50 protein-coding genes and 1 tRNA gene (1 of these 51 only partly in view) are annotated in these 56,568 nt (G+C 64.7%); 26 read left to right on the top strand and 25 right to left on the bottom strand.

All coding sequences use genetic code 11. From position 1 onward, the window contains the following. Positions 1-33 carry the final stretch of a DUF3313 domain-containing protein gene (locus AB4Y44_RS29860; RefSeq protein ID WP_368701598.1) on the top strand. The gene continues 579 nt to the left of window position 1, outside the view, so only the last 33 of its 612 coding nucleotides appear in the window; its start codon lies beyond the left edge, outside the window; it ends in the stop codon at positions 31-33. Between the two features lie 222 nt (positions 34-255). Further along, on the top strand, positions 256-1,770 hold the full coding sequence (locus AB4Y44_RS29855) for an intermembrane transport protein PqiB (protein ID WP_368701587.1): 1,515 nt from the start codon (positions 256-258) through the stop codon (positions 1,768-1,770). A 12-nt stretch (positions 1,771-1,782) separates the two neighbouring features. Here the strand turns inward: AB4Y44_RS29855 and ppk2 are convergent, their stop codons facing one another. Continuing rightward, complete coding sequence (gene ppk2 / locus AB4Y44_RS29850) at positions 1,783-2,820, bottom strand: polyphosphate kinase 2 (RefSeq protein ID WP_342918847.1); 1,038 nt, start codon at positions 2,818-2,820, stop codon at positions 1,783-1,785. Positions 2,821-3,075: 255 nt separating this feature from the next. Beyond that, on the bottom strand, positions 3,076-3,294 hold the full coding sequence (locus AB4Y44_RS29845) for a YdcH family protein (protein ID WP_028202952.1): 219 nt from the start codon (positions 3,292-3,294) through the stop codon (positions 3,076-3,078). Between the two features lie 234 nt (positions 3,295-3,528). Between AB4Y44_RS29845 and AB4Y44_RS29840 the strand changes: the two genes are divergently transcribed. Both AB4Y44_RS29840 and AB4Y44_RS29835 read left to right on the top strand, forming a co-directional pair. Then, positions 3,529-5,190 carry a CHAD domain-containing protein gene (locus tag AB4Y44_RS29840; protein WP_368701586.1) on the top strand — a complete coding sequence of 554 codons (1,662 nt, stop codon included), beginning with the start codon at positions 3,529-3,531 and terminating at the stop codon, positions 5,188-5,190. Between the two features lie 212 nt (positions 5,191-5,402). Further along, positions 5,403-6,329 (top strand): TOBE domain-containing protein, encoded by a 927-nt coding sequence (locus AB4Y44_RS29835; protein WP_368701585.1) that lies wholly within the window; start codon positions 5,403-5,405, stop codon positions 6,327-6,329. 25 nt (positions 6,330-6,354) lie between these two features. Here the strand turns inward: AB4Y44_RS29835 and AB4Y44_RS29830 are convergent, their stop codons facing one another. Continuing rightward, entirely contained in the window at positions 6,355-7,056 is a 702-nt protein-coding gene (locus AB4Y44_RS29830) for a phosphatase PAP2 family protein (protein WP_342918577.1), read from the bottom strand. A 288-nt stretch (positions 7,057-7,344) separates the two neighbouring features. Between AB4Y44_RS29830 and AB4Y44_RS29825 the strand changes: the two genes are divergently transcribed. Together AB4Y44_RS29825 and AB4Y44_RS29820 are read left to right on the top strand one after the other, a co-directional pair. Then, positions 7,345-8,526, top strand: coding sequence for a PHB depolymerase family esterase (locus AB4Y44_RS29825; protein ID WP_342918578.1), 1,182 nt, complete (start codon positions 7,345-7,347; stop codon positions 8,524-8,526). Positions 8,527-8,627: 101 nt separating this feature from the next. Next, positions 8,628-8,807, top strand: coding sequence for a DUF3563 family protein (locus AB4Y44_RS29820; RefSeq protein ID WP_042269847.1), 180 nt, complete (start codon positions 8,628-8,630; stop codon positions 8,805-8,807). A gap of 93 nt (positions 8,808-8,900) precedes the next feature. Here AB4Y44_RS29820 and AB4Y44_RS29815 read toward each other — a convergent pair whose 3' ends face one another. From AB4Y44_RS29815 to AB4Y44_RS29805, 3 genes are all read right to left on the bottom strand, one after another. Beyond that, the gene (locus AB4Y44_RS29815) at positions 8,901-9,704 is read right to left on the bottom strand and encodes a BPSS1780 family membrane protein (RefSeq protein ID WP_321930612.1); all 804 of its coding nucleotides are present in this window, start codon (positions 9,702-9,704) and stop codon (positions 8,901-8,903) included. Continuing rightward, entirely contained in the window at positions 9,695-10,702 is a 1,008-nt protein-coding gene (locus AB4Y44_RS29810) for a homoserine kinase (protein WP_342918579.1), read from the bottom strand. The genes AB4Y44_RS29815 and AB4Y44_RS29810 overlap by 10 nt, the downstream gene beginning before the upstream one ends. 173 nt (positions 10,703-10,875) lie before the next feature. Then, complete coding sequence (locus tag AB4Y44_RS29805; RefSeq protein WP_368701584.1) at positions 10,876-11,283, bottom strand: hypothetical protein; 408 nt, start codon at positions 11,281-11,283, stop codon at positions 10,876-10,878. Between the two features lie 215 nt (positions 11,284-11,498). Between AB4Y44_RS29805 and AB4Y44_RS29800 the strand changes: the two genes are divergently transcribed. Beyond that, positions 11,499-13,025: an AMP nucleosidase gene (locus AB4Y44_RS29800; RefSeq protein ID WP_368701583.1), complete on the top strand. Its 1,527-nt coding sequence runs from the start codon at positions 11,499-11,501 to the stop codon at positions 13,023-13,025. Positions 13,026-13,127: 102 nt separating this feature from the next. On the opposite strand, the gene AB4Y44_RS29795 is transcribed toward AB4Y44_RS29800, so the two are convergent. Together AB4Y44_RS29795 and AB4Y44_RS29790 are read right to left on the bottom strand one after the other, a co-directional pair. Continuing rightward, the gene (locus tag AB4Y44_RS29795) at positions 13,128-13,655 is read right to left on the bottom strand and encodes a chromate transporter (protein ID WP_368701582.1); all 528 of its coding nucleotides are present in this window, start codon (positions 13,653-13,655) and stop codon (positions 13,128-13,130) included. Then, entirely contained in the window at positions 13,652-14,257 is a 606-nt protein-coding gene (locus AB4Y44_RS29790; protein WP_342918582.1) for a chromate transporter, read from the bottom strand. Before AB4Y44_RS29790 ends, AB4Y44_RS29795 begins: the two co-directional genes overlap by 4 nt. A gap of 99 nt (positions 14,258-14,356) precedes the next feature. Here AB4Y44_RS29790 and AB4Y44_RS29785 point away from each other — a divergent pair, with 99 nt between their 5' ends. Then, a complete protein-coding gene (locus AB4Y44_RS29785; protein WP_368701581.1) occupies positions 14,357-15,283 on the top strand; it encodes a transcriptional regulator GcvA in 927 nt (308 codons plus the stop codon). Positions 15,284-15,373: 90 nt separating this feature from the next. Here the strand turns inward: AB4Y44_RS29785 and AB4Y44_RS29780 are convergent, their stop codons facing one another. Then, complete coding sequence (locus AB4Y44_RS29780) at positions 15,374-16,141, bottom strand: TIGR00730 family Rossman fold protein (protein WP_133180503.1); 768 nt, start codon at positions 16,139-16,141, stop codon at positions 15,374-15,376. A gap of 1 nt (position 16,142) precedes the next feature. Here AB4Y44_RS29780 and polA point away from each other — a divergent pair, with 1 nt between their 5' ends. From polA to AB4Y44_RS29765, 3 genes are all read left to right on the top strand, one after another. After that, positions 16,143-18,950, top strand: coding sequence for a DNA polymerase I (polA, locus tag AB4Y44_RS29775; RefSeq protein ID WP_368701597.1), 2,808 nt, complete (start codon positions 16,143-16,145; stop codon positions 18,948-18,950). A 247-nt stretch (positions 18,951-19,197) separates the two neighbouring features. Beyond that, positions 19,198-20,574, top strand: a complete 1,377-nt coding sequence (locus AB4Y44_RS29770) for an NAD(P)/FAD-dependent oxidoreductase (protein WP_368701580.1) — start codon at positions 19,198-19,200, stop codon at positions 20,572-20,574. Positions 20,575-20,669: 95 nt separating this feature from the next. Continuing rightward, positions 20,670-21,542, top strand: coding sequence for a dienelactone hydrolase family protein (locus AB4Y44_RS29765; protein WP_342918585.1), 873 nt, complete (start codon positions 20,670-20,672; stop codon positions 21,540-21,542). Between the two features lie 27 nt (positions 21,543-21,569). Here the strand turns inward: AB4Y44_RS29765 and AB4Y44_RS29760 are convergent, their stop codons facing one another. Both AB4Y44_RS29760 and AB4Y44_RS29755 read right to left on the bottom strand, forming a co-directional pair. Beyond that, positions 21,570-22,439, bottom strand: coding sequence for a sulfurtransferase (locus tag AB4Y44_RS29760; protein WP_342918586.1), 870 nt, complete (start codon positions 22,437-22,439; stop codon positions 21,570-21,572). Between the two features lie 139 nt (positions 22,440-22,578). Next, positions 22,579-23,685 (bottom strand): aromatic ring-hydroxylating dioxygenase subunit alpha, encoded by a 1,107-nt coding sequence (locus AB4Y44_RS29755; RefSeq protein WP_368701579.1) that lies wholly within the window; start codon positions 23,683-23,685, stop codon positions 22,579-22,581. A 307-nt stretch (positions 23,686-23,992) separates the two neighbouring features. On the opposite strand from AB4Y44_RS29755, the gene AB4Y44_RS29750 reads away from it, so the two are divergent. The 4 genes from AB4Y44_RS29750 to folE2 all read left to right on the top strand — a co-directional run bounded on the left by AB4Y44_RS29750 (position 23,993) and on the right by folE2 (position 28,145). After that, positions 23,993-24,307, top strand: a complete 315-nt coding sequence (locus tag AB4Y44_RS29750; RefSeq protein WP_368688099.1) for an exodeoxyribonuclease VII small subunit — start codon at positions 23,993-23,995, stop codon at positions 24,305-24,307. Continuing rightward, positions 24,304-25,185, top strand: coding sequence for a farnesyl diphosphate synthase (locus tag AB4Y44_RS29745; RefSeq protein ID WP_342918589.1), 882 nt, complete (start codon positions 24,304-24,306; stop codon positions 25,183-25,185). The genes AB4Y44_RS29750 and AB4Y44_RS29745 overlap by 4 nt, the downstream gene beginning before the upstream one ends. Positions 25,186-25,269: 84 nt before the next feature. Continuing rightward, positions 25,270-27,177 carry a 1-deoxy-D-xylulose-5-phosphate synthase gene (gene dxs / locus AB4Y44_RS29740; RefSeq protein WP_368701578.1) on the top strand — a complete coding sequence of 636 codons (1,908 nt, stop codon included), beginning with the start codon at positions 25,270-25,272 and terminating at the stop codon, positions 27,175-27,177. A gap of 161 nt (positions 27,178-27,338) precedes the next feature. Continuing rightward, the gene (folE2, locus tag AB4Y44_RS29735; RefSeq protein WP_342918591.1) at positions 27,339-28,145 is read left to right on the top strand and encodes a GTP cyclohydrolase FolE2; all 807 of its coding nucleotides are present in this window, start codon (positions 27,339-27,341) and stop codon (positions 28,143-28,145) included. A 76-nt stretch (positions 28,146-28,221) separates the two neighbouring features. On the opposite strand, the gene AB4Y44_RS29730 is transcribed toward folE2, so the two are convergent. After that, a protein-coding gene (locus AB4Y44_RS29730; protein ID WP_368701577.1) for an IS3 family transposase occupies positions 28,222-29,585 on the bottom strand; the annotation gives its coding sequence in 2 pieces (ribosomal slippage) (positions 28,222-29,085 and positions 29,088-29,585; 1,362 coding nt in all). An 88-nt stretch (positions 29,586-29,673) separates the two neighbouring features. After that, complete coding sequence (gene tsaD, locus AB4Y44_RS29725; RefSeq protein ID WP_110386183.1) at positions 29,674-30,702, bottom strand: tRNA (adenosine(37)-N6)-threonylcarbamoyltransferase complex transferase subunit TsaD; 1,029 nt, start codon at positions 30,700-30,702, stop codon at positions 29,674-29,676. Between the two features lie 170 nt (positions 30,703-30,872). On the opposite strand from tsaD, the gene AB4Y44_RS29720 reads away from it, so the two are divergent. From AB4Y44_RS29720 to dnaG, 5 genes are all read left to right on the top strand, one after another. Then, on the top strand, positions 30,873-32,093 hold the full coding sequence (locus AB4Y44_RS29720) for an NAD(P)/FAD-dependent oxidoreductase (RefSeq protein ID WP_342918593.1): 1,221 nt from the start codon (positions 30,873-30,875) through the stop codon (positions 32,091-32,093). Positions 32,094-32,262: 169 nt separating this feature from the next. Further along, on the top strand, positions 32,263-33,183 hold the full coding sequence (locus AB4Y44_RS29715) for a universal stress protein (RefSeq protein WP_368701576.1): 921 nt from the start codon (positions 32,263-32,265) through the stop codon (positions 33,181-33,183). Positions 33,184-33,325: 142 nt separating this feature from the next. Beyond that, positions 33,326-33,538, top strand: coding sequence for a 30S ribosomal protein S21 (gene rpsU / locus AB4Y44_RS29710; protein ID WP_013434742.1), 213 nt, complete (start codon positions 33,326-33,328; stop codon positions 33,536-33,538). A 225-nt stretch (positions 33,539-33,763) separates the two neighbouring features. Continuing rightward, on the top strand, positions 33,764-34,210 hold the full coding sequence (locus AB4Y44_RS29705; RefSeq protein WP_322030263.1) for a GatB/YqeY domain-containing protein: 447 nt from the start codon (positions 33,764-33,766) through the stop codon (positions 34,208-34,210). 118 nt (positions 34,211-34,328) lie between these two features. Continuing rightward, positions 34,329-36,197: a DNA primase gene (gene dnaG / locus AB4Y44_RS29700; protein WP_342918595.1), complete on the top strand. Its 1,869-nt coding sequence runs from the start codon at positions 34,329-34,331 to the stop codon at positions 36,195-36,197. A gap of 36 nt (positions 36,198-36,233) precedes the next feature. On the opposite strand, the gene AB4Y44_RS29695 is transcribed toward dnaG, so the two are convergent. Then, positions 36,234-36,458: a hypothetical protein gene (locus tag AB4Y44_RS29695; protein ID WP_342918596.1), complete on the bottom strand. Its 225-nt coding sequence runs from the start codon at positions 36,456-36,458 to the stop codon at positions 36,234-36,236. A gap of 34 nt (positions 36,459-36,492) precedes the next feature. On the opposite strand from AB4Y44_RS29695, the gene rpoD reads away from it, so the two are divergent. Beyond that, positions 36,493-38,748: an RNA polymerase sigma factor RpoD gene (gene rpoD / locus AB4Y44_RS29690; RefSeq protein WP_256094438.1), complete on the top strand. Its 2,256-nt coding sequence runs from the start codon at positions 36,493-36,495 to the stop codon at positions 38,746-38,748. A gap of 166 nt (positions 38,749-38,914) precedes the next feature. Continuing rightward, positions 38,915-39,002 (top strand) — tRNA-Ile (locus AB4Y44_RS29685). A 316-nt stretch (positions 39,003-39,318) separates the two neighbouring features. On the opposite strand, the gene AB4Y44_RS29680 is transcribed toward AB4Y44_RS29685, so the two are convergent. The 10 genes from AB4Y44_RS29680 to AB4Y44_RS29635 form a co-directional block, all read right to left on the bottom strand. Then, a complete protein-coding gene (locus AB4Y44_RS29680) occupies positions 39,319-40,197 on the bottom strand; it encodes an amidohydrolase (RefSeq protein WP_368701575.1) in 879 nt (292 codons plus the stop codon). A 61-nt stretch (positions 40,198-40,258) separates the two neighbouring features. Next, positions 40,259-41,587 (bottom strand): MFS transporter, encoded by a 1,329-nt coding sequence (locus AB4Y44_RS29675; RefSeq protein ID WP_342918597.1) that lies wholly within the window; start codon positions 41,585-41,587, stop codon positions 40,259-40,261. Positions 41,588-41,604: 17 nt separating this feature from the next. Beyond that, entirely contained in the window at positions 41,605-42,849 is a 1,245-nt protein-coding gene (locus AB4Y44_RS29670; protein ID WP_368701574.1) for an MFS transporter, read from the bottom strand. After that, the gene (locus AB4Y44_RS29665) at positions 42,846-44,123 is read right to left on the bottom strand and encodes an MFS transporter (RefSeq protein WP_368701573.1); all 1,278 of its coding nucleotides are present in this window, start codon (positions 44,121-44,123) and stop codon (positions 42,846-42,848) included. Before AB4Y44_RS29665 ends, AB4Y44_RS29670 begins: the two co-directional genes overlap by 4 nt. Beyond that, a complete protein-coding gene (locus AB4Y44_RS29660) occupies positions 44,124-45,167 on the bottom strand; it encodes an amidohydrolase family protein (protein ID WP_342918600.1) in 1,044 nt (347 codons plus the stop codon). Between the two features lie 11 nt (positions 45,168-45,178). Further along, positions 45,179-46,357 (bottom strand): porin, encoded by a 1,179-nt coding sequence (locus tag AB4Y44_RS29655; RefSeq protein WP_368701572.1) that lies wholly within the window; start codon positions 46,355-46,357, stop codon positions 45,179-45,181. Positions 46,358-46,423: 66 nt separating this feature from the next. After that, complete coding sequence (locus AB4Y44_RS29650; protein ID WP_368701596.1) at positions 46,424-47,794, bottom strand: MFS transporter; 1,371 nt, start codon at positions 47,792-47,794, stop codon at positions 46,424-46,426. Positions 47,795-47,884: 90 nt separating this feature from the next. Next, on the bottom strand, positions 47,885-48,823 hold the full coding sequence (locus AB4Y44_RS29645; protein ID WP_342918602.1) for an SMP-30/gluconolactonase/LRE family protein: 939 nt from the start codon (positions 48,821-48,823) through the stop codon (positions 47,885-47,887). 19 nt (positions 48,824-48,842) lie between these two features. Continuing rightward, positions 48,843-49,796: a hydroxyacid dehydrogenase gene (locus AB4Y44_RS29640; protein ID WP_342918603.1), complete on the bottom strand. Its 954-nt coding sequence runs from the start codon at positions 49,794-49,796 to the stop codon at positions 48,843-48,845. Next, positions 49,796-50,497, bottom strand: a complete 702-nt coding sequence (locus tag AB4Y44_RS29635; protein ID WP_368701595.1) for an RraA family protein — start codon at positions 50,495-50,497, stop codon at positions 49,796-49,798. The genes AB4Y44_RS29640 and AB4Y44_RS29635 overlap by 1 nt, the downstream gene beginning before the upstream one ends. Before the next feature lie 195 nt (positions 50,498-50,692). On the opposite strand from AB4Y44_RS29635, the gene AB4Y44_RS29630 reads away from it, so the two are divergent. Continuing rightward, a complete protein-coding gene (locus AB4Y44_RS29630) occupies positions 50,693-51,433 on the top strand; it encodes an IclR family transcriptional regulator (protein WP_342918605.1) in 741 nt (246 codons plus the stop codon). Between the two features lie 90 nt (positions 51,434-51,523). Here AB4Y44_RS29630 and AB4Y44_RS29625 read toward each other — a convergent pair whose 3' ends face one another. Further along, a complete protein-coding gene (locus tag AB4Y44_RS29625) occupies positions 51,524-52,132 on the bottom strand; it encodes a cytochrome b/b6 domain-containing protein (protein WP_368701571.1) in 609 nt (202 codons plus the stop codon). Between the two features lie 592 nt (positions 52,133-52,724). On the opposite strand from AB4Y44_RS29625, the gene AB4Y44_RS29620 reads away from it, so the two are divergent. Genes AB4Y44_RS29620 through AB4Y44_RS29610 form a run of 3 tightly spaced genes read left to right on the top strand, consistent with a single transcriptional unit; the run spans position 52,725 to position 56,505 of the window. After that, on the top strand, positions 52,725-54,014 hold the full coding sequence (locus AB4Y44_RS29620) for a CoA transferase (RefSeq protein WP_342918606.1): 1,290 nt from the start codon (positions 52,725-52,727) through the stop codon (positions 54,012-54,014). Further along, on the top strand, positions 54,002-55,303 hold the full coding sequence (locus AB4Y44_RS29615) for a citrate:proton symporter (protein WP_342918607.1): 1,302 nt from the start codon (positions 54,002-54,004) through the stop codon (positions 55,301-55,303). The genes AB4Y44_RS29620 and AB4Y44_RS29615 overlap by 13 nt, the downstream gene beginning before the upstream one ends. A gap of 35 nt (positions 55,304-55,338) precedes the next feature. Next, the gene (locus tag AB4Y44_RS29610) at positions 55,339-56,505 is read left to right on the top strand and encodes an acyl-CoA dehydrogenase family protein (RefSeq protein WP_368688109.1); all 1,167 of its coding nucleotides are present in this window, start codon (positions 55,339-55,341) and stop codon (positions 56,503-56,505) included. Positions 56,506-56,568 lie beyond the last annotated feature (63 nt).

Raw genomic sequence — 56,568 nt, 5'->3', positions numbered from 1 at the left:
GGCGCCGATGCACTCGTCGAGCAGTTGCGCTAGCGGCGAAGCCGCCTGCGGGCAAAGGGCGCCGCCGGTCCGAAGTTCATCGACTTTCTCGCCAGATATTCAACGCACTGTGAATCTCTCTCGCTTCTTTGCGTGCGCGCTCGGCCGTGCGCTCGACTTTGCATCCCGATGCGCGAGGCGCGTATGGGATGTCGTCGTGGGAAAGTTGTGAGTGACCGGCGGTGGTGGCGCTCCGCTGTCTGGGCCGCGTGGGTTTTGGCGAACCTGGCTGGCGGCCTGCTGCTTGCCCAAGCGCTGTCGCAACGCAGCACTCGCGTCACCGTGAGCTTCGTGTCCGGCGCCGGGCTCGTCGCCGGGAAAACGCCGGTGCGATATCGCGGCGTGGTCGTTGGCCGGCTCGAGCATCTGCGTTTGTCCGCGGATGGCCAGCGCGTCGATGCCGAACTGAGGCTCGATGCCGCCGGACCGCACATCGCCACGTGCGGCGCGAAATTCTGGGTCGTGCGTCCGCGCATCGACGTGAAGAACATTTCCGGGCTCCTGACCGCCGTATCGGGAACGTGGATCGACGTCGATATCGACGCCCATTCGCCCAGGGCGTGCTACACGCTCACCGGTTTCGACACGCCGCCGGCCATCACCAGCGACGAAGAGGGCGCGCGTTTCGTGATTCGCGCCCCAACGCTCGGCTCGCTGAATGCCGGCTCACCTGTTTATTTTCGCGGTGTGCAGGTCGGGGAGGTGCTCGGCTATTCGCTGGTGCCTAGTGGCGACAACGTCCGTATCGGCGTTTTCGTCAGGAGACCGTTCGATCGTCTGGTCACGTCCGATACGCGCTGGTGGCAATCGAGCGGCGTCGAACTCAAGCTCGATTCCGGTGGCATGCGGCTGGAGACACCGCCGGCCGCGGCGCTGCTCGCGGGCGGCCTGGCTTTCGATACGCCGCGTGGGAGCGTGCGCGCCGTGTCCGCCACGAGCGTGGAGGATTTCCGCCTCGCGGAAAGTCGCACGGACGCGATGCGCGCCAACGAAGGTCCGCCTGCCATGGTGCGCATGCGCTTCGCGCAGTCGGTGCGAGGGCTGTCCGTTGGCGCGCCAGTCGAATTCCGCGGTGTCGGGTTGGGTACGGTCACGGCAGTCGCGATCGACCTCCAACCCGAAAGCGGACGTTTCGACATGCTGGTCACGCTGAGCCTGTATCCCTCGCGGCTCGGCCGCAACTACCGCGACGCGCTCGGCGACGGTGCGGGCGCGGCGGGCAAGAGCCTGCTGCACCAGCTCGTCGCTCAGGGACTGCGCGGCCAGCTGCGCACGGGAAGTCTCTTGACGGGACAGAAGTACGTCGCACTCGACATCTTCCCGCACGCACCCGCGGCGCGCGTGGACACGGAGCGCTCGCCGGTCGAACCGCCGACGGTGCCCAACTCGCTCGAGGAACTCCAGGATCAGGTGTCGAATATCGTGCGCCGGCTCGACCGTATGCCGCTACAGGAGATCGGGCGCAACCTGGATGCTTCGTTGCAGCAGTCGAATATCCTGTTTGCACGGCTCGATACGGAGCTCGTGCCGGCTGCGCGTTCGACGCTCGAATCGGCGCAACAGGCGTTTCGTTCCGCGCAAGCGACGCTCGACCAGAGTTCGCCGTTGCAGAGCGATACGCGTCAGGCGTTGGCCGGGTTGCGGCGTACGCTGGCCAGCCTGAACGCTCTGGCCGATTATCTCGAACGCCACCCCGAGGCATTGATCTGGGGGAAGCGTGCAGACCGGTGAATCGGCAGTCGACTACAACGCCCGACTCACCAGCAACGGATCGACCACCCCAATCGCCTCCCCATCCCGGCTCGCATAGGGCAGCTTATGCAGCACGAATCGCATGGCATTGAGCCGCGCGCGCTTCTTGCAATCGGAGCGGACGACCGTCCACGGCGCATCTGCGGTGTCCGTCTGCGAGAACATCGCCTCTTTCGCCTGCGTATACGCCTCCCATTTGTCGAGCGAAGCGAGATCGACGGGACTCAGCTTCCATTGCTTGAGCGGATGCACCTTGCGTTCCTTGAAGCGCCGCCGCTGCTCGCCACGGCTGACCGAAAACCAGAACTTGATCAGGTGGATGCCGCTGCGAATCAACTGCCGTTCGAACTCCGGCACCTGCTGCATGAAATCGGCATATTCCTCAGGCGAGCAGAAGCCCATGACATGCTCGACGCCTGCGCGGTTGTACCAGGACCGATCGAACAGCACGATCTCCCCCGCTGAAGGCAGATGCTGCACGTAGCGCTGGAAATACCACTGGCCGCGCTCGACTTCGGTGGGCTTTTCGAGCGCGACGACGCGCGCGCCGCGCGGGTTCATATGCTCCATGAAGCGCTTGATCGTGCCGCCCTTGCCGGCCGCGTCGCGGCCCTCGAACAGGATCACCACGCGCTGACCGGTTTCGCGCACCCACGCCTGGAGCTTGAGCAGTTCGACCTGCAGCCGATACTTCTGCCGCTCGTAAGCGCGGCGCGACAACAAATTGCGATACGGATAGCCGCCTTCGCGCCAGCCGGAGGCGAGTTCCTCGTCGGGGTGGCGCGTGCGCGAGGAGCGCCAGTCGGCAGGGTTGCCTTCGAGGATCAGGCTGCGCAACTGGGCGGCTTCGTCGGGCGACATGCCTTGCATCAATGCCGCGATCGACTCGAGCAGCATGGCGGGCGGATTGTGCCCGGCGCGAGTGCGCGCGACGAGATCGTGGACAGCGCCCGCGATGGCCTCGCTCGCGGATTCGACGGCACTGTCGACCGTGCGCAACTCGGCGCTGTGGGGCGTGACGAGCGGCAGTCGTGCGGCGGGGCCGGCGGTGTCGGAAGCAGGGCAGGGAATGGATTTGGGCATGGTGTGGGCGGATGCGGGGAGGGGAGCGCGTGCAGAGTGACTCGCATTCAAGGCGGATGCCCCGAAGCGCGAGCGGCAATGGCGCGCAGGGAAGTCGTCGCGGCTTGACTGGCTGGGCGGCGCCGGGGCAAAAGCCGGCGCGCCGACGGCCAGCGCCAGCCCGCCAATCCAGCTGACAGCCAGCGCCGGACGGCGGCTGGTTCAGGCGTTTGCCGCCTTTTTGAGGATGAGGTAGAGCGAGTCCTTGAGTTGAAGCTTTTCCTTTTTCAGCTGCTCGACTTCCATGCCGTGCGAAGCCACGACACCGGCTTCCATATTCTTGATCTGCTGGTCGAGTTCGTTGTGACGATGAAAAATCCGGGCGAAATGGTCGTCCTGGATCTTGAGGCGCGAAATTAAATCTCTGTACTCAGGGAACACTCAACACTCCTTATAGACAGGCAAAATGAGAGAAATCGGCACGTAATTATTTTTCCATCGTCCAGTCGTGGCAGTCTTGACCATCATCAGACTCCGGTTGCCGGATGGGTCAGGGACGTTACCTGGGGCATCGAAGCGCGCGCGCGTGTACCATCGATCGCGTCGTCGCAGTTCCTGGCTCTCCATCCGCTTGCACTGTTCCAAGCCGTCGCCCGACAGAACCCTGGAGCGTTCATGGATCGCGTTCTGGAAATCGTGCTGGATGTCGTGATCCCGGCAGCGCCGGATAGAAAAAGCGCAAAAAAAGTCGCCGCCGCCACGGGCGCGGCGTCCAGGGCGCACGCCAGCCCGAAACCATCGGAGCGGGCCGCCAGCCTGTGCGCGGCTTTGCCGACGCTCGTGGCGCTGCCCGATGCGCGCGGGCGCGTGACGACGGTCGCCTTCGACCGCGGCGGCGTCCTTGGGGGGCTCGGCTGGCGCGTGGCGGTCGAATCGCGCGGCGACACGCAGCGCGTCGTCGTGTCGAGCCGGCGCGTTCATACGCCGGGGATCACCGTGATCGCACCGATCTTCGAGGCGGCGCTCGATGCGAACGGCATCGCGCATGCGCTCTTCGACGCCGCGCCCGAGCCGTTTCGCGAGGCGCTGGGCAGCGCGGACGATCTCGCGGCGTCGGCCACGCTCGTGGCGACGCGCAGCCGCTGGCAGTGGCCGCGTGACGGCATCGAAGTGCTGCTCACGTTCGACGAAGATTTGCACGAGCCGTCGGCAACGCAGCAAGAACCGCTGGCTCAAGACACTCACGGCGCGGATGCGGCGCACCCACCCGACTTGTCCGCTTTGCACGAGTTGCGCGTGAGTGCGCCCTGGCCCGAAGGCGAGGACGAGCGGCCCATCGTCGATGCGCTGTTTGCCTGTGCTGGCGACCTGATCGGGGCACTGCCCGCATTCGTGCGCCTGACCGACGCGCTCGAACGCGCCAGCGCCGGCAGCGTGACCGGCGACGCCGAAGCCGTCAAGGCCGAAGCCGTGGATCTGGCCGGCGCGGCCACGGCCGAGGCCGCGCTCGTGGCGATCGGGCGCAACATCAGCGCGCAGTGGTTCGGCAACGACGCAGGCGTGCGCGACAGCACGAACGGCGAGTTCATCCATCAGATGCGTGTGTCGCAGCGGCGGCTGCGCACCGCCATGCGCATTTTCTCGCGCTGGTGCGACGAGACCTGGGAGACGCGCATCGAGCCGGAGCTCAAATGGCTCGGCGGCCTGCTCGGCGATGCGCGCGACCGCGATGTCTTTGTCGAATCGACGCTGCCGGCGCTCGCCGCCGCCGACGTCGAGCCGGGACGCTGGGACGCGATTCGCGACGCGGCAAACGCGCAACGGCTCGCCGCGCGCGCGCGGCTGCGCGAGGCGCTGGCTTCGCAGCGCTACGCGCTCGCGACACTGGCGTGGCTCCAGTGGCTCGACTTGCTCGCGCGGCGCGCGCACGACGCCGGCAGCGCCGGGTTTTCGCTGCACCGCCATGCGAAGAAGCGCGTGCGGCGCTACTACGAGCAGCTCGCGAGCACGCAAAAGCTCACGGCCATCGACGAGGCGAGCCGTCATCGCGCGCGCATCAATGCGAAGTATTTGCGCTACACGATCGAATTCTTCGCGACGCTCACGTCGCGCCGCACGCGTATGGAGGTGGCGCGCGCGCTCGCGCGGCTGCAGAGCGTGCTCGGCGACGGCAACGACGCCGCTGTTGCCCTGCGCTATCTCGAGCGCATGGACGCCGAGCCGTATCAGCTCGGGTTCGCGCGCGGCTGGTGCGAGGCCGTCAAGCGCTATACCGCGAAGGAGGGCGAACGCCTGTTGCGCGAACTGGGCGAGCCGAAGGTGGCGCGCGGCGCCTGAGGCGCGTCTCTATAATCGTTGGCGCATGGCGCATGGCGCATGGCGCATGGCGCATGGCGCATGGCGCATGGCGGATTGGCGGATTGGCGGAATGGCGGAATGGCGGAATGGCGGAATGGCGGAATGGCGGAATGGCGGAATGGCGGAATGGCGGAATGGCGAGCCGCGCCGAACTATCGCTCCTTTCGTCCTGTTTTGGCTTGTTTTTGCACATGATGAATCTCACTGACCCGAACTCCTCACCCACCGGAGCCGCCCACGCCGACGCCGGTTCCGCTGGGACATCGACACCCGCCGAAGCGCCGGGCCTGGGCTTGGGCGGCTCGGTCTGGTTTCAGTCCGGCCAGCAGATGCTTGGCGGCGCGGCGCGCATTGCGCTGCTGGAAGCCATCCAGGCAACCGGTTCGATCACCGGAGCCGCGAAAGCGGTCGGCATGAGCTACAAGGGCGCCTGGGACGCCGTCGACGTCATGAACAATCTCGCGGGCGAGGCGCTCGTGGTTCGCGCGACGGGCGGCAAGGGCGGCGGCGGGACGACACTTACGCAGCGGGCGCTGCGCCTCGTCGAGACGTTTCGCGCCATCGAGCACGAGCACCAGCGCTTTCTCGAGCGGGCGGCGCAGGCACTCGGGGCCGTTTCGGGTGAAGGTGACGACGCACATGCTGGCGGGTTCTCGCGCGACCTGGCCGTGCTCGGTCGCTTCGCCATGCGCACGAGCGCGCGCAACCAGCTCTTTGGCACCGTCTCGGGGTTCGTGCGGGGCGCGGTGAACGACGAGGTGTCGATCGCGCTGCCCGGCGGCGAAGGCATCGTGGCCACGATCACGCACGAGAGCGCCGAAGCGCTCGGCCTTGCCGCGGGCGCGCCCGTGGTCGCGCTCGTGAAGGCGACGTCGGTCGTGCTGGTCGCGAGTGCGGCAGACGCGGAGCGGCTTTCGGCGCGCAACCGACTTAGCGGGACGATCGACGTTGTGCGGCGCGGCGAAGTGAATGCCGAAGTGACGCTCGCCCTGCCGGGCGGCGCCGTGATCGCCGCGATCGTGACCGAAGCGAGCGTGGATGCGCTGGGATTTGCCGCCGGGCAAGCGGCGACGGCCGTATTCAAGGCTTCGAGCGTGCTGCTAGGCGTGGCCGGCTGAGCGGCGGACGGCCGCGGTCCGCCAATCAGGCGTGGCGCTGGGCGGGCGGCGTGAGGCCGTTGCGGGTTTGCGAGACGGGTGCGACCGGCGCGCGGTTGGGGCGGTTGGCCTTCCATTTGGCGCGCACGTACGGCCGGTCGTGACCTGAAACCGTGAGCGCGATGTTCGTGACCCAGCGATGCGTGGGCACGTGCACGTTGTGCAATGCGACAGTCAGCGCCGCGAGGCTCAGCGCGACGACCGCCGCCGATATGCGCTGGGCCTGCGCCTGCCACCAGTAGCGCGCGAACACGAGTGCGGTGAGCGCCCCGACCACGCAGCCCGTTACGGCCTCGGAAGGCGAGTGAGCGTCGAGCACCACGCGCGAGAGCGCGACCGCGAGCCCCACCGCGAGCCCGATGGTCACGCCGGCGGCGCGCACGAAGGACGGCGCGCCTTGCAGCATCAGGAAAAACGCAACGGGATAGACGGCCGTGGACAACATGGCGTGGCCGCTGATCCCCGTGAAATCCAGTTCTCTTACCCCCACACCCCAGCCGAGAAACGCGATCTTGGTGAGCGTCACCAGGCCGATCGCCAGGCCGAGCACCAGCACCCAGCTCGCCGCCATGCGCCACGAATAGCCGACTATCAGCCACAGCGCGATCGCCAACGCGAGCGGCAGGGTGAGGCCTGCGCCGCCGAGGTTGGTAATCGAGTACCAAAGGTGAATGGGCAAATCTGGCATGAGTCTGCGCTGCCGTCTGTCAGAAGAAGGATCCTGGGGTTGCGGGTGCTTAACCGCTACTTCATAGCGACTTAACGCGCGAGCCGCATGGCTGGCCGACACGCGCGTGAGACATGCATCCAGTATAGCTGCCCCGCATAGACGAAGACGTGCCTCGACGAACGCACGCCCGGACAGAATCCAGCCTGTGCGATCTGCAGCGTCATCCAAATGGTGTTATTGTGCGTTGCACAACGACGGGTCGCGGCAAAACGCCACGATGTGTCGGACCCTTTTACGAGGCCATAGATGACGAAAAATCTGACGAAGCTATGGGCTGGTGGCATGCGACGTCTGCTCGCCATCCAGACTCGGGCGGCCCGCGACGCCCTGAAAGGCGCGGGGATCGATACACCCAGGCCGCAGGCAATCTGGCGCGCCGCTCAGGCCGCAGCCGAGCAGGCGGCCAAACACGTCACGCCGACGCAGGCGCGCAGCGGCGCGCCGGTGCGCGAGTCGCGCGTGGGTCCGCGTGCGGCCGCGTGGGCCGCGGGCGAATGGCGCCGCGCGGAGCACCTTGTACCGGCGAACGACCAGCATGCCGGGCGCTCGCTGCCTTACGGGCTCTATTTGCCGCCGGGGCGCAAGACGGCGGGCATGCCGCTCGTCGTGATGCTGCACGGCTGCAAGCAGTCGATGGATTCCTTCGCCGAAGGCACCCGCATGAATCTGCTCGCCGACCGCCATGGTTTCGCGGTGGCGTATCCCGAGCAGTCGGAACGCGCGCACCCGCACCAATGCTGGCATTGGTACGACGCGCGCGACGCGGCGGGCGGCGGCGAAGCGGCGTCCGTCGTTTCGCTGGTCGATGCGCTCGTCGAAGAGCACGGCTTCGACCGCTCGCGCGTCTATCTGGCTGGGTTGTCGGCGGGAGCGGGGCTCGCGATGCTGCTCGCGGTGCGCTCGCCCAGCCGCTTCGCCGCCATTGCGCTGCATTCGGGCCCCGCTTTCGGCGAAGCACGCTCCGGCGTGACGGCGCTCGATGTGATGCGGCGCGGCGTGCACCACGAGCCGGTGGCGCTGGTCGATACCCAACTGGGCGCGCGCATCCATCCGGGCATGCCGGCGATCGTCGTGCAGGGCGAGACGGACGCCGTCGTCGCGCCCGTCAACGCGGAACAGCTCGCGCTGCAACTGCTGCGCCTGAACGGTCTTGCGGATACGCGTGGCGTGCGTCAGGGCGTCGTGTCGCGCGAGACCTTCAAGGACGGTTATCGCGAGCAGGATTACGAGCTAGACGGTGCGAGCGTCGTGCGACTGTGCCGCGTGGCGGACCTCGACCACGCCTGGAGCGGCGGCGACGATACCGTGCCGTTCCATTCCTCGACGGGACCGGACGCGAGCACGCTGATCTGGGACTTTTTCGAGGCCCAGCGCCGCGAGGCCTTCGACGAGACCTACGACGCCGAGTTGACACAGGACGTTGGTTAAAAGCGACTACGGGTAACTTAGGGGTTTACCCTTAACAGGGTTTACCCTATAATGGCCTCATTCGATTCGCGGGCACGTGCCCGTCAAAGAAGGGCCAAATCATGTACCTGCTCAGCCGTCTTTTCCTGTTCCTCTCCGAAACCGCCGAAGCTCGCCGCCAGCAGCGCGAGGAAGCGTATCTCGCGCAGTCCGTCGACATCTACGATCTCGAGTTCCGCATGCGCAAGATGGATCGCGAGAAGGCCACGCGCCACCCGTCGTGGATGAACCACTACGGCTAAGCAGGAATGCTGCGCCCCGCCAACGGGGCAAAATGAAAACGGCGCCAAAAGGCGCCGTTTTTGCATGGTGCGCGTGAAGGACCGCCGCGCCGTTCAGCGGCCCGAGTCCGGCATTTCGGCAGCCTGCTTTTCCTGCACGCCAAAGCAGCCGCGATAGGTCGCGTAGAACGAGCAATAGAGCATCGTCGTCACGATGATGAGCGCGGGCATCAGGATCGCCACCGTGAAGTCGCCAGCGCCGAGCGCGCGCAGCAGCGTCGACAGGCCGATCGATACGACCGTCGAGACGGCAAACCACAGCGCCCCGTACACCATGAACGCGCCCTTGTTGCGCCAGCAGCTCACGATGCTGAAGAACATGGCCTTCACGGGCGGCACGTCGTGCCACGCCGTGAGCACGGGCGCAAACCAGAACAGCATCGACACCGGCACATAGCAGAGCAGCGAAGCCAGCACCGCGAGCGGCACGTCGCTGTTGGCGAGCGCTTCCGCGTCGAGGTCGCCGCCTATCGTCATCAGCCGCAATAGCGCGCCGCCGTCCACGAACGCAGACGCGGCCAGCACCAGCAACATCGCCACCACGTAAATCGCCCCGAGCACCAGCAGGTGCTTCGCCACGTTGCTGCCGTACGAACGAAAGCCGTCGATCAGAATGGTCGGGAACACCGGTTTTCCCGCGATCGTGTCGCGGCACGCCGCCATGAAGCCGACGGCCACGCCGGGCACGAACAGCAGCGGCAGCACGCCGCCGATCACGGGAATGGCGGAAATCAGCGTCATCGCCAGCAAATAGGCGAAAAACAGCGTGAGAAACGCGAGCGGATTGCGGCGGAACAGCCAGATACCCTGGCGGAACCAGACGTAGCCCGTCTTCGCGGGGACTTCAATTAGTTGCATGGGCGATGGGGCAAGGCGTGATGGGAGCCCGCCTCGCTGTCGGCGAGGCGCTCGCGCAGGATGCGCTCGAAGTGGCCGGGATCGTGCGGCTTGAGCAGCTCGGCCGAGCGGGGCAGGTGGAAATCATACAGGCGCGAGACCCAGAAGCGGTACGCGCCTGCGCGCAGCATGTCCATCCAGTGCCGCGTTTCCTCGGGCGTGAACGGGCGCACTGTCTGGTAGGCGCGCAGGAGCGCGTCGGCGCGCGCGGTGTCGAGCTTGCCGGTGGCGAGGTCGACGCACCAGTCGTTCACGGTCACGGCCACGTCGAAGAGCCACTTGTCGCAGCCGGCGAAATAGAAGTCGAAAAAGCCGCCCAGCCGAACCTCGTGGCCCGGCGCGGGGTGCGAGTGCGCGAACATCGCGTTGTCGCGGAACAGGTCGCAATGGCACGGACCGCCCGGCAGCGCCGCGTAGTCGGCCGAACCGAAGAATGCGCGCTGGTGGTCGAGTTCGCTCGTGAGGAGTGTGCGCTGGGCGTCGTCCAGAAACGGCAGCACCGTCGGCACCGTTTCTTCCCACCACGAAAGGCTGCGCAGATTCGGCTGGTCGCCGCGGTAGTCGCGGCCCGCCAGGTGCAGGCGCGCGAGCATCTGGCCCACTTCCGCGCAGTGCTCCACTCCGGGCGCGAGTTCGGGCTTGCCTTCGAGCTTCGAGACGATCGCCGCGGGCTTGCCCTGCAGCAGGCCGAAGAGCGCACCGTCCTTGCGCGGCATGGGGTCGGGTACCGGTACACGATGCGAGGCAAGGTGCCGCATCAGGTCGAGGTAGAACGGCAGTTGCTCGGCCGTCAGCTTTTCGAAGATCGTCAGGACGTATTCGCCGCGCGTCGTCGTCAGGAAGAAGTTGCTGTTCTCAATGCCGGACTGGATGCCGCGAAATTCGACGACATCGCCGAGATCGTAGTCGCGCAGCCATTGGGCAAGCTCTTGGTCGGTGACAGCGGTGAAGACGGCCATGCAAGAAGGTCGGTTGATTGGTAATGGCGGGTCGGCGAACGCTGCGAGGTGCTGCCCGAGGGGCTTGCAGGCGTGTCCGGCTCAGGCGCGATGGCCGCGGCCCGGCTCATGGGGCGGCGCACATGGCGTTGGCGCGGGCATGCCCCTTAAAGGCATGCGCGCGCCCGGATGGCTCAGTAATGCAGGTTGATCGACGGCAGGCGCGTGCTGGCCTGGCCGTTGTTGCGCACTTGCGGCGAGGTGTCGGGGTTCGCGCTCATCGTGTAGCGCGTGCCGAAGTTCGAATGCACGTTGATCTCGACGGGCTTGCCCTTGTCGCGGAACTCGGTGATTTCGGTGCCGTTCGGGCTCACTTCGTGATAGCTGGGCACGCGCGGCACGTCGTTGATGTTGACCTTCGAGGTGACGCGTGCGGCCGGCTTGTTGTTGATCGCAGCCAGATCGGGCAGGCCCGCGCGTTCGTTCTCGGACTGCGCGGATTGTGCCTCGACGGCGGTCTTTGCGTCGTCGGCCGGCGCGGCCATGGCGACCCCGCAGAAAGCGAGCGTCACCGCGACGGCGGCAAGAAGGTGCGACTTCATGGTCTTTCTCCGATGGGATGCCCCAATTCTAGCAAATCCGGGCGCTTTGCCCCATGTCGCGCAAACGCTGCGGCCCGCGCCCGGCGGGCGGTGCGCGGCGCTCGCGGCCCGTGCGTGGCGGGGGCTGCAAAAGCCCTGGGGGCGGCGAGGTCCGTCGCCAGAAAGTCGCACCTTCCGTGGTAATGTGGACCCATCAAACGGAGAGGCGAACGAAGATGAACAACGATAGCTACCTGCGGCCCCTCATGACGCCGGCGCACGACTTCCCGGACGAATTCTTCGAAGACGCCGCCGACGCCGTGGCGCGCCTTTCGAGCATCTACGAAGCGAATACGTCGTTCCTGCGCGATGCGTTCGCGCGCTATCGCCGCGGCGAGGCGTTCGAGCGCCGCGTGCGCGCGTGCTATCCGTTCGTTCGCATCCGCACCAACGTCAACACGCATATCGACTCGCGCCGCTCGTATGGCTTCGTGGCGGGCCCCGGCGTGTTCGAGACCACCGTCACGCGGCCCGATCTTTTCGGCAACTACTATCGCGAGCAGTTGCGCCTCTTGGCGAAGAACCATCATGTGGCCATCGAAGTGGGCGTGTCGGATCAGCCGATTCCCGTGCACTTCGCGTTCGCCGAAGGCATCCACCTCGAAGGCGATCTCGACCGCGAGCGTCTCTTCGCCATGCGCGACGTGTTCGATACGCCCGATCTCGCGCAGCTCGACGACCGCATCGTGAACGGCACCTACGAGCCGGAGCCGGGCGAGCCGCATCCGCTTGCGCTCTTCACCGCCCCGCGCGTGGACTTTTCGCTGCATCGGCTCAAGCACTACACGGCGACTTCGCCCACGCACGTGCAGAACTACGTGCTCTATACGAACTATCAGTTCTATATCGACGAGTTCGTGAAGCTCGGCCGCGCGATGATGGCGCACACCGACGACGCCGATCTGCGCAACTATCGCAGCGAATACACCTCGTTCGTCGAACCCGGTGACGTGGTGACCTACAACGCGAACCTGGGCGAACAGGACGACGAAGGCAAGGCGCCCGCGCGCCTGCCGCAAATGCCGGCCTATCACCTCAAGCGTGCGGACGGCAGCGGCATCTCGATGGTCAACATCGGCGTGGGGCCGTCGAACGCGAAGACGATCACCGACCACATTGCCGTGCTGCGTCCGCATGCGTGGATCATGCTCGGCCACTGCGCGGGCTTGCGCAACACGCAGCGTCTGGGCGACTACGTGCTCGCGCACGGCTATGTGCGCGAGGATCACGTGCTCGACGCCGATCTGCCGCTGTGGGTGCCGATTCCGGCACTCGCTGAAGTGCAACTCGCGCTCGAGCGTGCGGTCGCGGATGTCACGAAGCTCGACGGCGTGGAACTCAAGCGCGTGATGCGCACGGGGACGGTGGCGAGCGTCGACAACCGCAACTGGGAGCTGCGCGATCATCGCGAGCCGGTGCAGCGCCTCTCGCAAAGCCGCGCGATCGCGCTCGACATGGAAAGCGCGACCATCGCCGCGAACGGATTCCGCTTTCGCGTGCCGTATGGCACCTTGCTGTGCGTGTCCGACAAGCCGCTGCACGGCGAACTCAAGCTGCCGGGCATGGCCGATTCGTTCTATCGCGCGCAGGTCGATCAGCATTTGCAGATCGGCGTGAAGGCGATGGAGATTCTGCGCACGAATGGCCTGCACAAGCTGCATAGCCGGAAACTGCGCAGCTTTGCGGAGGTGGCGTTTCAGTAGACACTTTATGACTGGCTGGCGCATGGCGAGCGCCGGCCAGTCTGTCGAATTGCGCTGTTGCCTTGCATCAATTCGGATGCCGAATCATTTTCCGGCGGCCGTTTATTGCCCGAACCCCGTCAACCCGATCAAACTCCCCGCGCCAAGCAGCCAAAGCGGGTGAATCTTCGTGCGAAACGCGAGCACGGCGCACACGCCGGTAATCGCCCAGGCGATCCACGAAGGATCGGAGGCCCTCGCGATCAGCACGGCGCTCGCGGCCACGAGGCCCGCCGTCACCGGCACGAGGCCCTTTTGCGCGATGCGCCGCCACGGGCGGTCCTTGAAGCGATCCCATGCATGCAGCGCGGCGATCGTGACGAGCGACGACGGTCCGAACTTCGCAATCGACGTGACCAGCATGCCTGTCCAGCCGGCCACGTGCCAGCCCACCAGGGTCACGACCATCATGTTCGGGCCCGGGGCGGCCTGGGCGAGCGCGAATAGCGCGCTGAACTCGCTTGCCGGCATCCGGTGGTGGACCTCGACGACCTGGCGCTGCATCTCGGGCAGGATCGTGTTGCCGCCGCCGAAAGCGAGCAGCGAGAGCTGGCCGAAGATCGCGGCGAGCGCAACGAGTGTGGCGCTCATCGCGAGCCTCCTTCCTTGCGCGCCGCGCGGGCCGCGAGCGCGATGCCGACTGGCGTGAGCACGAGCATGGTGGGCAAGAGCGGCGTGCGCAGCACGGCAATGGCCACGAAGCCGAGTGCGGCGACGACGGCCGCGGCGGGATCGCGCCGCAGCGGCAGCACGATTTTCAGCGCCATCGAGACGAGCAGCCCGGCCGCCGCCGCGGCGAGGCCCACGAACAGATGCCGCACATGCGGGTCGTCTTGCGTGCGCTCGTAGAGCACGCCGAGCCCGATCACGACGAGCGACGGACCCGCGATCAGGCCGAGGATGCCGGCGAGCGCGCCGCGCCAGCCATGGAAACGCATGCCGAGCGCGACCGAGAGATTGATGACGTTGCCGCCCGGCAAAAACTGGCAGAGGCCGAGCAGGTCGGTGAACTCGCTGGCGGTGAGCCAGCGGCGCTGCTCGACGATGGTGCGGCGCGCCAACGGCAGTGCGCCGCCGAACGACGTGAAGCCGAGACCGAGAAAGCCGAGGAACAGATCGCGTACCGTCGGCGTGTGCAGGCCGTCGTCCGTGCCTTGTCCGGCTGCGGCGGGCGATGAGATGGGTTGTTTCATGAATGGAAGGACCTCTCAGGCAAGTTCGGAGATTAAGCCCATTCGCGCGCGCGGCAAAACGATTTCTATGGCGCGCTCTTGTGATCTACACTCACAAGCATGGCACGCTCCCTTCCTCCCTTTCCCGCGCTGCGCGCGTTCGAAGCCGCCGCGCGGCACAACAGCTTCTCTGCCGCGGCGGGCGAACTCAATGTGACTCACGGTGCCATCAGCCGGCAGGTGGCCGCGCTCGAGGCGTGGGTCGGCGTGCAGGTGTTTCACCGGCATGGCAAGCGGGTCGCGCTGACCGAGGACGGGCGGCGCTACCTCGCCGCCGTGCAGTCGGCATTCGACGACATCGCGCGCGCAACCAGCCAGCTGCGCGACACGGGCGTGGTGCACGTGTTGCGCGTGAGCGCGCTGCCCACCTTCGCGATGAAATGGCTGCTGCCGCGGCTCTCGCAGTTTCAGCGCCTCGCGCCGAACGTCGAGTTGCGCCTGTCGACCTCGAACGCGCCGGTCGAGACGCTCGAAGGCTTCGACGTGGCCGTGCGGCGCGGTCCGGCCCACTGGCCCGACTGCGAGGCCGGTCATTTTCTCGACGAGATGGAATTGCCGGTGTGCAGTCCGGCGCTGCTCAAACGCGCGCCGATTCATCAGCCGAGCGATCTTGCGCGTCACGTGCTGCTACATTCGGACACGCGGCCCGATGCGTGGCGCACCTGGCTTGCGGCCGCAGGCGTGAAAGCCAAATGCCGCAAGAAGCAGTCGTTCGATCACTTCTATCTGGCTTTGCAGGCTGCCGTGGATGGTCTGGGCGTCGCGCTAGGCCCGCTGCCGCTGCTCGACGACGAACTCGCGTCGGGGCGTCTCGTCACGCCGCTCGCGGGACCGCATCTCCATGCGCGCGGCTACTGGTGGGTGGCGCGGCGCGAAGTGGCGCAAGCGCCGCTGGTCGTGCAGTTTTGCCGCTGGCTGGAGGAGCAGGCGAGCGCGCGGGCGCCGCCCGGTGCATCCGGCGTGCCCGCAAGCGCGGAGAAAGCATGAGGGGAGTGACGCGCTGAGGCGCGAGCGGGGCGCAGGCCTACGGAAACGTTATCCGCAGGCCATCCACACACTGCGCCGCCAAGCGGTGCATCAAAGATAGAACATCCGGTCTTCGTCGGAGTCGCGGTCGCGGCGCGCCGGGTGCTCCTTGCCGGTATCTTCGGCTGTGTCCGCATCTTCGTAGAACTTGAGGACGGCTTCGAGCACCTGGTCCGGGTCGTCGATCACCTGCATCAAGTCCATGTCTTCGGGATTGATGAGGCCCATTGGCACGAGCGCCGAGCGGAACCAGTCGAGCAGGCCCTTCCAGAATGCGGCGCCCACCAGAATGATGGGCACGTGACGCGACTTTTTCGTCTGGATGAGCGTGAGCACTTCGGCCAGTTCGTCGAGCGTGCCGAAGCCGCCGGGCATGACGATCACGGCGTCCGAGTTCTTCACGAACGTGACCTTGCGCGTGAAGAAATGGCGAAAGCGCAGCGAGATGTCCTGCCACTGGTTGCCCGACTGCTCGTGCGGCAACTCGATGTTCAGGCCCACGGAAGGCGACTTGCCCGCATGCGCGCCCTGGTTCGCGGCCTCCATGATGCCGGGGCCGCCGCCGGAGATCACGGCGAAGCCCGCATCGGACACCTTGCGCGCGATGGTGGTGGCGAGCTGGTAGTACTCCGACTCCGGTTTCAGGCGGGCGGAACCGTAGATGCTGACCGCTGGCCGGATCTCGGACAGGTACTCGGTCGCCTCGATAAACTCTGCCATAATCGTGAACATCTGCCACGATGCGCGCGCCTTCTTGGCCGTCGCGCGCTCTTGATCTGCGAGTGAACGCAGACTCGGAATCACTTTTCTCTTGTCCATAATGCCTGAAGAACTACGCGTGGATACAAAGCTAAAGCTACAAAACGGGCTGGAAGGTAAGACCCTGTTGCTGGTCGACGGTTCTAGCTATCTCTATCGGGCCTTCCATGCGATGCCGGATCTGCGCGGTCCTGACGGCGAACCCACGGGCGCGCTATACGGCATCATCAACATGCTGCGTCGCATGCGCAAGGACGTTACGGCAGAGTATAGCGCGTGCGTGTTCGATGCAAAGGGCAAGACGTTCCGCGACGACTGGTACCCCGAGTACAAGGCCAACCGGCCTTCCATGCCCGAGCCGCTCGCTGCACAAATCGAGCCCATTCACACTGCCGTGCGTGCGCTCGGCTGGCCGCTGCTGATGATCGAAGGCGTAGAGGCCGACGACGTGATCGGCACGCTCGCGCATCAGGCCGAGAAGCTCGGCATGAAGGTCATCGTTTCCACGGGCGACAAGGACCTCGCGCAGCTCGTGACAGACCGCGTCACGCTCATCAACACGATGACGAATGAAACGCTCGATCGCGAAGGCGTGATCGCGAAGTTCGGCGTGCCGCCGGAGCGCATCATCGATTATCTCTCGCTCATCGGCGACACCGTCGACAACGTGCCGGGCGTGAACAAGTGTGGCCCGAAAACGGCGGTGAAGTGGCTCACGCAATACGACTCGCTCGACGGCGTGATCGCGCATGCGGATGAAATCAAGGGCGCTGTAGGCGGCTATCTGCGCGATGCGCTCGACTTCCTGCCGATGGCGAGAAAGCTCGTCACGGTGGAAACGGCTTGCGATCTCGCGCCGCATCTCGAGTCGATCGAAGCGTCGCTCGCCACGCGAGCCGAAGCGCGCGAAGAGCTGCGCGATATCTTCGCGCGCCACGGTTTCAAGACCTGGCTGCGCGAAGTCACCGAAGCGAGTCAGCAGAGCGAGACGGTGCCCGCCGCGACCAAAGGCGACGCGCCCGCAAAAGACGCGAACGTGCAGCCCGCGCTGTTCGTCGATGCCCCGCGCCATTACGAAACGATCCAGACGTGGCCGCAGTTCGACACGTGGCTCAGGAAGATCGAAGCTGCCGAACTCACCGCGTTCGACACCGAGACCACGGCGCTCGACCCGATGGTCGCGAAGCTCGTGGGCATGTCGTTCTCGACGGAACCCGGCGTGGCCGCCTATTTGCCGCTCGCGCACCGCGGCCCGGACGCACCCGATCAACTGCCGCAGGACGAAGTGCTCGCGCGCCTGAAGCCCTGGCTCGAAAGCGAGAAGCACAAGAAAGTCGGCCAGCACATGAAGTACGACGAGCAGGTGCTCGCGAACTACGGTATCGAACTGAACGGCGTGGAGCATGACACGCTGCTCGAATCGTATGTGCTCGAATCGCATCGCAGCCACGACATGGACAGCCTCGCGCTGCGCCATCTGGGCATCAAGACGATCAAGTACGAAGAGGTGGCGGGCAAGGGCGCGCAGCAGATCGGCTTCGACGAAGTATCACTCGACAAGGCCGCCGAATACGCTGCCGAAGACGCCGACGTCACGCTGCAACTGCATCGCGCGCTCTATCCGCAGATCGCGCCCGAGAAGGGCCTCGATTACGTGTATCGCCACATCGAGCTGCCCACCTCGCGCGTGCTGCGCAAGATGGAGCGCAACGGTGTGCTGATCGACAGCGAAAGGCTCGAAAAGCAGAGCGCGGAAATTGCGGTGCGGCTCATCGCGCTCGAAGAGGAAGCGTATGCGCTCGCGGGCGGCGAATTCAATCTGGGCTCGCCCAAGCAGATCGGCCAGATCTTCTTCGAGAAGCTGCAACTGCCGGTCGTGAAGAAAACGCCGAGCGGCGCGCCTTCCACCGACGAAGAAGTACTGCAGAAGCTCGCCGAAGATTACCCTCTGCCCAAGATCCTGCTCGAGCATCGCGGGCTTGCGAAGCTCAAGTCCACGTACACCGACAAGCTGCCGCGCATGGTGAATGCGCAAACGGGCCGGGTGCACACGACCTACGCGCAGGCCGTGGCGGTCACGGGCCGTCTCGCGTCGAACGATCCGAATCTGCAGAACATCCCTGTGCGCACGGGCGAAGGCCGGCGCATTCGCGAGGCGTTCATCGCGCCGCCGGGGCACAAGATCGTTTCCGCCGACTATTCGCAGATCGAACTGCGCATCATGGCGCATATCTCGGGCGACGAATCGCTGCTCGCGGCGTTCGCGCGCGGCGACGACATTCACCGCGCCACGGCTTCAGAGGTGTTCAGCGTCACGCCGCTCGAAGTGAGCGCGGACCAGCGGCGCATCGCCAAGGTCATCAATTTCGGCCTGATTTACGGCATGAGCGCGTTCGGCCTCGCATCGAATCTCGGCATTACGCGCGACGCGGCGAAGCTTTATATCGACCGCTATTTCGCACGCTATCCGGGCGTGGCGCGCTATATGGACGAAACGCGCATGGACGCGAAGTCGCGCGGCTATGTGGAGACCGTCTTCGGCCGCCGCCTGTGGCTGCCCGAGATCAACGGTGGCAACGGCCCGCGCCGCCAGGCCGCCGAGCGCGCCGCCATCAACGCGCCCATGCAGGGCACGGCCGCCGACCTCATCAAGCTTTCCATGGTCGCGGTGCAGAAATGGCTCGACGAACGCAGGATCGGCACGAAGATGATCATGCAGGTGCACGATGAACTCGTGCTCGAAGTGCCGGGCGACGAACTCGCCGAGGTGCGCAAGCGCTTGCCCGAATTGATGTGCTCGGTGGCGCAGCTCAAGGTGCCGCTCGTCGCCGAAGTGGGCGTGGGCGAGAACTGGGAAGAGGCGCATTGAAGACGCGTCGAAGCGCTTGGCAAAGCTCTACTAAGTACATACTGAATGCGCTGTACCGCAGCAAAGCCGTAACTGCACGCGTGCGATAAGGCAAGCCTCGCGTGCGTGATGTCGCGAATGCGCGCCGCAAGGGTTGCCGCCGCGCGCTCCGTCAGCCGACAATGATTTGACTGAAGGCCGATGCCTCGCACGTCATGTTGTCGATGCATCGGCCTTTCTATCGCCTTTCGACATGCACGGAGAGTTTATGCATCGCTTTATCGTTGTGGGAGGAGGCGCAGGCGGGCTGGAACTGGCAACACGGCTCGGCGATCGTTACGGCGAAGCTCGCGCGAAGCGGGGCAAGCCGCAGGCGGCATCGATCACGCTGGTCGACCGCAATCCAACGCATATCTGGAAACCGCTCCTGCACGAAGTCGCGGCGGGCAGCATGGATCCGTTCACGCATCAGCTCGAATATCCGGCGCAGGCGCGCTGGCACGGCTTCGAGTTCCAGCAGGGCGAGCTGACCGGCCTCGACCGCGCGGCGAAGCGCATCACGCTCGGGCGCGTGCTCGACGAAGACGGCGCGGAAATGCTGCCCGAGCGCGTGCTCGAATACGACACGCTCGTGCTCGCGATCGGCAGCACGACGCACTTTTTCGGCGTGCCGGGCGCGGCCGAGAATTCCATCGCGCTCGACACCGTCGAGCAGGCCGAGCGCTTTCGCAAGCGTCTGATCGCCGCGTGCATGCGCGCCGAACATCAGGCGCCCGAGAGAGTCGCGGTGGAGGTGACGGCGGACGACCTTGCGCCGGCCATGAACGCCGGCGCCGAGCCGCGCGTGCAGGTGGCGATCATCGGCGCGGGCGCGACGGGCGTCGAGCTCTCTGCCGAGCTGCGCAACACCGCGCAGGTGTTGTCGGCCTATGGACTGCACAAGCTCGATCCGCGCCATGACGTGGGCATCGTGCTGATCGAGGCGGGCCCGCGCATCCTGCCCGCGCTGCCCGAGCGCGTGTCGTCGGCAACGGGCGAACTGCTGAACAAGCTCGGCGTGAAGCTGCTCACGAGCGAACGCGTGATCGAAGTGGCGCCTGGCGTCGTGCGCACCGCGAGCGGCAAGAACCTGCGCGCGGACCTCACGGTCTGGGCCGCGGGCATCACCGCGCCGGCCGTGCTGTCGCGGCTCGACGGCCTCACCGTCAACAAGCTCGGCCAGCTGATCGTGCGCCGTACGCTGCAAACGGAACTCGACGACAACATCTTCGCGCTCGGCGACTGCGCGGCCTGCGAATGGCCGGGCCACGAGCGCGGTGTGCCGCCGCGCGCACAAGCCGCGCACCAGCAGGCCACTTTCCTGTTCAAGTCGCTGGGCAATCTGCTCGCCGGCAAGCCGCTCGAGGAGTTCACCTATCGCGACTTCGGCTCGCTGGTGTCGCTCGGCCACTTCAGCGCGGTCGGCAATCTGATGGGCGGGCTGATCGGCGGGAATATGTTGATCGAAGGGTTGTTTGCCCGTTTCATGTACATGTCGCTGTACCGGCTGCACATCGCGGCGCTGCACGGCTACGCGCGCATGGTGCTCGATACCTTCGCGCACTGGCTGCGCCGCACGACGCTGCCGCGCGTGAAGCTGCACTAGGCGGCTGCACTGAGCGGCCACATCGACCGGTGCTTGTGTCCGGGGCGCGGCGCTATTCTGCCTGTTTCCGCTGTTTGATCTTCAAGGAGCGTTGCGTGCTGAAACCCGAAGTCGATAGCCTCGTCCCGCACGTGCCGTTCGATCGGCGCACCTTCATCAAGGCGGCGCTCGGCAGCGGATTTGCCGCTGCCGTGCTGCCCGTCTCCGCGCAAACCATCCACACCGACAGCGAAGGCCTCGAAGCCGGCGAGATCGGCTTCCAGTCGGGCGGCACGCTCGTTCCGGCGTATCGCGCGCAGCCGCGCGGCAAGACGCACTTGCCGGTGATCATCGTGGTTCACGAGATCTTCGGCGTGCACGAGCATATTGCCGATGTGTGCCGCCGCTTTGCGAAGCTCGGCTATCTGGCCATCGCGCCGGACTTCTTCGTGCGCCAGGGCGACGCCTCGGTGTACCCGACGGTGCAGCAAATCAGCGAGAACATCGCGAGCAAGGTGCCCGATGCCCAGGTGCTCGGCGACATCGATGCGGCGCTTGCCTGGGCCGGCGAGCACGGTGGCGATCTGAAGCGCGTGGGCGTCAATGGCTTCTGTTGGGGCGGGGTCTACACGTGGCTCTATGCCGAGCACAATCCACGCATCAAGGCGGCGGTGTCCTGGTATGGCCGCGTGGCGGGCGCGCACACGGAAAATTCGCCGCAAAATCCGCTCGATCTCGCGGGCAACCTGCAGGTGCCGGTACTCGGCATGTATGGCTTGCAGGACAACAGCATTCCGCAGGACACGCTCGAGCAGATGAAGGCCGCCATCGCGCGGGGCCCACAGGGTGGGCGCGGCTCGCAAATCATCGTGTATGACGACGCGGGCCACGCGTTCTTCGCGGACTACCGGCCGAGCTATCGCAAGGCCGATGCGGAAGACGGCTGGAAGCGCGCGATTGCCTGGTTCAAGGAGCACGGCGTGGTGTGACGCCGTGCCCGCTTCCGGATTCCCGGCTCAGGGGTTGGGGCCAGTCGCGACCGGTCGCGACGCGTCGGCGCTCCATTCGCTCCACGAACCGGGATAGAGCGCCGCGCCGTGCAGGCCGGCAATTTCCATCGCGAGCGCATTGTGGCAGGCGGTCACGCCCGAGCCGCATTGCAGGATCACGTGTTCGGGCGTGATGCCCGGCAGCACCGCTGCGAAATCCTCGCGCAGCGCATGCGCCGACTTGAAGCGGCCATCCGGCGTGAGATTGTCCTGATAAAACCGATTGCGCGCGCCAGGAATATGGCCGCCCACTGGGTCGATCGTTTCGTTCTCGCCGCGATAGCGGTCGGCGGCACGCGCGTCGACGACCGTGAGTTCGTGCGTCGCGAGATTGCGGACGATCGCCTGGGCGTCCACCGTCACCTGCAGCGGCGCGCCGGCCTTGAAGGTGCCGCGCGCGGGCGTGGGCACGTCGCGCACGAGCGGGAAGCCCGCCGCTTCCCACGCCTTGAGGCCCCCGTCGAGCACGGCCACCGAGTCGTGGCCGAGCCAGCGCAGGAGCCACCAGAGGCGCGCGGCGTAGGCGCCGCCTTGCGCGTCGTAGGCTACGACCTGCTGGCCTTCGTTGAGCCCGCGCAGCAGGAGCGTGGCGACGAGCGCCGAGCGGTCGGGCAGCGGATGGCGGCCGTTTTTGCCCGTCTTCGGGCCCGAGAGGTCGCGGTCCAGATGCAGGTACTGGGCGCCGGGCAGGTGGCCGAGCGCATAAGCGTTCTCACCCGCGGCGGGGTCGGCGAGATCGAAGCGGCAGTCGAAAACCAGCACGCTGCCCGGCGCGGCGGTCAGGCGTTCGTGCAGATTGGCGGCCGAGATCAGCGTGGTGTAGTGCGTGTGGGGCATGACGGCTCCTTGAATCGTGCAAGGCCGCCCTCTCTCGCTATGCGACGGCCCGGTGCCGTCAGTCTAAACAAAAAGACGGGCCGAAGCCCGTCTTTCCGTTATGCGTTCGCGTTGCCCGACGCCCGCGCCAGGCTGCGCGTCAGATCGGTCCCAACTCGCGGCGCAGAAACTCGTGGAAGTGCTGCATGCCGTCTTCCATCGGGCTCTGATACGGGCCGACCTCGGAAACGCCACGCTCGAAGAGCGCCCGGCGGCCGGCGTCCATGCGCTCGGCGATCTCGTCGTCTTCGACGGCGGTTTCCATATAGGCGGCGCGCTCGGCCTCGACGAACTCGCGCTCGAACAGGGTAATTTCCTCGGGGTAATAGAACTCGACGATGTTGGTCGTTTTCTGCGTGCCCTGCGGGATGAGCCACGAGACCACGAGCACGTGCGGATACCACTCGATCATGAGATTCGGGTAGTACACCATCCAGATCGCGCCGAACTCCGGCGGCTCACCGTTACGGAAGCGCAGGACTTCGTCGTGCCACTTGCGGTACGTCGGGCTGCCCGGCTTGCCGAGGTGCTTGTGCACGCCGACCGTCTGCACGCTATACCACTCGCCGAACTCCCACTGGAGATCGTCGCACGAGACGAAGTTGCCGAGGCCCGGGTGGAACGGCACGACGTGATAATCTTCCAGATAGACCTCGATGAAGGTCTTCCAGTTGTAGTTGCACTCGTGAACCTCGACGTGATCGAACATGTAGTCCGTGAAGTCGAGGTATTTCGCCGGCCCAAGGCGTGCGAGATCGCGCGCGACGTCGCGGCCCGCGGATTCGAACAGCAGCCCGTTCCACTTCTGGAGCGGCGAGCTGTTCAGGTTCAGACACGGCTTGTCCGCGAAGTGCGGTGCGCCGAGCAGTTCGCCCTTGAGGTCATAGGTCCAGCGATGCAGCGGACATACAATGTTGTCTGCCGTGCCGCGACCGTTTAGCATGATGGCCTGGCGATGCCGGCACACGTTCGAGAGCAGCTCGATTTCGTTGCTCTTGTTGCGAACGAGCACGCGGCCTTCTTTTTCGCCGGGCAGCGCAAAATAGTTTCCCGCCTCGGGCACCATGAGTTCGTGCCCGACGTAGCGAGGACCCTTCTGGAAAAGCGTGTCGATTTCGCGCTTGAGTAGCGCTTCGTCAAAATAAGCGGTGACTGGCAGCTGGCTGTGGATAGACTTCAGCTGCAATGCATTGCTCAGATTGGACATTCCCACTCCCGATGAAGACGTGAAAGCAGTGAACAACCCAACCATCGAAGATTCGATTTAGGGAGCCGGCGATTATACCCGGTTACCCCCTCGTGGGGTAGCTAAGTGACTGATTTTTGCCAAAATTACACCGGAAAGACGGCAGGAATTCAGGAAATATGAGACAAAGGCACGGGTAATTGGGCCTTCTGGAACCGATTTGTACTGGCCCCGAGCGTGTGGTCGAGAGGGTACACAAGCCGGGGAGCGGGTCGAAAGGGACCTTTTGCCGTAGAATGTCCGCCTTGTTTCATTCTGGCGACGACTCATGGCGAAATCCGCATCGAAAGACCGCGCTGGCGCGGGCGAAAGCGCAGCCGGGCTGGCCGAGGGCGAAGCCCTGCCCGAGAGCTACGAGGCGGCGCTGGCGGAGCTCGACGGGCTCGTTGCACGCATGGAAGGCGGCAGCCTGAGCCTGGAAGAATCGCTTGCAGCTTACCGCCGTGGCGCGGCGCTCGTGCGCTTTTGCCAGCAGCAGCTCGAAAAGGTTGAACAACAGGTGCGCGTGCTCGACGGCGAGACGCTGCGGCCCGTGCCCCTCAATACGACAGACTCCGCAGCGGGCGGAGACGACGATCTATGACATTTGACCAATGGACCCGGCAGGTACTCGACCGGGTCGAAAGCGCGCTCGATCACTATTTGCCGGCTGCCGACGTGCTGCCGGCGCCGCTGCATGACGCCATGCGTTATGCCGTGATGGGCGGCGGCAAGCGGGTGCGTCCGCTCCTGTGCCACGCGGCGGGCGAACTCACGAACGCCACGCCGGAAGCGCTCGACGCGGCGGCCTGCGCGCTCGAAATGATCCACGTCTACTCGCTCGTGCACGACGACATGCCGTGCATGGACGACGACGACATGCGTCGCGGCAAACCCACCGTACACGTCAAATATGACGAACCGACGGCGCTGCTGGTGGGCGATGCGCTGCAGTCGCAAGCCTTCGTCACGCTGACCTCGGAAGTGCTCGGTGCCCAGCACCAGGCATCGCTCGTGCGCGAACTTGCGCTGGCCAGCGGCTCGATCGGCATGGCCGGCGGCCAGGCTATCGACCTCGCGAGCGTGGGCCATTCGCTCACCCGCGAGCAGCTCGAAACGATGCACCGCCTGAAGACCGGCGCGCTCCTGCGCGCCGCGGTCCGCATGGGCGCGCTGGCGGGCGAGACGCCTTCTGCGCAAAGCCTCGCCGCGCTCGACAAATACGCGGCGGCCGTGGGCCTCGCTTTCCAGGTGGTGGACGACATTCTCGACGTCACCGCCGACTCCGCAACGCTCGGCAAGACCGCGGGCAAGGACGCGAAGGACGGCAAGCCGACCTACGTGTCGATTATCGGTCTTGATGCCTCGCGTGCGCTCGCGCAGCAGTTGCGCGCCGACGCGCACGCGGCGCTCGAACCGTTCGGCGCGCGCGCTCAGCGCCTCGCCGAACTCGCTGACCTGGTGGTGAACCGGGTGAGCTGACCGCGCAACCCGCCCACGCGCATGAAACGGAAGTAATGCGCAGAAAAAGTGCGGGAGCGCCAGTTTTCCTACAATGGAACGACGATGTACGACTTGCTGAAAACCATTGACGACCCGGCGGATTTGCGCCGCCTTGATCGCCGCCAGTTGCAACCGCTTGCCGACGAACTGCGTGCCTTCGTTCTCGAAAGCGTCTCGCAGACGGGCGGCCACCTGTCGTCCAACCTCGGTACGGTCGAACTGACGATCGCGCTGCACTACGTGTTCGACACGCCGCGCGACCGCATCGTCTGGGACGTGGGCCATCAGACCTATCCGCACAAGATCCTGACGGGCCGCCGCGACCAGATGTCGACGCTGCGCCAGCTCGGCGGCATTTCGGGCTTCCCGAAACGCGACGAGTCGCCGTACGACACGTTCGGCACCGCGCACTCGAGCACGTCGATTTCGGCGGCGCTCGGCATGGCCGTGGCGAGCAAGCTCAAGGGCGACAACGCCATGGGCATCGCCGTGATCGGCGACGGCGCGATGACGGCCGGCATGGCCTTCGAGGCACTGAACAACGGCGGCGTGGAAGACGACGTGCCGCTGCTCGTCATCCTCAACGACAACGACATGTCGATTTCGCCGCCGGTGGGCGCGCTCAATCGCCATCTCGCGCGCCTCATGTCGGGCCGCTTCTACGCCGCCGCACGCGCGGGCGTGGAGCGCGTGCTGCGCCATGCGCCACCGGTGCTCGACCTCGCGCGCAAGCTCGAAGAGCACGCGAAGGGCATGATCGTGCCGGCTACGCTGTTCGAGGAATTCGGCTTCAACTACATCGGGCCGATCGACGGCCACGATCTGGATTCGCTGATCCCGACGCTGCAGAACATCAAGGAACTGCGCGGCCCGCAATTCCTGCACGTCGTGACGAAGAAAGGTCAGGGCTACAAGCTCGCCGAAGCCGACCCGGTCCTGTACCACGGCCCCGGCAAGTTCAACCCGGCCGAAGGCATCAAGCCGTCGGCAACGCCCGCCAAGAAGACCTACACGCAGGTGTTCGGCGAATGGCTGTGCGACGCGGCCGAGCTCGACCAGCGCGTGATCGGTATTACGCCGGCCATGCGTGAAGGCTCGGGCCTCGTGGAGTTCGAAAAGCGCTTCCCGGATCGCTACTACGACGTCGGTATCGCCGAGCAGCACGCAGTCACGTTCGCGGGCGGCATCGCGGCAGAAGGCTTGAAGCCCGTGGTCGCGATCTACTCGACCTTCCTGCAACGCGCGTACGACCAGCTGATTCACGACGTGGCGCTGCAGAATCTGCCGGTCGTGTTCGCGATCGACCGCGCGGGCCTCGTCGGCGCGGACGGCGCAACGCACGCGGGCGCGTACGACCTCGCGTTCATGCGCTGCATTCCGAACATGATGATCATGGCGGCGTCGGACGAAAACGAGTGCCGCCAGATGCTCTACACGGCGCTCCAGCAGGACTGCCCGACGGCCGTGCGCTACCCGCGCGGTGCGGGCACGGGCGTCGCGACCGTCAAGCAGATGGCCGCACTGCCGGTGGGCAAGGGCGAAGTCCGCCGCGAGAGCAAGGCGCCGGCAGGCAGCCGTATCGCGATCCTCGCGTTCGGCACGATGGTTGCGCCGTCGCTCAAGGCCGCCGAGGAACTGGACGCCACCGTGGCGAACATGCGCTTCGTGAAGCCGCTCGACGCGGACCTCGTGAAGCAGCTCGCCGAAACGCACGACTACCTCGTGACGGTCGAGGAAGGCTGCATCATGGGCGGTGCCGGTTCGGCTTGCGTGGAAGCCCTCCTTGAAAGTGGGGTTATCAAGCCCGTACTACAATTGGGCCTCCCCGACCGCTTCATCGACCACGGCGATCCGGCAAAGCTGCTGGCAGGCTGTGGGCTCGACGCAGCAGGGATCGCGAAGTCCATCCGCGAACGCTTTCTCGACAATGCGGCGAATGTGTCCGGCAAGTCGGTAATGCGCGTCGCGTGAGGTCGATTGAGGCCGCTATAAGTTAGTTGGCGCCTCGCGACAACCCACTTCACATTTGAACTGGCGGCCGGGTTTCGTGCCCGGTGACCGCCAGCAAACGCCGGCTCATGCCGGCGTTTGCCATTTGCGCGCCGCGTACGGCGCGGCTTGAGGATAAGAACATGAATCAGATGAACCCGGCCTTCGTGATGCCGGACGTCCAAAGCTCCGTCGATACCCGTCAGATCGTGATCCAGCGCGTCGGCGTAAAGGCCGTGCGCCATCCGCTCACGGTGAAGACGGCCGCGGGCGACGTCCAGCCGAGCGTCGGCACGTGGAATCTCGACGTTCATCTGCCGGCCGACCAGAAGGGCACGCACATGTCGCGCTTCGTCGCGCTGCTCGAAGAGAACAAGGCTCCGCTTACGCCTGTCACGTTCCGCGCGATGCTGGCCGCGATGCTCACGAAGCTCGAATCGCAGGCGGGCCGTATCGAAGTGACGTTCCCGTACTTCGTGAAGAAAGTGGCGCCGGTGTCGGGCGTGGAAAGTCTGCTGGACTACGAAGTGACGCTCGCGGGCGACGTGCGCAACGGGCAAACGCGCCTGTTCCTCAAGGTGCTCGTGCCGGTGACGAGCCTGTGCCCGTGCTCGAAGAAGATCTCGCAATACGGCGCGCACAACCAGCGCTCGCACGTGACGATGAACGTCGAGTTCGAAGGCGATCTGCCGGTGGAAGACCTCATTCGCATCGCCGAACAAGAGGCGTCGTGCGAGCTGTGGGGCTTGCTCAAGCGTCCGGACGAGAAGTTCGTGACCGAGCGCGCATATGAGAACCCCAAGTTCGTCGAAGACCTCGTGCGCGACGTGGCTGTGCGACTGAACGCCGATGCGCGCGTGATCGCCTATACGCTCGAAGCGGAAAACTTCGAGTCGATCCACAATCACAGCGCCTACGCCGTGATCGAGCACGACAAGAGCATGGCGTAATGCCGGCCGCCTGATTGCGCCGTCAACAAAAAAGCCGCCCGTGTGAACTGATCCCGGAAAGCTGGACAGTATTTGGCTAGGGCCGAACGGGCTGGGTTCTGTACATCACAGGACTCAGCCCGTTTAGCTTTTGCTTGATGCGGCTGTGATTGTAGTAGTGGATGTAATGTTTGATGCCGGCCTGAAGTGCTTCGATGCTCTCGAAGCGAGTCGGGTAAAAGAACTCGGACTTCAGGGTGCCGAAGAAGCTTTCCATGGTGGCATTGTCGTGGCAGTTGCCCTTGCGCGACATGCTCTGCGTCAGGGCGCGCTTTGAGAGCAGCGCCTGGTAAGCAGCCATCTGGTAGTGCCAGCCCTGATCGGAGTGGACCACCGGCCGATCGCCAGGCCCGAGCCGCTTCATTGCCTTTTTGATCATGCCTGCGACCAGCGCGAATACCGGACGTGTGGCCGTTTCGTAAGCAATGATCTCGCCGTTATACAGATCCAGAACCGGCGACAGATAGAGCTTCTGCTCGCCCACCCGGAACTCGGTGATATCGGTGAGCCACTTCTGGTTCGGCGCGTCTGCATCGAACTGTCTTTGCAGCACGTTCGGCGCAATGCGTCCCACCGTCCCGCGGAAGGCCCGGTACTTCTTCGGGCGCACCAGGGACTTCAGTTTCATGAGCTGCATCAGGCGCTGGACCGTCTTGTGATTAACAACGGTGCCCAGACGGCGGATCGCGCTGGTGACGCGGCGATAGCCATAACGTCCCTTGTGCTGCTCGAATACCGAACGGATCCGCGCTTTGAGCTGCGCGTGTTTGTCCGCCATCTGCAATGCCTTGCACTGGTAATAGAAAGTACTGCGCGCCAGGCCTGCCACCTTCAGCAGGCCGTCGACTGGAAACTGATGCCTTAACCCGGCCACTATTTGCGTTTTTTGCGCTGCGCTTTGGGGCTTTCCGAGCGGATCAAGGCATCGAGTTTTTTTAGGTACGCGTTCTCCATGCGCAAATAGTTGAGCTCTTCGAGGAGCTCTTCTTTCGTGCGGGCCTCATCGGGGCTCGTTGGCTTGGGCGGGGGAGATGCCTTCGGTTGCTTCACGGGTCGTCTTCGGGGGCGAGGCTGCAGTGCCTGGATACCACCCGAATCATACTGGCGCTTCCAGCTACTGATAATAGCCGGATTCCGGATATCGAAGACCGCGCCCGTTTCCCGGCACGACAGGGTCTTTGTCTGCATGAACTGCAGCACCTTCAGCTTGAACCGGGCGTCGTAATGGCTGTACTTCTTGCTGAACGCCGCTTCGCCGTGCGCCTGCCAGGCGGCTACCCATTTGCGCACCGTGCCGTGGTCCACACCATGCCGGCGTGCCACTTCCCGGCTGCTGCAGCCTTTGCCTGACAGCAAGTCTTTGACAACAGACCGCTTGAACTGCTCCGTGTACTTCGCCATGAAAAACACCCCAAAGGTTGGATCGGTGTCCAACTTTTGGGGTGCAGTTCACGTGGGCGGCTTTTTTACGTCTGCGGCGGCAAACGCATTACTGCTGCGCGAGCGAGGTCAGGTCCCAGCGCGGCTTCACCGTGAACGCGTAATCGCGCGTGGCCTGCTCCGGCCAGCGCGCGAGGCGCAGCGCCCCCGCGAGCGCGATCATCGCGCCGTTGTCGGTGCACAGCGACAGGTCCGGGTAATGCACCTCGAAGCCGCGCTTTTGCGCCGCCGCCGAAAGCGTCTCGCGCAACTGCTTGTTCGCGCCCACGCCGCCCGCCACCACGAGGCGCTTCATCTTCGTGCGCTTGAGCGCGGCGAGCGATTTCGCGGCCAGCACCTCGACGGCTGCATCGACGAAACCGCGCGCGATGTCGGCCTTGCCCTGCTCGCAGATGTTCGTGCCGAGTTTCTTCACTTGCGTGAGCACAGCCGTTTTGAGGCCGCTGAAGCTGAAGTCGAGATCGCCCGAATGCAGCATCGGACGCGGCAGTTCGACCGCGCCCGGCGTGCCGAACTCGGCGAGGCGCGAGACTTCCGGGCCGCCCGGATAGCCCAGGCCCAGCAGCTTGGCCGTTTTGTCGAAGGCTTCGCCGGCGGCGTCGTCGAGCGTCTCGCCGAGGGTTTCGTAGACGCCCACGTCGGTCACGCGCATCAGTTGCGTATGGCCGCCCGACACGAGCAGCGCGACGAACGGAAACGGCGGCGGCGCATCGACCAGCAGCGGCGAAAGCAGGTGCCCTTCGAGGTGGTGAATCCCCACGGTCGGCCGGTTCCAGGCCATGGCGAGCGCATTGGCGATGCTCGCGCCCACGAGCAGCGCGCCGGCGAGGCCGGGGCCTTGCGTGAAGGCGATGGCGTCGATGTCGCTTTTCGCCGCGCCGCTCTTCGCGAGCACTTCTTCGAGCAGCGGCAGCGCGCGGCGGATATGGTCGCGCGAGGCCAACTCCGGCACGACGCCGCCGTACTCGCGGTGCATGGCGATCTGCGAATGCAGCGCGTGCGCGAGCAGGCCGCGCTCGCTGTCGTAGAGCGCGAGGCCGGTTTCGTCGCAGGAGCTTTCGATGCCGAGAACGAGCATGATGTGGGGCAGGGCAACGGGATTGCGCGGCACGAGCCCGCCAAAAACCGTCGCTAAATCAAGAATTAGCAGAACATAAAAGTATAGCAGCGTGCGTCGAAGCCGGTTCAGGGCGCCACGCGGCGCTCCCCGCGGACAAGCCCCGCCGCCGCGCAGGTAGAATGCGCGCCATGGAATCTTTCGACATCGCCGTGATCGGCGCAGGGGCGGCCGGCATGATGTGCGCGGCGGTGGCGGGCCAGCAGGGCCGCCGCGTGGCGCTGATCGACCACGCGCCGCGCCTCGCGGAAAAAATCCGCATCTCGGGTGGGGGGCGCTGCAACTTCACGAACCTGCAGGCGAGCCCGGCCAACTATCTCTCTCACAACCCGCACTTCTGCCGGTCGGCGCTGGCGCGCTACACGCCGCGCGACTTCCTCGCGCTGCTGCGCCAGCATCGCGTGACCTGGCACGAAAAGCACAAGGGCCAGCTTTTCTGCGACCAGTCGAGCGAGGCGATCATCGACGTCCTGCGCGCCGAGTGCGACGCGGGCCAGGTGGCGTGGCGCCGGCCGCTGCCGGTGGAAGCGGTGAGCCACGCCGACGGCGCGGGCTTCACGCTCGGCACGCCACAGGGTGAGATCCGCGCGAAAGCGCTGGTGATCGCGACCGGCGGCCTGTCGATCCCGAAGATCGGCGCAACCGACTTCGCGTATCGCATCGCGAAGCAGTTCGGCCACAAGCTCATCGACACGCGCCCCGCGCTCGTGCCGCTCACGTTCGCGCAGGACGAGTGGGCGCCCTATGTGCCGCTCGCGGGCGTTTCGCTCGAAGTCCACGTGGCGACGGGCGAGCGCAAGACCGGCGGCGCGTTCGACGAGGACCTGCTCTTCACGCATCGCGGCCTTTCCGGTCCCGGCGTCCTGCAGATTTCGAGCTTCTGGCAGCCGGGCCAGCCGATCCGCGTGAACCTGCTGCCCGAGCACGATCCGGGGGCGGCGCTGATCGAAGCCAAGGGCGCGACGAAACGCCAGATCGGCAACCTGCTCGCCGAGTGGGTGCCGGCGCGCCTCGCACACGTGTGGCTGGAGGCGCATCAGGTGAAGGCCGACGCGCGGATCGCCGATCTGCCCGATAAAACGCTGCGCAAGATCGGCGAAGGGCTCGCCCAGTGGACGCTCACCCCCACGGGCACCGAAGGCTACAAGAAGGCCGAAGTCACGCGCGGCGGCGTGGACACGCGCGAGCTTTCCTCGGCGACGATGATGAGCCAGCGCGTGCCGGGGCTCTATTTCATAGGCGAAGCCGTGGACGTGACGGGCTGGCTCGGCGGCTACAACTTCCAGTGGGCCTGGGCCTCGGGCGTCGCGGCCGGGGAAGCCGCCGCCGAATATTCGCTGGGTGCAGGCTGATTTTCTGACCGATACGCCCTGCCGAATCTCTCGCGGTTGACCCCTGTCATTGTTGGCTCTGTGTCCGAGGTTCACGCTTGAATGCCTGACCCACGAGGAAAAGGTACGAAACGTGAATCGAGAGGAACAGCAGCACAGCGTGCAAATGCGCGGGCCCCTGCGGCGAATCATGATTGCCGTGGACAATTCGAAGGCATCGACGCAGGCACTGCGTTTCGCGTCGCGCGTGGTGCCGCGCGACGCCCAGGTGCGTATCGTCTGCGCGGCCGAACAGCCGGATGCGTGGAATGCGGGCGGCGCTTACATCGCGGGCGATGCGTGGATGACGGGTGCGCTCAACGCGGCGCGCGACGAATATCTCCACGCCGCCGAGCGCACGCTCGAGCACGCGATGTCGGCGTTCAACGGACAAGTCGCGCTGGTCGAAGGGCAGGTGGTCGGTCTGTCCGCCGAAGCAGGCGCTGTCGTGCCTGCGCTCGCCAATGCGGCACGCGACTGGCAGGCCGACATGCTGGTGGTCGGCACGCGGCACCAGGGGCGCATGAAGCGCTGGGTCGACGGATCGGTTTCGGGCGCGCTCGCGGTTTGCGCGCCCTGTCCGCTGCTGGTCGTGCCCGTGGAGTACGAAGAAGCGAACGGTCACGCGCCGCTCGCCCGCATCCTGCTGGCGACGGACGGCAGTCCGGTCTCGGCGCAGGCGATCGAAGCGGCGTTGCGGCTGGCCGAACCGCAAACCATCTTGCGCGCGGTTTATGTCGTCGATCGCAGCAGCGTGGCCGGCGATCCGGTGCCCGGTTCGGTGCTGGAGGATGCGCTCGCCGACCTCGGGCGCAAGGCGCTCGCCAGCGCACACGCGCAGCTCGACGTGTCAGGCCGCGCCTATGAAACGGCGCTCGTGGCCACCGGGCGCATGCGCGACGATGTTGCCCACACCGTGTTGCGCGACGCGCGGGACTGGCAAGCCGATCTCGTCGCGCTCGGCACGCAGGGCCGGCGGGGCGTCGCGCGCTGGCTGCTCGGCAGCGTCGCACAGCGCGCCATCGAGATCACGCATGTGCCGTTGCTGCTGGTCGGGCCGGGCGCTGCCTGATGCTGCGCAGCCCCGCCGGGGAAGGCTCTGCGGGCGGTCGGTGCGGTTGCCGGAATTGGGGTTTCCCCCCAAACCGGCACGCGATGCCCAAATCCGGAACTGCTATACTCAATCTTCTTTACCCCCGATCCGTTATTGGAAAATGACGACCATCCGCGTAAAAGAAAACGAACCCTTTGAAGTCGCCATGCGCCGCTTCAAGCGCACGATCGAGAAGAACGGTCTCCTGACCGAGCTTCGCGCGCGCGAGTTCTACGAGAAGCCCACGGCTGAACGCAAGCGCAAAAAGGCGGCGGCGGTCAAGCGCCACTTCAAGCGTCTGCGCAGCCAGATGTTGCCGAAGAAGCTGTACTGATTCCGGCGTAGCCGTGACGCGTGGCCGCGCAGTTCCAGCGTGGGCCTCGCATCAATGTCACGGCGACGTGGACAGCCGGTCCGCGGTCTCTGGTTTCGTCGCGCAACGCGGCCGCCGCTGTCCTCTGGTGTGGTCGCAACCATGTCGAATTTGCGCCAACCCGCCTGGAAGCGTTTCCAGGCGGGTTTTTGCATTCCAGCAACCCCAACGTATTTCAGGTGAGTGATGAGTCTCAAAGACCAGATCAACGACGACATGAAAACCGCGATGCGTGCGCGCGAAAGCGAGCGCCTCGCCACGATTCGTCTGCTGCTCGCCGCTATCAAGCAACGTGAAGTCGACGATCGCGTGACGCTCGACGACGCGGGCATCACGGCCGTCATCGACAAGATGATCAAGCAGCGCAAGGACTCGATCAGCCAGTTCGAGGCCGCGGGCCGCACCGATCTCGTCGAGAAGGAAGCCGCCGAGCTGACCGTCCTGACCGCCTACATGCCCGCGCAGCTCTCGGACGCCGAGATCGCCGCCGAAGTGCAGGCCGCCGTCGCCCAGGTGGGCGCAGCCGGCCCGCAGGACATGGGCAAGGTGATGGGCGTGCTCAAGCCGAAGCTGGCCGGGCGCGCCGACATGACGGCCGTTTCCGGGCTCGTCAAAGCCGCGCTCTCGAAGTAAGCGCACCCGGCTCGCACGCGGCGCCGGCCCGGCCCAGGGCGACGCTGCGAGGCCCGTACGTCACGCGTATGTCACGTAGGGCCGCGCGAGCCCCGGCTGCCCAAGCGCGCTCGCTTCGATGATTCCGCATTCGTTCCTGCAAGACCTGCTGAACCGCGTCGATATCGTCGACGTGGTGGGTCGCTACGTGCAGCTCAAGAAGGGCGGCGCGAACTTCATGGGCTTGTGTCCGTTCCACAACGAGAAGAGTCCTTCGTTCACGGTTAGTCCAACCAAGCAGTTCTATCACTGCTTCGGCTGCGGCGCGCACGGCACCGCCATCGGCTTCCTCATGGAGCATGCCGGGCTGACTTTCCCTGAAGCCGTCGAGCAACTCGCCCAGTCGGTCGGCCTGACCGTGCCGCAAGAGCCTTCGCCCATGCGCGGCGGCGGCGCCGCGGGCGGCTATGCGCCGGCTGCCTCGAAGGCCGTCACCACCGCGCTCTCCGACGTCATGCAGACCGCCTGCGACTACTACCGCAAGCAGCTGCGCAGCGCGACCAACGCCATCCAGTACCTCAAGAAGCGCGGCCTCACGGGCGAAATCGCCGCGCGCTTCGGCCTCGGCTACGCGCCCGATGGATGGCAGAACCTCGAATCTGCGTTTACCCAGTATCGCGACGACGCGCTGGTCGAGGCGGGCCTCGTGATCGTCAGCGAAAAGCAGGACGCGCAAGGCCAGGCGCGCCGCTACGACCGCTTCCGCGACCGCGTGATGTTCCCGATCCGCAACGTGAAGGGTCAGGTCATCGGCTTTGGCGGCCGCGTGCTGGACGGCGGCGAGCCGAAGTATTTGAATTCCCCGGAAACGCCGCTATTTAACAAGGGCAGCGAACTGTACGGGTTGTTCGAGGCGCGCCTCGCGATCCGGGAACAGCGCTATGTTCTGGTGGTCGAGGGGTATATGGATGTCGTCGCGCTCGCGCAGCTGGGTTTCCAGAACGCCGTGGCGACGCTCGGCACCGCGTGCACGCCGATCCACGTGCAGAAGCTCATGCGTCAGACCGACACGGTGATTTTCAGCTTCGACGGCGACTCGGCGGGCCGCCGCGCCGCGCGCCGTGCGCTCGACGCATGCCTGCCGCACGCGGCCGATAACCGCACGATCCGCTTCCTGTTCCTGCCCCAGGAGCACGACCCCGACAGCTATGTGCGCGAATTCGGCGCCGAGGCGTTCTCGGAGCAGGTCGAGCGGGCCATGCCGCTGTCCCAGTTCATGCTCAACGAGGTGCTGGCGGACAAGGAACTGGACCAGCCGGAAGGGCGCGCCCGGGCGCTGTTCGACGCGAAGCCGCTCCTGCAGCAGCTGCCGGCGAATGCCCTGCGGGCTCAGATCATGCACATGTTCGCGGACCGCCTGGACGTGCCGTTCGAGGAAGTGGCCGCGCTGTGCGAAGTCGACGCGCGGATCGCCCAGGCGGCGCGCCAGGCGCCCGCACGCAAGGACCGGCACCTCGTGACCGGTATCGAGCGCAAGGCGCTGCGCAACCTCGTGATGCATCCGCGCATCGTGCTGCAGCTGGAGGAAGAGGCCGAAAAAGCGCTGATTGGACTGACGCGCCACGGCGAGCTGTTCGAGGAAGTGACCACTCACGCGCGGGCGCTGGGCGACTCGGCGGAATTTCAGCTCCTTTCGGACCTCCTGAGAAATGGGGCCAATGCTCCAACCTTCGAGGAGATTTTTCGCGAAATTCTGGACTATGATGAAAACGTTCGGGATTTGCTGATGAAAAATCCGGAAGATGGCGCTGCGGTAGAGGAGCGCCGCGAGCAGGAGCGGCTCGTGAGCGAAGAATTGACGGCGGCAATCCTGAAAATGCGGTACGACGCCTGTTGCGATCGCCTGGACGCGCTTTCGCGGCAGTCGCGACATACGCCTGAGGAACTTGCCGAATTGATGTCACTGAATCAGACGCGGGCTGACATGAAACGTCAGCTCGGTTTGTAAGGGAAGGACCGCACAGGGGGATTATTGCCCTGCGTGCTAAAATAACAGGTTTTCAGCGGTTTGTTTTTGTTTTTTCCGGGTGGGCATAATGGGTTGGGGTAATCCGTGAATGTCCGGTTTTCCAGCAAGGGGCGGAATGGCAATGGCAAAGACTACAGGCGGAAAAAAGGCAGCAGGCAAGGGCTCGACGGAGCCGACCAGCAAGGTCACAGAGGCCACAGTTGCCAGTTCTTCCGCCCGGTCGTCGGGCAGTGAGTCCACCAACCGTTCTGAACCGGCTACCCGGAAGAGGTCGATGACTGTTTCGGCTGCGCGAGCAGCGCCTGTCCGTGCGGCGAAAGCCGCTACGCAGCCGGCAACGAAACGGTCCGGTTCGAGAAGTGCAAGGGAAGTGCCTGCCGTCGAGGACGATGCGGCAGAGCGCGAGGCTCAAGCATCCACGGTTCAAGAGGCTGTTGTCCAGCAGCCGCGAGTCGAGACACTAGCCGGTACGGCGAACTCCATGACGAAAAAGCTGAATGAAGTACCCGTCGATGACGACGCAAACCAGAGCGAAGACAGCACCCCTGCCGCGGGCAAGGTCGAAAAGACCACCCGCGCGCGCGACCGGCGAGCGAAGGAAAAGGCGCTGCTGAAAGACGCATTTGCGTCGTCGCAGCCCGGCACCGTCGAGGAGCTCGAGGAGCGCCGCACGAAGCTGCGTGCGCTCATCAAGCTCGGCAAGGAGCGCGGCTTCCTCACCTATGCGGAAATCAACGATCACCTCCCGGACAACTTCACGGAAACCGAGGCGATCGAAGGCATCATCAGCACGTTCAACGACATGGGCGTAGCCGTCTACGAGCAGGCGCCCGACGCCGAAACGCTGCTGCTCAACGACAACGCGCCCAACGCCTCTTCGGACGACGAAGTGGAAGAGGAAGCGGAAGTCGCGCTCTCCACCGTCGACTCCGAATTTGGCCGCACGACCGACCCGGTGCGTATGTACATGCGCGAAATGGGCACGGTCGAGCTTCTCACGCGCGAGGGCGAAATCGAAATCGCCAAGCGCATTGAAGACGGCCTCAAGCACATGGTCATGGCGATCTCCGCCTGCCCGACCACCATTGCCGACATCCTCGCCATGGCCGAACGCGTGGCGAACGACGAGATTCGCGTGGACGAGCTCGTCGACGGCCTGATCGATCCGAACGCCGAGGACACCGACGGCTTCAACGCCAAGGAAGCGGAAGAGATCGAGAACGAGGACGAAGAGGAAGAGGCCGAAGAGGAAGAAGAAGAGGAGGAGGAAGAGGACGACGGCGCGGCGCAGGCGACGGCCAACGCGGCGCAGCTCGAAGCCCTCAAGCGTGCCTCGCTCGAAAAGTTCGCGCTCATCAGCGAGTGGTTCGACAAGATGCGCCGCGCGTTCGAGAAGGAAGGCTACAAGTCGAAGTCTTACCTCAAGGCGCAGGAAACCATCCAGAACGAGCTGATGTCGATCCGCTTCACGGCGCGTACCGTCGAGCGTCTGTGCGACACGCTGCGTGCGCAGGTGGACGAAGTGCGCCAGGTCGAACGCCAGATTCTTCACACGGTCGTGGACAAGTGCGGCATGCCGCGCTCGGAGTTCATCGCGCGTTTCCCGGGCAATGAAACCGACCTCGAATGGTCGGAGAAGATCGTCGGCGAGAGCCATGCGTATAGCGGCATCCTTTCGCGCAACATTCCGGCGATCCGCGAACAGCAGCAGCGTCTGCTCGATCTGCAGGCGCGCGTGGTGCTGCCGCTCAAGGACCTGAAGGAAACCAACCGCCAGATGGCGGCCGGCGAACTCAAGGCGCGCCAGGCGAAGCGCGAGATGACCGAGGCGAACCTGCGTCTCGTGATCTCGATCGCGAAGAAGTACACGAACCGTGGCTTGCAGTTCCTCGACCTGATCCAGGAAGGCAACATCGGCCTGATGAAGGCGGTGGACAAGTTCGAATATCGTCGCGGCTACAAGTTCTCGACCTACGCGACGTGGTGGATCCGTCAGGCCATCACGCGCTCGATCGCGGACCAGGCGCGCACGATCCGCATTCCGGTTCACATGATCGAAACGATCAACAAGATGAACCGCATTTCGCGGCAGATCCTGCAGGAAACCGGTCTCGAGCCGGATCCGGCAACGCTCGCCGAGAAGATGGAAATGCCGGAGGACAAGATCCGCAAGATCATGAAGATCGCGAAGGAGCCGATCTCCATGGAAACGCCGATCGGCGACGACGACGATTCGCATCTGGGCGACTTCATCGAGGACAACAACACGGTGGCGCCTGCCGACGCCGCGCTGCACGCCTCGATGCGCGATGTCGTGAAGGATGTGCTCGACTCGCTCACGCCGCGCGAGGCGAAGGTGCTGCGCATGCGCTTCGGTATCGAAATGAGCACCGATCACACGCTCGAAGAAGTGGGCAAGCAGTTCGACGTGACGCGCGAGCGCATTCGCCAGATCGAAGCGAAGGCGCTGCGCAAGCTGCGCCACCCGAGCCGTTCGGACAAGCTCAAGTCGTTCCTTGAAGGGAATTGAGATTGGTTAGTTTTAATGCACCGAAGTCATGTGCAAGATGGCCAGGCCGACCCGCTTTCGTGTAGTATGTCGGCCTGTCGTCGAAAAGCCCGGCCTTTGGGTAGACCGGGCTTTTTTGTTGATACGTCATCGTTGTTTCGTTTGTCGCTACGCCTCGTAGCTTCGTGGGCCGGACGCCGTGTTGGTTGCAGGCAGCGGACTCATAATCCGCCTCCGAAAGGACGTCGTGGGTTCGAACCCCACCCGGCCCACCAGTCCGCTGGTAGTAAGAAAATCAAGCACTTGCGAATGATCGCGGTGCTTTTTTTTCGTCCGGCGCGACGGGTTGGGGTGGCCAAAACTTGCTCGCATCGCTGACGCCTTGCCCGTAGCTGATCGTGGCTGCCGCCGCGCGCGTTCCCGGCCCGACCTGGGGACCGAGCGAATTCACGTCGGCAGGCTTTCCAGCCGCTATGTTGGATGCGACGGCTTTCGGTGAGACGGCAGCTGCATTGGCGTAAGGCAATCGGCATCGACAGCCATTCGGACGAGTGGCCGTTCCGCCCCAGCTATCACAACCATTTGTTTCGCTCAGTCTGCGCCCACGAATCCATAAAGATTCTCTGGGTTCTCGACGAAGATCTTCTCCTGCCAGTCCGTGCGTCCTATCCACGAAGCCATGACGTCGACCAGCAATGCATCGTCCGGCTTGCGCGCTCTTTCCGTAGGATGCGGCCAATCGGTTCCCCACAGCATCCGGTCGGGCGCCATCGCAATGAAGGCCTTGGCGACCGGCGCCACATCCGCATAGGCGGGCGCGCCGACTTTGGTGTCCACGTACGGGCCAGAGAGCGTAACCCAGGTTTTACCGTTGTCGACGAGGCGCCGCGCGGTGTTCATTGCTTCCGAGCCGAGGCCCCCCGGTTGCGGGATGTGCGCGATGTGGTCGATGACCAGCGGGCACGGCAAGGCGTTCAGGCGTGGTTCGAGTTCCGGCAGCCTCGCACCCTGGACTACAAGTTCGATGTGCCAGCCCAGCGGCGCAACGCGCGCTGCGAGAGGCGCAAGCATGTCAATGGTTGTGGCGCCTGGGTAGCTCAAGTTGAAGCGGATGGCGCGCACGCCTGCCGTGTTCATTTCATCGAGCTGCTCGCGGGTCACCGATGTGTCGACGACAGCTACACCGCGCGCGTTGCTGCCGAACTGCCTGAGCGCGTCGATGAGGCAGCGGTTGTCGGTTCCATAAGTCGACGGTGTAACGACAACGTTGCGATGAATGCCGAGGCGCTTCTGCACGTGTCGATATTGCTCGACTGTCGCATTTGGCGGCCGAAGCGAAGTGCCAGGCGCGACGGGGAAGCGGTCGTCGTAGATATGCATGTGGCAATCAATTGCACCTGCCGGCATTTTGAACGCCGGCGGATTGACACCCGTCGACCAGACTTCTTCGTCAGCGCCGAACGCGCGCATGCTGGCCGTAATTCCAGCCGCGCCGATCGCGGCGAGAAACTTTCTGCGAGTGGTCTGCATCTCAGGCGATCTCGACTTTGTTCTTGTGGAGTTGCGTACCGGAACCGGGCCGAGTGAGCAGCACGAGCGTGATGACGCTGACGAGGGTGAGCGCGCCGAGTGGCATCAGCGCAAGTGCGTAGCTTCCCGTTGCGCCCTTCACCCATCCATAGACGTTGACCATAAGGCCGCCGCCCAACAGGTTGGCGATGGCGTTGATGGTGGCCAGTCCAGCTGCTGCCGTGCTGTTCGAAAGCATGCTGGAGGCCAGTGCCCAGAACGGTCCCTTGAAGGCGTACGCGCCGACGAGAACCGCGCAGAGCATGAAGATGGTTGGCCCGAGCGAGCCGCTCAGCGACGTGCCGAAGAGGCCGAGGCCGATAAGCAGCATGGGGATGACAGTGTGCCAGCGTCGCTCCTGGCGACGGTCGGAGCTACGTCCCCAGTAGACCATCAGGACGGAGGAAAGCGCGTACGGAACCGCATTGAGGAGGCCGGTCTGCATGACCGTCAGCCCGAATGATTTTAGCAACTGTGGCTGCCATACCGAGAGCGTGCTCCCCGCACCCGACGCGCATACATCGACGAGCGCGAGGCAGAGGACGTAGCGGTTGCAGAACAGTTTCGCGAGGGACATCTGAGCGACTTTTTTGGGTTCCCGCTTTTCCTGCGAGAGCGCTTCCGTAAGCCATTCGCGTTCATCGTCCTTCAGCCAGGTCGCTTGCACCGGCTTGTCGGTAAGCAGTTTCAGGCAGATCAAGCCGAGAATGACCGTCGGGATGCCTTCAAGGATGAAGAGCCACTGCCACCCGCGAATGCCCGCGAATCCGTCCATCTGCAGCAATACGGCGGAAATCGGCGAGCCGACAAAGCTTGCCGCCGGGATGGCGACCATGAAAGTCGCGATGATGCGCGCACGATACTTCGCCGGAATCCAGTACGACAGGTAAAGGAGCACGCCAGGGAAGAAGCCGGCCTCTGCGGCACCGAGGAGAAAGCGCAGCACGTAGAAGCTCGACGGCGAGCGAACCAGCGCGGTGCCGGCGGAAACAAGGCCCCACGTAATCATGATGCGCGCTAGCCACACACGCGCACCAAACTTCTGGAGCGCGAGGTTGCTCGGCACCTCGCAGATGAAATAGGAGACAAAGAACAGGCTGCTGCCAAATCCGAATACCTGTGCCGACAGACCGATGTCGTTGTTCATCTGCAACGAAGCCATGCCGACGTTGCCTCTGTCGATGAATGCGAGGAGGTAACAGATCATGAGGAAGGGGACGAGACGCAGGACGACTTTCTTGATGGTCCGGGTCTCCACTTCGGTTGCGAAATCAGTGCTGGAAATGTTCATACGCGTCTCCAATGCGTTTATTGTGCGCCTGAGCGGCGTTGCTTGAAATGGTGCAGGGCGGTAATGGCGACGACACTCGATGCGAGCACGATCGCCATCGCCGTGAAAGTCGAACGCACGCCCAACGCTTCGGACACCGTACCGACGAGCAGATAGCCGAACGGCATCGTGCCGTTGTAGGCCATGCCGTACATGCCGACGAGTCCGCCGCGAACGTGGTCCGGGCAGCGCTGCTGGATGGTGGCGTTTGTAGACGTTGCTGAAAACGTGAGGCTGAAGCCGAGCACGCAGAAAGCGGGCACGGAAAGGCCGGCTTCGTTGGTGAACGCCAGTGTGAAAAGCGCGGCGACAGCTGACCACGGTGCGAAAGCGAGCAGTTTCCTGGTTGTACGTGGCCCCCACGCAGACGAGAGCAGAATCGCAGCGGTGAGCGAGCCGCCGCCCGCAGCGGCGAAGAAAATGCCCGTGTAGCGCGCCGCGTTATGAAAGGCGTGGTCGGCAAGCAGTGGCACCAGCGTCTGATAGCTCGCAGCGAAAAGGCCCATGCAGGCAAGCGTCGGAAGGTAGCGAGCGGAAAACGTATCCGAGAGGACGTAGCCCACGGCATCCCGGAGTCCGCCTCCGTCCGCGCGCGAACGGGCCGAAAGATTGGCGGGGTGGATCGAACGCACGCACATCGCCATCACGCACAATGCGCACGCGTACATCGCGAAAGCCGCCGCCGGCCCCAGCAGCGGATAGACGAACCCGGCGATGCTCGGCCCCACCATGCGTCCGACGTTGTAGACCATCGTGTTCATGGCGACCGCGTTGGACGTCAGCAAAGGATTTCGCAGACTGCTGACTAGCAGGAGCTGCCGCGCCGGCGTCTCGATCGCGCTCGAAATGCCGATCGCCAGCGCCAGCAGAAGAATGAGTTTCACGCCGAGTGCACCGGTTACCCAAAGCACGAGCAGGCTCGACGTGAGCGTCAATGACGTGGCGAGCACGCAGAGTGTGGCGCGGCGCGCGTTCGCGGCGCGGATGCGCGAGCCGGCTACGGGCGCGACGATCAGTTGAGGTCCGTAGAGCAGAAAATTCAGGAGTGCCAACACGGAAGCCTTGCCCGAGAGGTGATAGACGAGCAGGTTCAGCGTGATGTTCTGGGTCCAGCTGCCGAGAACGGAAAACACCTGTCCGCATGCGTAGCGACGCAGCGCGGGCTCCGCGAGCGCCGGGAAGAGCCGGTCGTAAAACGCACTTTGACGTGCTGCCGTATTCATGCGAGCGTCTTCCCACGTGTTTCCGGTGCAAACAGGACGACGACCGCAGCGGCTGCGAAGGCGACAATCGTTGTCGCGAGTCCCTCGACGAAACCACTTGGCGTGGTGGCGAGCGAGCCGATGATGAGCGGCGCGATAAAGCCGCCGAGGCGCCCGCCGTTGTAGGCGAGGCCCATGAGGAAGCCGCGCGAGGCGGTGTCGCCAATCACTTCCGCGAGGAACGGACCGGCGCCCGCGAAGATGCCGTTGACGCCGAACCCTGTGAGAAAGATCGCGCACAGGATCAACGATGGATCCGCCGAGCCGATGTACACGCCGACGGCCGCCGCCCCCACGAGCAGATACGCGATGAACATCGGGCGCCGCCCGAGTTTGTCGACCAGCGCCGAGAAAAGCAGGAAGCCTGCGATGGCGCCGAACTGCAGTGCAAGCACGAATTTCAGGCTGTGCGCGAAGTCAAAGTGCTTGACCGTGACGAGGAAGGTCGGCGTCCAGGTGAACACGCCCCAGTAGAGGTACTGGAGAAAGAAGATGAAGAAGAAAGCTGTGAGCAAGCCACGGACGTTGAGCTGTGCGCGCGGCGCGTTCTGGCTGGCGGCGGCCCGCTGTGCGGATGCCTTGCGCTCGAGCCAGATCGGCGATTCCGGAATTTTGCGCGCAACCCAGAAGAGGATGAAGAACGGCGCGGCGCCGATGAGGAACAGCGTGCGCCAGCCCTGACCGCCCAATCCGCCATTCAGTTCGCTCACGACGCCCGCGATGCTGATCGCGATGATCGCGCCAATGGGAAGACCCATCTGCATGAGCGCGCCGCCCTTGCCGCGCCGGCTCGCGTGCCAGGTTTCCGCCACCAGCGCCGCGCCTGCGGTCCACATGCCGCCCATGCCGAGCGCGCCGCACAGCCGCGCGACGGCGAACCAGTGCTCGTTCGGCACGACTGCGAGCAGGCCCGAAAAGAGGGAATAGATGCCGATGCAGAGCAGCGCGGTGCGCACGCGGCCAATTCGATCCGACACATAGCCAAAGAGGATGCCGCCAATGATCTGACCGGCGGCCGTGATGCTCGTGAACACGCCGAGTTGGGCTTTCGTGAGGCCAAACTGCAAGGCGAGTGTCGGCAGCAGGAGCGAGAGCAGGAAGGAGTCGTAACTCTCGAACGTCCAGCCGAGTCCCGCGAGAGACAGCGCCCGCCACTCAGGCGCAGTCACGGAGCGGATGCCGGCGCGCTTCGTACTCGCGGGCGCCCCGCCGGCGATAGGGGTGTTCACTTTCATTTACTCGTCTCCTGGTACCGTGAGGCCGTATGTCGTTGCAGCGGTGCGGCTGAAAAGCGCCGACCTCTCCGTCATCGATCCGCTGGCGGCGAGTCGCTTGAAGGCGTTCCAAAGGACGGTGTAGCTGAACATGCCCTTGTCGACGGGGAAGTTGCTTTCGAACATGCAGCGCTCGGCGCCAAATAGCTCCACGCAGACGTCGAAGTACGGTTTCCACGCGGCTGCGAGCGTTTCCGAAGCAGGAGGACGCTCGGCCTGTGCGAAGTCGAAGCCGAACACGGGCATTCCGGCGCCGCCGAGCTTGAGCCGTGTATTCGGCAGGTCGGCGAGACGCCGCAGCGATGCCGACCACGCCGCTCTCGTCTGCGTCGTTTGGCCGGCGTGAATACCGACGCCGACCGGGCCGCCGAAGTGGTCGATGACGATGGTGACGTCCGGGACGAGGCGCGCCAGTTCGAACAGCGCGTCGAGCTGGGTGTGATAGACCCAGACGTCGAGCGAGAGTCCGTACCGGCCCAGCGTGCGCACGCCGTCGATGAACGCCGCGTTCTGCATGAGATCGCGCGGCGGCGTCACCGGGCTCGACCGAACCCGTTCGTCCTCGTGCCACGCCAAGGGGTTGCGGATGCCGCGCAATCTGCCCCCGGAGACCTCGAGCATCGCCTCGATGACCGCAGCGACGTCATGCCCCAGCGCAAGATCCGCACCGGCGACAATGGCCTCGCAGCAGCGCATCGCGCCATACGTGCCGCTCGCGAACATCGCGGCGACGCCATTGGCGAACTCGACCTCGCCCACGGGCTTCATGGCATCCGGGCCGTCGGTTCGCAGCATCGAGCGGCACTGCACGAACACCGTCGATACAATGCGATGCCCGGCCGCCATGTCTTGCCGGAACTCGTCGGCGAGATAGCGCCCTGTCTGCCGGTCCCAGAGGTGATGATGCGCATCGACGATGGGAAGCTCCGGCAGCACCGCATCTTCGCGATGCAACGCGAGCCAGGCGTCGCGAACCGGAAGATGCGGGGCGTGGACGATCTGCATGGTGATCCTGCTCAGAACTTCTTGCGCATGCCGACCACGAAGCCGGTCTGGTCGTAATTCGTCGCGACCGTGCCGTAGCCGTTCACGCCGAGCGCAGAGCCGCCCTTGTTGCGCGCGAACGCAGCGGTCGCATAGATATCGGTGCTCTTGGAGAGCAGATAGTCGGCGCTCAGCACGGACATCCACGGATCGGCGCTGCTGCCGTGCACGTCCTGGTAATAGGCGGCCGCCGTCACGAAGAAGGCGGCCGTGAACGAGTAGTTCGCGCCGGCCCACCAGAGATTGGCCGCACCCGACTGCGAGCCGTTGGCGGCGCCGATCGGATTCGCGGGCAGGAAGGCGCGCGACGCCTGCAGGTAGCGGTAGCCCGCGAACGCCTTGAAGTTGCCGACGAGCCAGGTTGCGGCGGCGGTGGCGCGGCGCTCCGTGGCAGTGTTGGTCGCGACCGTGTTGCTGTTGCGCTGCTCGTACGAGAGGCTGGTGGCGAGCGGGCCGCCTGCGTAGGTGAGCGAGCCGCCGAAGTAGCGGCCCGTGAGTTGCGCGCCGGGCACTTCGCTGCCGTAGCCGGTGTCGTAGCGCGTGCTGTACATCGCAGCGACACTCACGGGGCCGAAGGCGCCCACGTACTTCGCGGAATTGTCCACGCGGCCCGCCATGGCGTAGTCGATCGAGAGCGTGGAGTAGCGTGAGGATGCACCCATCGGATCGAACACGACGGCCTGATCGTAGAGCACCGAATTCTGGCGGCCGAAGGTGAGCTGCTGGCCATGCCACGTGAGGCCCACCCATGCCTGGCGGCCGAACAGGCGCGAGGTGGTCGCGGCGTTCGCGCCCAGGCCCTTGGTCGATTGCGCGCTCGTGCCGTCGTTGACGTTGAAGCCGTTTTCGAGCGTGAAGATTGCCTTCATGCCGCCGCCGAGATCTTCCACGCCTTTGAGGCCCCAGCGCGAACCCGAGAGATTGCCCGACACTACGCGCGTGAGCCCGCCGCCGCCCGGCGTGTTGTTGATGTGCTCGATGCCCACATCGACGATGCCATAGAGCGTCACGCTGCTTTGTGCGTGAGCGGCGTGCGGCGCGAGGGCGAGTGCCGCCGCAGCTGCCGCTGCCGTTGCCGTTGCCGTGAGCGCGAGGGCTCGCGGCGAAGTGCGTGTGATGGCATGCGTCGTGCAGGTCTTGTGTTTCTGCATGGTGTCTCCGTTTGTTGGTTTGTTAGCGAGAAGCGAGAGGCGGACAACAAAAAAAGAAAAGCGTGTTCAGGCGGCAGGCTCTTCCCCGACACCCGCGCCGGGGTCGCCGAGCCATGCGATCGTGAGCGCACCGAGCAGCAGCACGGCGGCAACGGCAAGTAGCGGCACGGTGAAGCCGCCGAACCTATCCTTGATGGCGCCGATCATCGACGGCCCGACGAAGCCGCCGAGATTACCGATCGAAACGATCAGCGCGATGCCGCCCGCGGCGGCGCGGCCGGTGAGGAAGCCGGAAGGAATCGCCCAGTAGGTCGCCTGAAACGCCAGGATGCCGCTCACGGTCACGCACAGCGCGACGAGCTTGAAGAGCGGCGTGTCGAGCATCGCGCTGATTGCGAGCGCGGCGGCGGCGACGAAGAGCGCGCCCGCCACGTATGGAATGCGATGTGCGGCGCGGTTTGCGAGGCGCGCCCACCAGAGCATCACGACGGCTCCAAGCGCGTAAGGAATGGCGGCGAGCCAGCCCACCGTTGCGTGGCCGACGCCGAACTGCTTGATGATCTGCGGCATCCACAGGCCCACGCCGATCGAACCGACAATTCCGCAGAAGTTGATGAAAGCGAGAACAAACACGCGCCAGTTCATCATGGCGTCGCGCAGGCTGGAGCCGTGTTTGCCTGCGATACTGCGCTGTTCGAGCGCGAGCCGATGCGCGAGCACGTCCTTTTCCTCGCGGCTCAGCCAGCGGGCCTTTTCGGGGCGGTCTGCGAGGATGAAGAGGCAAGCGACACCGAGCGCAATCGCGGGCAGCCCCTCCATGAGCAGCAACCATTGCCAGCTGCGCAACCCGTGCAGGCCGCCGAGCTGGAGCAGCGCGCCGGATACGGGCGAGCCGATCATGTTCGCAACGGGAATGCCGACGAGAAAGGCCGCTGTGACTTTCGCGCGCCACTTGCCCGGGAACCATTGCGTGAAATACAGGTAAATGCCCGGCGTGAAGCCGGCTTCGGCGATGCCGAGCAGAAAGCGCGCGGCGGCAAAGCTTTTCGGCCCGACAACGAAGGCCGTCGCCATCGAGATCAAGCCCCACGTGATCATGATGCGCGCGATCCAGATACGCGCGCCCACTTTCTGCATGATCAGATTGCTTGGAATCTCGAAGAAAAAATAGCCGATGAAGAAGAGCCCCGCGCCCACGCCGAATTGCTGCGCGGTCAGGCCGAGATCCTTGTTCATCGTGAGCGCCGCGAACCCGACATTGGTGCGGTCCAGATAGCTGATCACATAGCACGCGAAAATGAACGGCAGGATGCGCCGGAACGCGCGCGCAAGCGTGCGCTCGCTTTCAGCGTGCTGCGCAGCCGACATCGACGAAGGTATCGATCCGGCATCTTTATTGTCCGCAAACGAAGGCGCCTCGCGGAGGGATTGGGAGATTTGCATGTGCGCTCCTCTGTTGCTCTTGGCTCGATGCAACTTGCTGTCTCGAAGCCGGCAGGCGTTTGCCCGCGCTGCCGGCAATTTTCTTCAGGTCGCCTGGTTCGGCGTTTTCGGCTGTTTGGGAAGCGGCCCGGCGATGTCCAGCTCGGCCTTCAGCACGGTGCCGGAGACAGATTCGGTCATGAAAAGTGTCTTCATATCCGGGCCGCCGAAGCACAAGTTCGTCAGCGAGGCACCCATAGGGCTGGTCAAGATCAGTTCGGGCTCTGCGAGGTGGTTCAGCACCCACGCGCGACCCAGCCCCGGATTGGCGACGAAGAGCCTTCCCGCGCTGTCGATGGTCAGGCCGTCCGGACCGCTCGGGCCATACGACGTGAAGAACTGGCCGACCTTGCTCACCGCGCCATCGGCCTGAAGCGGCGCACGCCACACGCAGTTGCCGCGCGTCATCGCCACGTAGAGCACCTTTTCGTCGGGCGAAAGCACGAGTCCGTTCGGGCTCGGGCAGTTACCGAGCAGCATGTCCAGCTTGCCCTCGGGCGTGAGCCGGTAGACGCGCCCGGTCGGGTCGTGCAGACCCGTCTGACCCTGGTCCGTGAAATAGAGGTTGCCCTTCGAGTCGAACGTGAGGTCGTTGACGCCGCGAAATCGCTCGGTATTGCGACGCTCGAGATACGGCGTGACCTCGCCGCGTGCGATATCCAGCAGCATCAAGCCGTTGCGGTAATCCGTGATGAGCAGGTGGCCGTCATCGACGAGCTTCATGCCGTTCGGCTCGCCGTCGTATTCGACGACGAGCTCCCACTTGCCATCGGCGGAGATACGGAACACGCGGCCGTGCGGGATGTCGGTCACATAGAGATGGCCGGACGGGTTCCAGACCGGACCTTCAAGGAAGGAGTCGGTCGGCTGCCCGCCGCGATTCGCTCTGGACCAATCCGTTTGCACGCCCGCTTTGCGCAAGTGCTCCGGCATGCGGGTGAACACGTCCGCCTGGCGGACTTCCGGCTGCTTGAGATAGAACATATCGAACCTGCGTTTTCGATCAGGACTGCAAAGCGCTGCGCGCATGCTCGACTACGGCGAGCACATTCGCCGCCGCGCCCTTGCCCATGTTCACGTACGCCGCGTCGCTGACACCGCCGATATGCGGCGACAGAATGACGTTCGCGATGCCCTGGAACACATGGGGCGAGGGCATCGGTTCGACATCGAAACTGTCGAGGCCGGCCGCGAGCAGCTTGCCGCTCGAGAGCGCCTCGGCGAGCGCGGCTTCGTCGATCAAGCCGCCACGCGCCGTGTTGACCAGAATCGCGCCCACCTTGAACTTGCCGAGCGCTTGCGCATTGATCATCTTGCGGTTCTCGTCGGTCAGCGGGCAGTGCAGCGATACGATGTCGGAAGAGGAGAAGAGTTCGTCGAGGCTGACGAGTGCAACGCCGGCGGGCGCTTCCTTCGCATACGGGTCGAACGCGAGTACACGCATGTCGAATGCCGTTGCGGCTGCCGCTACACGCCGCCCGATTGCGCCAAGCCCGACGAGGCCGATGGTGCGACCAGCAAGTTCGAGAGACTTGTGCGTGGACTTGTCCCAATGGCCCGCGCGCATGCGCCCGTCGAGCTGCGGGACCGAGTTCGCGCAGGCGAGAATGAGCGCCCAGGTGTGTTCGGCAACAGCCGCCGCGTTTGCTCCAACGGCGGCGCGCACGGCGATCCCTCGTTCAGCGGCTGCGGTCTGGTCGATGACGTCGATGCCGCTGCCGTGTTTGGAGATGACCCGCAGGTTGCCACCGCAGGCGTCCATGACGCGCGCGTTGATCTTTCCATAGCGGACGATGATGGCAGTGGGCTTGTGCAAGGCACAGAGCGCTACCAGGTCGCCCTCTGTCGGTTGACGGCCCGCGAACACGACCTCGAAGTCGCTCAGCATCTCGAGCGCCTCCACCGCGAGATCGGCGCCGGTGACGATAAGAACCGGCTTTTGCGTCGAAGCGTTCATTAAAGGACCTCGCCTTCGGCCAGCATGCCTGCTGCGCGCAACTCCTTGTCCAGCCAGGCCGGACGCAGCGCCTCGCGCTTGCGGATGGCGGCGATGCGGGCGGCTTCCGCATCGACCTTCTGCTGCGCCAGCACGAGAATGCGCTCGACGTCCTCACGCGGAATCACGACGACGCCATCGGCATCGCCGACGATGAGATCGCCGGGGTTGATCGTGGCGCCGCCCGCGGAAATCTGGAAATTGACGCGACCTGCCACGCTTTTGGTCGGGCCGCACGGGTTGAGGCCAGCGGCGAACACGGGAAAGCCGTTCTTCGCCAGTTCGGCAGAGTCGCGCACCGCGGCGTCGAGGACGAGGCCGCCGAGGCCGCTTTCCTGGGCCTGTGTCGTCATGATTTCGCCGATGAGCGCACACGACAGGTCGCCCTTGCCGTCGACGACAATGACGTCGCCCGGTTTGGCGATGGCGAGCGCGGCATGAATTGCAAGGTTGTCGCCCTGACGAACCTCCACTGTGACCGCGGGGCCCGCGACCTTCATGCCCGCGGCAACGGGTTTGACGCGACCATGCAGGGTGCCGCGGCGGCCCGCAACGTCGGCGAGAATGGCCGCCTGGAACTGCGACGCGGCTTTGACGAGCTCGGGCGAGACGCGCGTGATGTCGCGAACGATCGCGGGCGTGATGCTGGGAGATGCGCTCATGGTAATCAACCTCTTCGATTGCGTTGTACGAAGTACAACCGTGTTGTACAAAGTAAAATCACTATAACGGTGCGTAAGGCGCACCTGCCATCCTCGTTTACCCTCCACCATGTACAACATAGTTGTACATGGTAAAACAACAGAGCAGAATGTTGTACGATGTACAATCGGACAACAGAAATTGGAGAGGGGACGATGGGAAACGACGGGGTGCAGTCGGTCGAAAAGGCGCTTTCGCTACTCGACATCTTCAAGCCGGGTGCCGAGTCGCTGTCGCTCGCGGCGCTGTCGCAAGCGTCGGGCATGCATAAGACGACCGTTTATCGCCTGATGAATTCGCTGGAGCGCATGAACTACGTGATCCGCTCGGACAGCGGCTCGTATTCGCTGGGGCCGCGCGTTCTGTATCTCGGCAAGCTCTACGAGCAGTCGTTCCATCTTTCGTCGGTGGTCGAGCCGGCACTTCATGCGCTCGCGACGTCGACGATGGAGAGTGCGTCGTACTACGTCATCGATCACTCGCAGCGCCTCTGCCTGTTCCGCGCGGAGCCATCCGAAGGTCTGCGCGAAACGCGGCTGCCCGGCACCGTGTTCGCGCTCGACGATACGGCGATCGGTCAGGTCTTGAGATTCTGGGGGCTCGGCGAAGCGATATTCGACACGACGCCTGAGTTGCCGCTTTTCACGTCGGGGGCGCGCGATCTCCATACGGCTGCATTCGCGGCACCCATCTTCGGGTCCGGCGACAAGTTCATGGCTGCGCTCACGCTCTCCGGACCGGCGTCGCGGCTCGACGCCGCGCGTACGTCGGGCGACATCGCGATGGTGATGCTGCGCGCCGCATCGGAACTGTCGAGGAAACTCGGTGCAAGCGTTGGACTGTGCGAGCGGATGTACGGCGGGCTCGCTCCGGGGAGGGAGGTCTCCGCTGCATGAGCGTGGCGTTGTGCAACCGACTGGAGCCTCTGCTGAGGCTCGTGCGTCAAAGTTTTCTCTGGTGAAAATCGTACCCGGCCCAACCAGTGATCATTCGGTGTGAGCGATTCGGATTGGTTTATGGCCGACGGAGCGGTCCTTGTGGATTGTCCATTGGTTTCCCCGTAGCGGACGCTCATGCGTGGTGACCGAATGGCTGCAATTGGCCCAGGAGCCGTCGGTCGCGGGATGACTCGCGAAAGTTAGGTACTCCGGGACCCAGTCCCGAAGCGTCTCAAGGGTGGAACGTGAATGTTGCGAGGTAAGGTCCACCCTCACATCGGCGGCACCACGCCGTCCTTTTCGACCACAACGCGCTGCGCAAGGTAAGTCCCCTGCGACGCAGGCGTTGCGACAATGAACACCTTTTGGCTTTCCTGCGGCAGTGCGTGCAGTTCGTCGAGCGACCAGGTACGCTTGCCGTGCGCGAGTGAGATAGACGATGAAATTGGCGACCAGCAGCCACATCATGGCGAAGTGCCATTGCAGCGCCCCGGCGAGCCAGCCGCCGAGCGTGACCGAAGGTGGAAACTGGATGGCGGGAAAGATCAGCGAGGCGTCGTAAATCTGCCAGCCGCTCATTACCATCAGCACGACCGCGATCGCATTGACCCAGTGCGTAATCCGCACCCATCCGGGTTGAACCACGTTGTGATTCAAGATCACTCAAGGTTAGGTCACGTTCATTTCAGTGCGGCGAAGGCCTTGAAGCAAACGCCGTCAGCGCGCATACGGCGCTAGCAGGATCAACGAATCGTGCTCCGATCGTCAGATTTCCGTAGCGGCAGAAGCGGTAACACGGCTCGGGCAGGCGCGGCGCAATATTCTGCGCGCAGCCTTAAGTCCGCCCCACTCGTCGTCGAGCAGGCGGCCATCGGCGCGTACCGTTTCGTGGGCGATAGTCCGGACGATTGCTGCGCTGACCGCCACCAGCGCTCTCTCTTCTGGCCGGCCTGAACTTTTCCCCCCGCCTTTTCGTTCTTGCCTGATTGTCCCGGGCTCACCCCTTGCCGCCGATAAAAGCCGGCAGGGCGACGGCCGTTGGCCATCCATCACCAGGGACATTCCTGGTGCGGCTTTTTGGGATCCAGCTTGACCTCGCGTATTCCTGTGTGTGAATATTCATTCACAGCAGTGAATTTTAGTGCGTGCGCTCACGTTGAGCCAGAACGCCCGACAGCACCGTTCTCCACTGTCAGACACCGGCTGGCAATTCACAATCGGCATCAATCAGTCAGTAGTACAGATCGAAATGAACACTCCTTCATCTCCAGCAGCTGGATCCCTGCACGGCCTGCGCGTCGTGGACCTGTCCCGTGTTCTCGGCGGACCCTACTGCACGCAGATTCTCGCCGACCACGGTGCGGAAGTGATCAAGATCGAGCCACCTGGCGGCGACGAAACGCGCGGCTGGGGGCCGCCGTTCGATGGCGAGACCGCTTCGTACTTTCAGGGCGTCAACCGCAACAAGCTGGGCGTCGTGCTGGATCTCACCCAGCCGGCAGAGCGCGAACGGCTGCTCGCGCTGCTCGAAACGGCCGACGTCCTCGTCGAGAACTTCAAGATCGGCACGCTCGAGCGATGGGGGCTCGGTTACGAGACCGTGCTCGCCGCACGCTTTCCCCGGCTCGTGCATTGCCGCGTGTCCGGCTTCGGCGCGGACGGTCCGCTCGGCGCCTTGCCCGGCTACGACGCGGCGATTCAGGCGATGACCGGGCTCATGAGCGTCAATGGCGAGGCAGGCGGTGCGCCGCTGCGCGTCGGCGTACCGATCGTCGATCTCGTGACGGGACTCAATGCGGCCCTCGGCGTCCTGATGGCGTTGCGCGAGCGCGAGGTAAGCGGGCGCGGCCAGTTCGTCGAATCGACACTGTTCGATTGTGCGCTCTCGATCCTCCACCCGCACACGCCCAACTACTTCTATTCGGGCAAGGAGCCGGCGCGCACCGGCAACGCCCATCCGAACATTACGCCTTACGACATGTTCCACACCGGCAGCGGCGACATCTTCCTCGCGGTCGGCAACAGCACACAGTTCGCGGCGCTTTGCCGCCTGATCGACGTCGCGCACCTCGCCGACGATCCACGCTTTGCCGACAATCGCTCGCGCAGCCAGCACCGGAACGAACTGCGAGCGGAACTCGAACAACGTTTCGCCGGCTGGGATGGCCCGCAGCTCGCCGATCTGCTCGTGCGCAACGGCGTGCCCTGTGCACCGGTGCTCGGCCTCGGGGCGGCGCTCGCGCATCCGCACGTCGACCACCGCGCAATGAAGGTCGAGATGGGGACCTACCGCGGCATCGCCTCGCCGATCAAGCTGGGCCGCACGCCGGCCACGTACCGGAGCGCGCCGCCGGCACTCGACGAACATGCGGCGCAGGTCTTCGGCGAACGAACACGCGATACCTGGCCCGCGCATCGACAGGCAGCCGGACATAACCACAACGGCGGCGCACGCAACGCCGCGCAGGAGACAGCAATGGCATCCACCCACGAGGCAAGCAGTCGTACGCACAGGGAGACCGGTTCATGCTCGCGCTAACCGGAACGCTCGCGATCATCGCCCTGTTCACGCTGATCATCACGAAGCGGCTCTCGCCGCTCGTCGCGCTGATCGCCGTGCCCATCGTCGCCGCGCTCGCCGCGGGATTCGGGCTCTCCACTGCGAAATTCATCGTTCACGGGGTGCAGAACATCGGTCCGGTTGCGGGGATGTTCGTCTTTGCGATTCTTTTCTTCGGCATCCTGACGGATGCGGGCATGCTCGATCCGATCATTAACGGCGTGCTGCGCGTGGTGGGCTGCCATCCTCCGCGCATTGTCATGGGCTCCGCACTGCTTGCGCTGCTTATCCACCTCGATGGGTCGGGCGCCGTCACGTTCCTCGTCACGCTGCCCGCGATGATGCCGCTCTATACCCGCCTCGGTCTCGACCGCCGGATTCTCGCGTGCGTCGCCTCGATGGCCGCGGGCGTCAACTTCCTTCCCTGGGTCGGGCCCATGCTGCGCGCTTCCGCGGCCCTGCATATTCCGGGCACCGTGATCTTCTTTCCGATGATTCCCGTGCAGATCGTCGGCCTGGTTTTCGTGTTCGGCACGGCGTACGTGCTCGGCAAGCGCGAGGAGAAGCGCCTTGGCCTCACACGCGAACATGCCGCCGGCATTGCCGCCACCCCGCGCGTGCTCACGCCGGAGGAACTCGCGTTGCGCCGGCCCGAGCGTTTCTGGATCAATCTCGTGCTCACGCTGGTCGTGCTCGTGACGCTCGTGTCGGGCGTCGTCGATCCCATGGTCATGTTCATGATCGGCACAGTGCTGGCGCTAGTCATCAACTATCCCAACGTGAACCAGCAGCGCGAACGCGTCGACGCGCATGCGAAGGCGGCCCTGATGATGGCGAGCGTGCTGCTTGCGGCGGGGGCGTTCACGGGCATCATGACCGGCACCGGCATGCTCAATGCCATGGCCGAAGTCGTCGTGCAGCATGTGCCCGCCGATCACGCGCGCCATATGCCGTTCGTGCTGGGGCTCGTTTCGATGCCGCTCAGCCTGCTGTTCGATCCCGATTCGTTTTATTTCGGCATCCTGCCTGTTTTGGCGAAGAGCGGGGAAATACTGGGCGTGCCATCCGTGCAGATGGCGCAGGCGGCGCTTCTCGGTCAGATGACCACGGGCTTTCCCGTCAGCCCGCTCACACCGGCCACCTTCCTGATCGTTGGCCTGACGGGCGTGGAACTCGCCGAGCATCAGAAGTTCACGATTCCATTCCTGTTCGCCGCTACGGTGCTGATGGTGTTCACCGCGGTGCTGGCGGGCGTGTTCCCGCTGTAACACCGTTTTCGTTTATGCCTCGAGAGGAAGTCCGCATGAATTTCAACCTCAATGAAGACCAGCAGTCGATCGTCGCTGCAATCGAAAAGATCTGCGAGCGCTTCGACGACAGCTACTGGCTCGAACGCGACCGCGAAGGCGGCTTCCCGCACGACTTTCACCGCGCACTCGCCGATGCCGGCTGGCTTGGCATTGCGATGTCGCCAGAGTTCGGCGGCTCGGGACTCGGCATGACCGAGGCGGCGCTGATGATGCGCACCATCAGCGCATCCGGCGCGGGCCTTTCGGGCGCGTCGGCCGTGCATATGAACATCTTCGGGCTCAATCCGGTGCAGGTGTTCGGCAGCGAAGCGCAGAAGCAGCGGTTTCTTCCGCCGCTCATCGAGGGCCGCGACAAAGCGTGTTTCGCTGTAACCGAACCCGACGCCGGCCTCGACACGACGCACCTGAAAACCCAGGCCGTGCGCGATGGCGATCACTACGTGCTCACCGGCCGCAAGATCTGGATCTCCACAGCGCAGGTCGCGAACAAGATGCTCATCATCGCGCGCACGACGCCGCTGGACCAGGTGGCCAAGCCGACCGATGGTCTGAGCCTTTTCTATACCGATCTCGACCGCACACGCGTCGAAGTCCGCGAGATCGAGAAGATGGGCCGCAAGGCCGTCGATTCGAACATGCTCTTCATCGATGGCCTGCGTGTGCCGGTGGACGACCGCATCGGGGAGGAGGGCAAGGGCTTCCACTATCTGCTGCATGGCCTGAATCCGGAGCGCATCCTGATCGCCTCGGAAGCGGTCGGGCTCGGCCAGGCGGCGCTGCGCCACGCAACGCAGTATGCGAAAGACCGCGTCGTGTTCGGACGTCCCATCGGGCAGAACCAGGCGATCCAGCATCCGCTCGCGCAGGCGTGGATGGCGCTCGAGGCGGCGAACCTGATGGTGATGAAGGCCGCCACGCTGTACGACGCGGGTGAGCCGTGCGGCGCCGAAGCCAACGCCGGAAAATACCTCGCCGCCGAAGCCGCGTTCCAGGCGTGCCAGACGGCCATTGCCACGCTGGGCGGCATGGGTTACGCGAAGGAATACCACGTCGAACGCTATTTGCGGGAGTGTATGATTCCAAGGCTCGCGCCCGTCAGCCCGCAAATGATCATGTGCTTCATCGCGGAGAAGGTGCTCGGGTTGCCGAAGTCTTACTGAACCGTGCAAGGGGTATCGCGCCGCCTTGCGATCGAATGCCCGACCCAAGCCCGACCCACGCCC

This window comes from Paraburkholderia sp. BR10937 (assembly GCF_040965695.1).
In the GTDB taxonomy this organism is placed as follows: Bacteria; Pseudomonadota; Gammaproteobacteria; order Burkholderiales; family Burkholderiaceae; genus Paraburkholderia.
The sequence above is the reverse complement of the archived record's forward strand: the minus strand, read 5'-3'. Positions and strand labels throughout refer to the sequence as shown.

Excerpts from the sequence above, each read along its gene's own strand:
- AB4Y44_RS29635 (WP_368701595.1), bottom strand. The coding sequence starts at position 50,497 with ATGAGCGCATCTCCCAGCATCACGCCCGCGATCGTTCGCGACATCACG.
- tsaD (WP_110386183.1), bottom strand. The coding sequence starts at position 30,702 with ATGCTCGTTCTCGGCATCGAAAGCTCCTGCGACGAAACCGGCCTCGCG.
- AB4Y44_RS29805 (WP_368701584.1), bottom strand. The coding sequence starts at position 11,283 with ATGAAGTCGCACCTTCTTGCCGCCGTCGCGGTGACGCTCGCTTTCTGC.
- AB4Y44_RS29800 (WP_368701583.1), top strand. The coding sequence starts at position 11,499 with ATGAACAACGATAGCTACCTGCGGCCCCTCATGACGCCGGCGCACGAC.
- AB4Y44_RS29755 (WP_368701579.1), bottom strand. The coding sequence starts at position 23,685 with ATGTCCAATCTGAGCAATGCATTGCAGCTGAAGTCTATCCACAGCCAG.
- AB4Y44_RS29760 (WP_342918586.1), bottom strand. The coding sequence starts at position 22,439 with ATGCCCCACACGCACTACACCACGCTGATCTCGGCCGCCAATCTGCAC.
- AB4Y44_RS29610 (WP_368688109.1), top strand. The coding sequence starts at position 55,339 with ATGAATTTCAACCTCAATGAAGACCAGCAGTCGATCGTCGCTGCAATC.
- rpsU (WP_013434742.1), top strand. The coding sequence starts at position 33,326 with ATGACGACCATCCGCGTAAAAGAAAACGAACCCTTTGAAGTCGCCATG.
- AB4Y44_RS29810 (WP_342918579.1), bottom strand. The coding sequence starts at position 10,702 with ATGGCCGTCTTCACCGCTGTCACCGACCAAGAGCTTGCCCAATGGCTG.
- AB4Y44_RS29750 (WP_368688099.1), top strand. The coding sequence starts at position 23,993 with ATGGCGAAATCCGCATCGAAAGACCGCGCTGGCGCGGGCGAAAGCGCA.
- AB4Y44_RS29825 (WP_342918578.1), top strand. The coding sequence starts at position 7,345 with ATGACGAAAAATCTGACGAAGCTATGGGCTGGTGGCATGCGACGTCTG.
- rpoD (WP_256094438.1), top strand. The coding sequence starts at position 36,493 with ATGACTGTTTCGGCTGCGCGAGCAGCGCCTGTCCGTGCGGCGAAAGCC.
- AB4Y44_RS29675 (WP_342918597.1), bottom strand. The coding sequence starts at position 41,587 with ATGAACATTTCCAGCACTGATTTCGCAACCGAAGTGGAGACCCGGACC.
- AB4Y44_RS29820 (WP_042269847.1), top strand. The coding sequence starts at position 8,628 with ATGTACCTGCTCAGCCGTCTTTTCCTGTTCCTCTCCGAAACCGCCGAA.
- dxs (WP_368701578.1), top strand. The coding sequence starts at position 25,270 with ATGTACGACTTGCTGAAAACCATTGACGACCCGGCGGATTTGCGCCGC.
- AB4Y44_RS29645 (WP_342918602.1), bottom strand. The coding sequence starts at position 48,823 with ATGTTCTATCTCAAGCAGCCGGAAGTCCGCCAGGCGGACGTGTTCACC.
- polA (WP_368701597.1), top strand. The coding sequence starts at position 16,143 with ATGCCTGAAGAACTACGCGTGGATACAAAGCTAAAGCTACAAAACGGG.
- AB4Y44_RS29815 (WP_321930612.1), bottom strand. The coding sequence starts at position 9,704 with ATGCAACTAATTGAAGTCCCCGCGAAGACGGGCTACGTCTGGTTCCGC.
- AB4Y44_RS29615 (WP_342918607.1), top strand. The coding sequence starts at position 54,002 with ATGCTCGCGCTAACCGGAACGCTCGCGATCATCGCCCTGTTCACGCTG.
- AB4Y44_RS29665 (WP_368701573.1), bottom strand. The coding sequence starts at position 44,123 with ATGAAAGTGAACACCCCTATCGCCGGCGGGGCGCCCGCGAGTACGAAG.
- AB4Y44_RS29720 (WP_342918593.1), top strand. The coding sequence starts at position 30,873 with ATGGAATCTTTCGACATCGCCGTGATCGGCGCAGGGGCGGCCGGCATG.
- AB4Y44_RS29715 (WP_368701576.1), top strand. The coding sequence starts at position 32,263 with ATGATTGCCGTGGACAATTCGAAGGCATCGACGCAGGCACTGCGTTTC.
- AB4Y44_RS29790 (WP_342918582.1), bottom strand. The coding sequence starts at position 14,257 with ATGAAACAACCCATCTCATCGCCCGCCGCAGCCGGACAAGGCACGGAC.
- AB4Y44_RS29780 (WP_133180503.1), bottom strand. The coding sequence starts at position 16,141 with ATGGACAAGAGAAAAGTGATTCCGAGTCTGCGTTCACTCGCAGATCAA.
- AB4Y44_RS29835 (WP_368701585.1), top strand. The coding sequence starts at position 5,403 with ATGATGAATCTCACTGACCCGAACTCCTCACCCACCGGAGCCGCCCAC.
- AB4Y44_RS29630 (WP_342918605.1), top strand. The coding sequence starts at position 50,693 with ATGGGAAACGACGGGGTGCAGTCGGTCGAAAAGGCGCTTTCGCTACTC.
- AB4Y44_RS29745 (WP_342918589.1), top strand. The coding sequence starts at position 24,304 with ATGACATTTGACCAATGGACCCGGCAGGTACTCGACCGGGTCGAAAGC.
- AB4Y44_RS29640 (WP_342918603.1), bottom strand. The coding sequence starts at position 49,796 with ATGAACGCTTCGACGCAAAAGCCGGTTCTTATCGTCACCGGCGCCGAT.
- AB4Y44_RS29795 (WP_368701582.1), bottom strand. The coding sequence starts at position 13,655 with ATGAGCGCCACACTCGTTGCGCTCGCCGCGATCTTCGGCCAGCTCTCG.
- AB4Y44_RS29705 (WP_322030263.1), top strand. The coding sequence starts at position 33,764 with ATGAGTCTCAAAGACCAGATCAACGACGACATGAAAACCGCGATGCGT.
- AB4Y44_RS29620 (WP_342918606.1), top strand. The coding sequence starts at position 52,725 with ATGAACACTCCTTCATCTCCAGCAGCTGGATCCCTGCACGGCCTGCGC.
- AB4Y44_RS29655 (WP_368701572.1), bottom strand. The coding sequence starts at position 46,357 with ATGCAGAAACACAAGACCTGCACGACGCATGCCATCACACGCACTTCG.
- AB4Y44_RS29785 (WP_368701581.1), top strand. The coding sequence starts at position 14,357 with ATGGCACGCTCCCTTCCTCCCTTTCCCGCGCTGCGCGCGTTCGAAGCC.
- dnaG (WP_342918595.1), top strand. The coding sequence starts at position 34,329 with ATGATTCCGCATTCGTTCCTGCAAGACCTGCTGAACCGCGTCGATATC.
- AB4Y44_RS29770 (WP_368701580.1), top strand. The coding sequence starts at position 19,198 with ATGCATCGCTTTATCGTTGTGGGAGGAGGCGCAGGCGGGCTGGAACTG.
- AB4Y44_RS29830 (WP_342918577.1), bottom strand. The coding sequence starts at position 7,056 with ATGCCAGATTTGCCCATTCACCTTTGGTACTCGATTACCAACCTCGGC.
- AB4Y44_RS29840 (WP_368701586.1), top strand. The coding sequence starts at position 3,529 with ATGGATCGCGTTCTGGAAATCGTGCTGGATGTCGTGATCCCGGCAGCG.
- folE2 (WP_342918591.1), top strand. The coding sequence starts at position 27,339 with ATGAATCAGATGAACCCGGCCTTCGTGATGCCGGACGTCCAAAGCTCC.
- AB4Y44_RS29670 (WP_368701574.1), bottom strand. The coding sequence starts at position 42,849 with ATGAATACGGCAGCACGTCAAAGTGCGTTTTACGACCGGCTCTTCCCG.
- AB4Y44_RS29660 (WP_342918600.1), bottom strand. The coding sequence starts at position 45,167 with ATGCAGATCGTCCACGCCCCGCATCTTCCGGTTCGCGACGCCTGGCTC.
- AB4Y44_RS29680 (WP_368701575.1), bottom strand. The coding sequence starts at position 40,197 with ATGCGCGCGTTCGGCGCTGACGAAGAAGTCTGGTCGACGGGTGTCAAT.